60 protein-coding genes and 1 pseudogene (1 of these 61 running past the window's edge) are annotated in these 53,693 nt (G+C 70.3%); 28 read left to right on the forward strand and 33 right to left on the reverse strand.

Features of this window, described 5'->3' with window-relative positions; all coding sequences use genetic code 11:
• Both ACWGIH_RS34960 and ACWGIH_RS34965 read left to right on the forward strand, forming a co-directional pair.
• A partial coding sequence (locus ACWGIH_RS34960; RefSeq protein ID WP_453691737.1) for a hypothetical protein occupies positions 1–359 on the forward strand: 359 nt, incomplete at its 5' end.
• A gap of 219 nt (positions 360–578) precedes the next feature.
• Entirely contained in the window at positions 579–893 is a 315-nt protein-coding gene (locus ACWGIH_RS34965; protein ID WP_453449369.1) for a hypothetical protein, read from the forward strand.
• A 108-nt stretch (positions 894–1,001) separates the two neighbouring features.
• On the opposite strand, the gene ACWGIH_RS34970 is transcribed toward ACWGIH_RS34965, so the two are convergent.
• Entirely contained in the window at positions 1,002–2,066 is a 1,065-nt protein-coding gene (locus ACWGIH_RS34970; protein ID WP_453449370.1) for an aldo/keto reductase, read from the reverse strand.
• Between the two features lie 117 nt (positions 2,067–2,183).
• Between ACWGIH_RS34970 and ACWGIH_RS34975 the strand changes: the two genes are divergently transcribed.
• A complete protein-coding gene (locus ACWGIH_RS34975; RefSeq protein WP_453449371.1) occupies positions 2,184–3,032 on the forward strand; it encodes a helix-turn-helix domain-containing protein in 849 nt (282 codons plus the stop codon).
• Positions 3,033–3,101: 69 nt separating this feature from the next.
• On the opposite strand, the gene ACWGIH_RS34980 is transcribed toward ACWGIH_RS34975, so the two are convergent.
• Positions 3,102–3,362: a hypothetical protein gene (locus tag ACWGIH_RS34980; RefSeq protein ID WP_453449372.1), complete on the reverse strand. Its 261-nt coding sequence runs from the start codon at positions 3,360–3,362 to the stop codon at positions 3,102–3,104.
• 314 nt (positions 3,363–3,676) lie between these two features.
• Here ACWGIH_RS34980 and ACWGIH_RS34985 point away from each other — a divergent pair, with 314 nt between their 5' ends.
• Positions 3,677–4,108: a hypothetical protein gene (locus ACWGIH_RS34985; protein ID WP_453510348.1), complete on the forward strand. Its 432-nt coding sequence runs from the start codon at positions 3,677–3,679 to the stop codon at positions 4,106–4,108.
• A 111-nt stretch (positions 4,109–4,219) separates the two neighbouring features.
• Positions 4,220–4,894 carry an AIM24 family protein gene (locus tag ACWGIH_RS34990; protein WP_453449374.1) on the forward strand — a complete coding sequence of 225 codons (675 nt, stop codon included), beginning with the start codon at positions 4,220–4,222 and terminating at the stop codon, positions 4,892–4,894.
• Positions 4,895–5,060: 166 nt separating this feature from the next.
• Here the strand turns inward: ACWGIH_RS34990 and ACWGIH_RS34995 are convergent, their stop codons facing one another.
• Positions 5,061–5,591, reverse strand: a complete 531-nt coding sequence (locus tag ACWGIH_RS34995; RefSeq protein ID WP_453449375.1) for a GNAT family N-acetyltransferase — start codon at positions 5,589–5,591, stop codon at positions 5,061–5,063.
• Positions 5,592–5,766: 175 nt separating this feature from the next.
• On the opposite strand from ACWGIH_RS34995, the gene ACWGIH_RS35000 reads away from it, so the two are divergent.
• Positions 5,767–6,513, forward strand: a complete 747-nt coding sequence (locus tag ACWGIH_RS35000) for a class I SAM-dependent methyltransferase (protein WP_453449376.1) — start codon at positions 5,767–5,769, stop codon at positions 6,511–6,513.
• A 186-nt stretch (positions 6,514–6,699) separates the two neighbouring features.
• Here the strand turns inward: ACWGIH_RS35000 and ACWGIH_RS35005 are convergent, their stop codons facing one another.
• Positions 6,700–6,870 (reverse strand): hydrophobic protein, encoded by a 171-nt coding sequence (locus tag ACWGIH_RS35005; RefSeq protein WP_363212975.1) that lies wholly within the window; start codon positions 6,868–6,870, stop codon positions 6,700–6,702.
• 248 nt (positions 6,871–7,118) lie between these two features.
• Between ACWGIH_RS35005 and ACWGIH_RS35010 the strand changes: the two genes are divergently transcribed.
• Positions 7,119–7,292: a CsbD family protein gene (locus ACWGIH_RS35010; RefSeq protein WP_363212974.1), complete on the forward strand. Its 174-nt coding sequence runs from the start codon at positions 7,119–7,121 to the stop codon at positions 7,290–7,292.
• Between the two features lie 119 nt (positions 7,293–7,411).
• Here ACWGIH_RS35010 and manD read toward each other — a convergent pair whose 3' ends face one another.
• Together manD and ACWGIH_RS35020 are read right to left on the reverse strand one after the other, a co-directional pair.
• Positions 7,412–8,626 carry a D-mannonate dehydratase ManD gene (gene manD, locus ACWGIH_RS35015; RefSeq protein ID WP_453449760.1) on the reverse strand — a complete coding sequence of 405 codons (1,215 nt, stop codon included), beginning with the start codon at positions 8,624–8,626 and terminating at the stop codon, positions 7,412–7,414.
• Positions 8,627–8,859: 233 nt separating this feature from the next.
• Complete coding sequence (locus ACWGIH_RS35020) at positions 8,860–9,444, reverse strand: MSMEG_1061 family FMN-dependent PPOX-type flavoprotein (protein WP_453449759.1); 585 nt, start codon at positions 9,442–9,444, stop codon at positions 8,860–8,862.
• A gap of 150 nt (positions 9,445–9,594) precedes the next feature.
• Here ACWGIH_RS35020 and ACWGIH_RS35025 point away from each other — a divergent pair, with 150 nt between their 5' ends.
• Together ACWGIH_RS35025 and ACWGIH_RS35030 are read left to right on the forward strand one after the other, a co-directional pair.
• The gene (locus tag ACWGIH_RS35025; protein WP_453449758.1) at positions 9,595–10,779 is read left to right on the forward strand and encodes a MalY/PatB family protein; all 1,185 of its coding nucleotides are present in this window, start codon (positions 9,595–9,597) and stop codon (positions 10,777–10,779) included.
• A gap of 314 nt (positions 10,780–11,093) precedes the next feature.
• Complete coding sequence (locus tag ACWGIH_RS35030; RefSeq protein WP_453449757.1) at positions 11,094–11,753, forward strand: BlaI/MecI/CopY family transcriptional regulator; 660 nt, start codon at positions 11,094–11,096, stop codon at positions 11,751–11,753.
• Positions 11,754–11,890: 137 nt separating this feature from the next.
• On the opposite strand, the gene ACWGIH_RS35035 is transcribed toward ACWGIH_RS35030, so the two are convergent.
• On the reverse strand, positions 11,891–12,835 hold the full coding sequence (locus ACWGIH_RS35035; protein ID WP_453449756.1) for a TIGR01777 family oxidoreductase: 945 nt from the start codon (positions 12,833–12,835) through the stop codon (positions 11,891–11,893).
• A 134-nt stretch (positions 12,836–12,969) separates the two neighbouring features.
• Positions 12,970–13,442 (reverse strand): annotated as a pseudogene (locus ACWGIH_RS35040) (NUDIX hydrolase).
• 114 nt (positions 13,443–13,556) lie between these two features.
• Between ACWGIH_RS35040 and ACWGIH_RS35045 the strand changes: the two are divergent.
• On the forward strand, positions 13,557–14,183 hold the full coding sequence (locus ACWGIH_RS35045; RefSeq protein ID WP_453449755.1) for a maleylpyruvate isomerase family mycothiol-dependent enzyme: 627 nt from the start codon (positions 13,557–13,559) through the stop codon (positions 14,181–14,183).
• A 43-nt stretch (positions 14,184–14,226) separates the two neighbouring features.
• Here the strand turns inward: ACWGIH_RS35045 and ACWGIH_RS35050 are convergent, their stop codons facing one another.
• From ACWGIH_RS35050 to ACWGIH_RS35065, 4 genes are all read right to left on the reverse strand, one after another.
• Positions 14,227–15,093 carry an LLM class flavin-dependent oxidoreductase gene (locus ACWGIH_RS35050; protein WP_453449754.1) on the reverse strand — a complete coding sequence of 289 codons (867 nt, stop codon included), beginning with the start codon at positions 15,091–15,093 and terminating at the stop codon, positions 14,227–14,229.
• 90 nt (positions 15,094–15,183) lie between these two features.
• Positions 15,184–16,029 carry an LLM class flavin-dependent oxidoreductase gene (locus ACWGIH_RS35055; RefSeq protein WP_453449753.1) on the reverse strand — a complete coding sequence of 282 codons (846 nt, stop codon included), beginning with the start codon at positions 16,027–16,029 and terminating at the stop codon, positions 15,184–15,186.
• A 242-nt stretch (positions 16,030–16,271) separates the two neighbouring features.
• On the reverse strand, positions 16,272–17,909 hold the full coding sequence (locus ACWGIH_RS35060; RefSeq protein WP_453449752.1) for an AbgT family transporter: 1,638 nt from the start codon (positions 17,907–17,909) through the stop codon (positions 16,272–16,274).
• A complete protein-coding gene (locus tag ACWGIH_RS35065; protein ID WP_453449751.1) occupies positions 17,906–19,198 on the reverse strand; it encodes an amidohydrolase family protein in 1,293 nt (430 codons plus the stop codon). Before ACWGIH_RS35065 ends, ACWGIH_RS35060 begins: the two co-directional genes overlap by 4 nt.
• A 92-nt stretch (positions 19,199–19,290) precedes the next feature.
• On the opposite strand from ACWGIH_RS35065, the gene ACWGIH_RS35070 reads away from it, so the two are divergent.
• Positions 19,291–20,373, forward strand: coding sequence for an Lrp/AsnC family transcriptional regulator (locus ACWGIH_RS35070; protein WP_453449750.1), 1,083 nt, complete (start codon positions 19,291–19,293; stop codon positions 20,371–20,373).
• On the opposite strand, the gene ACWGIH_RS35075 is transcribed toward ACWGIH_RS35070, so the two are convergent.
• From ACWGIH_RS35075 to ACWGIH_RS35095, 5 genes are all read right to left on the reverse strand, one after another.
• The gene (locus ACWGIH_RS35075) at positions 20,322–20,843 is read right to left on the reverse strand and encodes an NUDIX hydrolase (RefSeq protein WP_453449749.1); all 522 of its coding nucleotides are present in this window, start codon (positions 20,841–20,843) and stop codon (positions 20,322–20,324) included. The genes ACWGIH_RS35070 and ACWGIH_RS35075 overlap by 52 nt on opposite strands.
• Before the next feature lie 70 nt (positions 20,844–20,913).
• Positions 20,914–21,852 carry a sigma-70 family RNA polymerase sigma factor gene (locus ACWGIH_RS35080; RefSeq protein WP_453449748.1) on the reverse strand — a complete coding sequence of 313 codons (939 nt, stop codon included), beginning with the start codon at positions 21,850–21,852 and terminating at the stop codon, positions 20,914–20,916.
• Positions 21,853–21,862: 10 nt separating this feature from the next.
• The gene (locus ACWGIH_RS35085; protein WP_453449747.1) at positions 21,863–23,053 is read right to left on the reverse strand and encodes an NAD(P)/FAD-dependent oxidoreductase; all 1,191 of its coding nucleotides are present in this window, start codon (positions 23,051–23,053) and stop codon (positions 21,863–21,865) included.
• Between the two features lie 175 nt (positions 23,054–23,228).
• Positions 23,229–23,531: a hypothetical protein gene (locus ACWGIH_RS35090; RefSeq protein WP_453449746.1), complete on the reverse strand. Its 303-nt coding sequence runs from the start codon at positions 23,529–23,531 to the stop codon at positions 23,229–23,231.
• A 112-nt stretch (positions 23,532–23,643) separates the two neighbouring features.
• Positions 23,644–24,312 (reverse strand): DNA-binding response regulator, encoded by a 669-nt coding sequence (locus ACWGIH_RS35095; protein WP_453449745.1) that lies wholly within the window; start codon positions 24,310–24,312, stop codon positions 23,644–23,646.
• A 79-nt stretch (positions 24,313–24,391) separates the two neighbouring features.
• Here ACWGIH_RS35095 and ACWGIH_RS35100 point away from each other — a divergent pair, with 79 nt between their 5' ends.
• Positions 24,392–25,267 (forward strand): oxidoreductase, encoded by an 876-nt coding sequence (locus tag ACWGIH_RS35100; RefSeq protein ID WP_453449744.1) that lies wholly within the window; start codon positions 24,392–24,394, stop codon positions 25,265–25,267.
• Positions 25,268–25,346: 79 nt separating this feature from the next.
• On the opposite strand, the gene ACWGIH_RS35105 is transcribed toward ACWGIH_RS35100, so the two are convergent.
• The 3 genes from ACWGIH_RS35105 to ACWGIH_RS35115 form a co-directional block, all read right to left on the reverse strand.
• Positions 25,347–25,721, reverse strand: a complete 375-nt coding sequence (locus ACWGIH_RS35105; protein ID WP_453449743.1) for an ANTAR domain-containing protein — start codon at positions 25,719–25,721, stop codon at positions 25,347–25,349.
• Positions 25,722–25,956: 235 nt separating this feature from the next.
• Positions 25,957–26,172, reverse strand: coding sequence for a hypothetical protein (locus tag ACWGIH_RS35110; RefSeq protein WP_453449742.1), 216 nt, complete (start codon positions 26,170–26,172; stop codon positions 25,957–25,959).
• A 117-nt stretch (positions 26,173–26,289) separates the two neighbouring features.
• A complete protein-coding gene (locus ACWGIH_RS35115) occupies positions 26,290–27,060 on the reverse strand; it encodes an SDR family oxidoreductase (protein WP_453449741.1) in 771 nt (256 codons plus the stop codon).
• Between the two features lie 102 nt (positions 27,061–27,162).
• On the opposite strand from ACWGIH_RS35115, the gene ACWGIH_RS35120 reads away from it, so the two are divergent.
• Both ACWGIH_RS35120 and ACWGIH_RS35125 read left to right on the forward strand, forming a co-directional pair.
• Entirely contained in the window at positions 27,163–27,993 is an 831-nt protein-coding gene (locus ACWGIH_RS35120) for a helix-turn-helix domain-containing protein (protein ID WP_453449740.1), read from the forward strand.
• A gap of 127 nt (positions 27,994–28,120) precedes the next feature.
• The gene (locus ACWGIH_RS35125) at positions 28,121–28,723 is read left to right on the forward strand and encodes a DUF6417 family protein (protein WP_453449739.1); all 603 of its coding nucleotides are present in this window, start codon (positions 28,121–28,123) and stop codon (positions 28,721–28,723) included.
• On the opposite strand, the gene ACWGIH_RS35130 is transcribed toward ACWGIH_RS35125, so the two are convergent.
• The gene (locus ACWGIH_RS35130; protein WP_453449738.1) at positions 28,701–29,243 is read right to left on the reverse strand and encodes an N-acetyltransferase family protein; all 543 of its coding nucleotides are present in this window, start codon (positions 29,241–29,243) and stop codon (positions 28,701–28,703) included. The genes ACWGIH_RS35125 and ACWGIH_RS35130 overlap by 23 nt on opposite strands.
• A 113-nt stretch (positions 29,244–29,356) precedes the next feature.
• Here ACWGIH_RS35130 and ACWGIH_RS35135 point away from each other — a divergent pair, with 113 nt between their 5' ends.
• Positions 29,357–29,959: a HutD/Ves family protein gene (locus ACWGIH_RS35135; RefSeq protein ID WP_453449737.1), complete on the forward strand. Its 603-nt coding sequence runs from the start codon at positions 29,357–29,359 to the stop codon at positions 29,957–29,959.
• A 20-nt stretch (positions 29,960–29,979) separates the two neighbouring features.
• Here the strand turns inward: ACWGIH_RS35135 and ACWGIH_RS35140 are convergent, their stop codons facing one another.
• Positions 29,980–30,312, reverse strand: coding sequence for a hypothetical protein (locus ACWGIH_RS35140; protein ID WP_453449736.1), 333 nt, complete (start codon positions 30,310–30,312; stop codon positions 29,980–29,982).
• 340 nt (positions 30,313–30,652) lie between these two features.
• Here ACWGIH_RS35140 and ACWGIH_RS35145 point away from each other — a divergent pair, with 340 nt between their 5' ends.
• Entirely contained in the window at positions 30,653–31,162 is a 510-nt protein-coding gene (locus ACWGIH_RS35145; RefSeq protein WP_453449735.1) for a MarR family winged helix-turn-helix transcriptional regulator, read from the forward strand.
• Positions 31,163–31,322: 160 nt separating this feature from the next.
• Positions 31,323–33,422: an MMPL family transporter gene (locus tag ACWGIH_RS35150; protein ID WP_453449734.1), complete on the forward strand. Its 2,100-nt coding sequence runs from the start codon at positions 31,323–31,325 to the stop codon at positions 33,420–33,422.
• 36 nt (positions 33,423–33,458) lie between these two features.
• Here ACWGIH_RS35150 and ACWGIH_RS35155 read toward each other — a convergent pair whose 3' ends face one another.
• The 3 genes from ACWGIH_RS35155 to ACWGIH_RS35165 all read right to left on the reverse strand — a co-directional run bounded on the left by ACWGIH_RS35155 (position 33,459) and on the right by ACWGIH_RS35165 (position 36,787).
• Positions 33,459–34,595: an LCP family protein gene (locus tag ACWGIH_RS35155; protein ID WP_453449733.1), complete on the reverse strand. Its 1,137-nt coding sequence runs from the start codon at positions 34,593–34,595 to the stop codon at positions 33,459–33,461.
• 52 nt (positions 34,596–34,647) lie between these two features.
• Positions 34,648–35,157, reverse strand: a complete 510-nt coding sequence (locus ACWGIH_RS35160) for a transglycosylase SLT domain-containing protein (protein WP_453449732.1) — start codon at positions 35,155–35,157, stop codon at positions 34,648–34,650.
• 889 nt (positions 35,158–36,046) lie between these two features.
• A complete protein-coding gene (locus tag ACWGIH_RS35165) occupies positions 36,047–36,787 on the reverse strand; it encodes an SDR family oxidoreductase (RefSeq protein WP_453449731.1) in 741 nt (246 codons plus the stop codon).
• A 106-nt stretch (positions 36,788–36,893) separates the two neighbouring features.
• On the opposite strand from ACWGIH_RS35165, the gene ACWGIH_RS35170 reads away from it, so the two are divergent.
• The gene (locus ACWGIH_RS35170; protein WP_453449730.1) at positions 36,894–37,385 is read left to right on the forward strand and encodes an RrF2 family transcriptional regulator; all 492 of its coding nucleotides are present in this window, start codon (positions 36,894–36,896) and stop codon (positions 37,383–37,385) included.
• Positions 37,386–37,401: 16 nt separating this feature from the next.
• On the opposite strand, the gene ACWGIH_RS35175 is transcribed toward ACWGIH_RS35170, so the two are convergent.
• Positions 37,402–37,971, reverse strand: coding sequence for a hypothetical protein (locus ACWGIH_RS35175; protein WP_453449729.1), 570 nt, complete (start codon positions 37,969–37,971; stop codon positions 37,402–37,404).
• 120 nt (positions 37,972–38,091) lie between these two features.
• On the reverse strand, positions 38,092–39,273 hold the full coding sequence (locus ACWGIH_RS35180; protein ID WP_453449728.1) for a hypothetical protein: 1,182 nt from the start codon (positions 39,271–39,273) through the stop codon (positions 38,092–38,094).
• Between the two features lie 449 nt (positions 39,274–39,722).
• On the opposite strand from ACWGIH_RS35180, the gene ACWGIH_RS35185 reads away from it, so the two are divergent.
• The 4 genes from ACWGIH_RS35185 (at position 39,723) to ACWGIH_RS35200 (ending at position 42,566) form a co-directional block, all read left to right on the forward strand.
• On the forward strand, positions 39,723–40,349 hold the full coding sequence (locus ACWGIH_RS35185; RefSeq protein WP_453449727.1) for a hypothetical protein: 627 nt from the start codon (positions 39,723–39,725) through the stop codon (positions 40,347–40,349).
• 57 nt (positions 40,350–40,406) lie between these two features.
• The gene (locus tag ACWGIH_RS35190; RefSeq protein ID WP_453449726.1) at positions 40,407–40,985 is read left to right on the forward strand and encodes a S1 RNA-binding domain-containing protein; all 579 of its coding nucleotides are present in this window, start codon (positions 40,407–40,409) and stop codon (positions 40,983–40,985) included.
• Positions 40,986–41,034: 49 nt separating this feature from the next.
• Entirely contained in the window at positions 41,035–41,637 is a 603-nt protein-coding gene (locus ACWGIH_RS35195; RefSeq protein ID WP_453449725.1) for a hypothetical protein, read from the forward strand.
• A gap of 281 nt (positions 41,638–41,918) precedes the next feature.
• Positions 41,919–42,566: a GntR family transcriptional regulator gene (locus ACWGIH_RS35200; RefSeq protein WP_453449724.1), complete on the forward strand. Its 648-nt coding sequence runs from the start codon at positions 41,919–41,921 to the stop codon at positions 42,564–42,566.
• A gap of 109 nt (positions 42,567–42,675) precedes the next feature.
• Here the strand turns inward: ACWGIH_RS35200 and ACWGIH_RS35205 are convergent, their stop codons facing one another.
• Entirely contained in the window at positions 42,676–43,482 is an 807-nt protein-coding gene (locus ACWGIH_RS35205) for a carbon-nitrogen hydrolase family protein (protein WP_453449722.1), read from the reverse strand.
• Between the two features lie 61 nt (positions 43,483–43,543).
• Positions 43,544–44,908, reverse strand: a complete 1,365-nt coding sequence (locus tag ACWGIH_RS35210; RefSeq protein ID WP_453449721.1) for an MFS transporter — start codon at positions 44,906–44,908, stop codon at positions 43,544–43,546.
• Positions 44,909–45,029: 121 nt separating this feature from the next.
• Between ACWGIH_RS35210 and ACWGIH_RS35215 the strand changes: the two genes are divergently transcribed.
• The gene (locus ACWGIH_RS35215) at positions 45,030–45,719 is read left to right on the forward strand and encodes a DUF2848 domain-containing protein (protein ID WP_453449720.1); all 690 of its coding nucleotides are present in this window, start codon (positions 45,030–45,032) and stop codon (positions 45,717–45,719) included.
• Between the two features lie 62 nt (positions 45,720–45,781).
• On the opposite strand, the gene ACWGIH_RS35220 is transcribed toward ACWGIH_RS35215, so the two are convergent.
• Complete coding sequence (locus tag ACWGIH_RS35220; RefSeq protein ID WP_453449719.1) at positions 45,782–47,158, reverse strand: MFS transporter; 1,377 nt, start codon at positions 47,156–47,158, stop codon at positions 45,782–45,784.
• A 124-nt stretch (positions 47,159–47,282) separates the two neighbouring features.
• On the opposite strand from ACWGIH_RS35220, the gene ACWGIH_RS35225 reads away from it, so the two are divergent.
• Positions 47,283–47,822 carry a CGNR zinc finger domain-containing protein gene (locus ACWGIH_RS35225; protein WP_453449718.1) on the forward strand — a complete coding sequence of 180 codons (540 nt, stop codon included), beginning with the start codon at positions 47,283–47,285 and terminating at the stop codon, positions 47,820–47,822.
• Between the two features lie 137 nt (positions 47,823–47,959).
• Positions 47,960–48,379: a VOC family protein gene (locus ACWGIH_RS35230; RefSeq protein ID WP_453449717.1), complete on the forward strand. Its 420-nt coding sequence runs from the start codon at positions 47,960–47,962 to the stop codon at positions 48,377–48,379.
• Positions 48,380–48,393: 14 nt separating this feature from the next.
• On the opposite strand, the gene ACWGIH_RS35235 is transcribed toward ACWGIH_RS35230, so the two are convergent.
• Positions 48,394–48,990, reverse strand: coding sequence for a hypothetical protein (locus ACWGIH_RS35235; RefSeq protein ID WP_453691740.1), 597 nt, complete (start codon positions 48,988–48,990; stop codon positions 48,394–48,396).
• A gap of 216 nt (positions 48,991–49,206) precedes the next feature.
• Between ACWGIH_RS35235 and ACWGIH_RS35240 the strand changes: the two genes are divergently transcribed.
• Positions 49,207–50,388, forward strand: coding sequence for an FAD-dependent monooxygenase (locus ACWGIH_RS35240; protein WP_453449715.1), 1,182 nt, complete (start codon positions 49,207–49,209; stop codon positions 50,386–50,388).
• Positions 50,388–51,929, forward strand: a complete 1,542-nt coding sequence (locus ACWGIH_RS35245) for a hypothetical protein (RefSeq protein ID WP_453449714.1) — start codon at positions 50,388–50,390, stop codon at positions 51,927–51,929. Before ACWGIH_RS35240 ends, ACWGIH_RS35245 begins: the two co-directional genes overlap by 1 nt.
• A gap of 13 nt (positions 51,930–51,942) precedes the next feature.
• Here the strand turns inward: ACWGIH_RS35245 and ACWGIH_RS35250 are convergent, their stop codons facing one another.
• Entirely contained in the window at positions 51,943–52,287 is a 345-nt protein-coding gene (locus ACWGIH_RS35250; protein ID WP_453449713.1) for a VOC family protein, read from the reverse strand.
• A gap of 149 nt (positions 52,288–52,436) precedes the next feature.
• On the opposite strand from ACWGIH_RS35250, the gene ACWGIH_RS35255 reads away from it, so the two are divergent.
• The gene (locus ACWGIH_RS35255) at positions 52,437–53,291 is read left to right on the forward strand and encodes an alpha/beta fold hydrolase (protein WP_453449712.1); all 855 of its coding nucleotides are present in this window, start codon (positions 52,437–52,439) and stop codon (positions 53,289–53,291) included.
• 49 nt (positions 53,292–53,340) lie between these two features.
• Here ACWGIH_RS35255 and ACWGIH_RS35260 read toward each other — a convergent pair whose 3' ends face one another.
• On the reverse strand, positions 53,341–53,693 hold the 3' end of the coding sequence (locus ACWGIH_RS35260) for a PIG-L family deacetylase (RefSeq protein WP_453449711.1). 454 nt of this gene lie beyond the right edge of the window; 353 of the gene's 807 nt are visible here — the last part of the coding sequence; the start codon falls outside the window, past its right edge; it ends in the stop codon at positions 53,341–53,343.

Here is a 53,693-nt window from a genome sequence, read left to right on the forward strand (position 1 = left end):
GTCCTGAAGCGCGTTCGCGGGGATGCTCAAGAGCCGCCGGCTCCGCCGTCGGCACCTCCGTCGTGAACGCCCGGCGTACCTGCCGCACCGCCGTCCGCGGGACCCTCGGCCCCACCGTCGGCACCTCCGTCGTGAACGCCCGGCGTACCTGCCGCACCGCCGTCCGCGGGACCCTCGGCCCCACCGTCGGCACCTCCGTCGTGAACACCGGGCGTACCCGCGGCGCCACCGTCCGCGGGACCCTCGGCCCCACCGTCAGCGCCACCGTCGTGGACACCCGGTGTGCCGGCCGCACCGCCGTCGGCGGGACCCTCGTTCTGGTTCGGATCCTGCTCGGGGTTGGTCATCGTTCCTCCTGAGAATCGAACGGCTGGGATCGGGCACACCCTCGGGAGCCCTCTCTGCTTTCACCAAGCAGAGCCCCCACTGCTTTCACCAAGCTCGCTCACGCAATTCCGGTCGGCAACCTGAAGGAATGACGGGACGGCCGGTTGGCGGGCCTGCCGCAGCCGACGATGTCCATTGCGCTGTCTCGCCGTATCAAACCTTCTTCACCGGCTCCGGGTAATGATTGCCATGTGGCGACGGACGAGAAGCAATACACCGAAGACGGCCATTTCATCGTCATCAAGGGACGACGCTGGCGGGCCACCGACCCCCATCTGCCCGACGACGTCGAAAAGCGCCTGACGCACCACCTCATGGCGGCCCGCAGGGCTGTCGCCGCCGCGGGCGACGACGAGGACGCACGTAAAGCGGCCCGAGCCCGCGTACAGCTCGCCAAGACAGGGCTGGGGGAACGCGGCACCGCCTGGTGGGAGCAGACCCCGGCCGAACGTCGCGAGCGCTGGGAGGACTGCCTGCGCCGGCTGGAGGCAGGCAGTCCTTCCTGACGCACGACCCACGACGCACGACCCCGCCCGACGACGCACGACCCCGCCCGATGACGAGACGTCACCGGCACCGGCGACGTCTCGTCGTCGGGCCCGCTCATCCGCGGGTCAGCGGCGGCTTTCCACCTTCCGGTCGCCGCGGATCAGAGTGCGGACCCGTTCGCCGGCGAGCATGTCGTGCGGGAAGCCGAGTGCGATCGCGCTGACCTCGTCGAGGCGGTCCAGTTGGGCGGCCGTGAAGTCGACTTCCAGGGCGCCCAGGTTGTCCTCCAGCTGCGCAGGGGTGCGGGCGCCGATGATCGGTGCTGTCACGGCCGGGTTCCGCAAGGTCCAGGCAAGGCTCACCTGGGCGGGTGTGCGGTCGAGGTCCGTGGCGATCTCCTTCACGACGTCCACGATGGCGTGGTTCCGTTCGGTGAGCGCGCCCCCCGCGAGGGTGAGGCTCTTGCGGGTGCCGTCGCCGGACGCGACGTCCGCCGCGGTCAGGTCGTCACGGCCGTACTTGCCGGTGAGCACCCCGCCGGCCAGCGGCGACCACGGGATCACCCCCAACCCCATCTCGCGTGCCATCGGGATCAGGTCGCGTTCCCCGGTGCGCTCGACCAGGTTGTACTCGATCTGCAACGCGACCAGCGGTGACCAGCCCCGCAGATCGGCGACCGCCTGCATGCGCGACACCTGCCAGGCCGGGGTGTTGGAGATGGCCACGTAGATGACCTTGCCCTGCCGGACCAGATCGTCCATGCCCCGCAGGACCTCCTCGACCGGCGTCGTGACATCCCACAGGTGCAGGTAGAGCACGTCGAGGTAATCGGTGTTCAGCTGTCGCAGACTGGATTCCACCGACGCCAACAGATTCTTGCGGTGACTTCCCCCGGAATTGGGGTCGCCGGGACGGCGCAGCGTCGAGTACTTCGTCGCCAGCACCAGGCTTTCGCGGTTGCCGCGGGTGAATTCACCCAGCAGGCGTTCGGAACTGCCGTTGGTGTAGGTATCGGCGGTGTCGATGAAGTTGCCGCCTCGCTCGACGTAGAGGTCGAACAGTTTGCGCGCCTCGGCCGGCTCGGCGCCCCAGCCCCACTCGGTACCGAAGGTCGCCGCGCCGAGTCCCAGCGGCGAGACCCGCAGCCCTGAGCGGCCAAGGAGCCGGTAGGTGTCGAGGGTGAGCGACATGGTGTCCTCCTGTGCTTGTGATCAGTTACGGAACACAAGCCTGTGACCGACGCGAGCCAGCGGTAAGGGACGAAGTTTCCTGGGAACAGCGGTCCTACCCTGGCTGTTGGATCGAGCATGACGACCCGCGACATGGACGCGACACAGGAGCTGGCCGCGTTCCTGCGGACGCGACGCGAACGCTTGAACCCTGACGACCTCGGCCTGCCCTCGCGTCGGCAGGCGCGACGGACGCCGGGACTGCGCCGCGAGGAGGTCGCCGAACTGGCCGGGGTGAGCGTCGACTACATCGTGCGGCTGGAGCAGGGACGCGGGCTGCGGCCCTCGGTGGACGTGGTGGAGGCGCTGTCGCGGGCGCTTCGTCTGGGCCCCGACGAGCGCGGCTACCTCTTCGATCTGGCCCGGCAGCGCCGCCGTGCCGCCGACAAGCCCGCCACCGCTGCCGCACCGCCGCTGACGCGGCTGGTCGCCGACCTGTCGCCGCTGCCCGCCATGGTGATGAACCAGCGCTACGACATCCTGGCCTGGAACGCCGAAATGGCCCGGCTGCTGCTTGATTTCGACACCTTGCCGCCGGCGCGGCGCAATGCGATGTGGCTGTGCCTGTTGCGTCCGGAGATGCGGGACTTCTACGTCGACCGCGAAAGCGTCGTACGGGAGGGGGTCGCCCACCTGCGCACGGCGTGGGCCGCACATCCTGAGGACCAGGTGTTGGCCGATCTCATCAGCGAGTGCATCGCTCGCGACGAGGAATTCGCGCGGCTGTGGGCCCAGCGGGACGTCAAGGTCAACGGCCGCGGACGCAAGGTGATGCGGCATCCCGTCGCCGGGGAGATCGCGGTGCACTTCGAGACGCTTCTGCCGCTCCAGGACCCGGACCAGCAGTTGGTGATCTACCGCGCCGCCGACGAGGAGAGCCGGTTGGCGCTGGGCCGGCTTGCCGACCGCGTGGGCACGGAGGGCTGAGGCCTGGGTCGAGACCAGGCTCAGCTCGCTCCCGCACAGCAGCCTCCCTCCCCTACGAGCAACCTCACGTCACCCGGTGGGCTCGTCGGGCACCGGCTCTTCCGCGTGGCTTTCCAGGGCCCGGGATTCACCGCGCCTGGCGGTGCCTCCCTCGTTCGTGTCGGGGACGTCGGCCGTCTTGTCGCCGTCGCCGCCTTCGGCCTCCTCGGCAGCCTTGCCCACGTCCAGGTCCCAGGCGTCCGGCTCGTCCGTCGCCTGCTGGTCGGGGGGATCCCGGGGTACGGGCGTACTGCCGTCCTCGCCGGGGGAAGCCGGAATCCGATCGCTCACTGTGTCTCCTCCTTGGCCCTTCGGGTCCTGGCCCGAGCAAGTACCCGCAGACCGCGCGACGACACAACTTCGATTGGAGCACGCGCGACCGGGTAACCGAGAGCCACTTGGACGCCTCCGCAGTGACACATGGTGGGAGAACCATGGGCGAGCGCACAGAGGGTCGGGCGACAACGCGAGTCAGGCCGGAGACGGGCCCATCCGCGCTGCACACTTCACGTACCGCACGCGCCCTGGCGCGCCATCGCAGCCGTGCCCTGCGGTGGCTGGTGTCCGGCGTCGTTGTGACCGCCGTGTGCGTTGTCGCGGCCTGGATGGGCGCGTCCCGAGGCATCGAGTGGATCGAAGGCGTGGGCAGTCGACTGGCCGCCGGCGGTGCCGTGTGCGTCGGGCTGGGGGCGAGCGGCCTGTACACCAACGCCCGGATGCGGCAGATCCTGAAGGCAGGCCCGTGGCTTTCCCGGCGTGCCCATCAGTTCCCGCCCCACCGTTGGAAGGGCGCCGGGATAGTCCTGCGTGACCCGTCCGGCGAGTTGTGTCCGCTGCTCGTCCTCGCGACCCGGCATCGGGCCGGCAACGCCGTCGGGGAGCAGGACGGCTCGGTGTGGTGGTGCCCGGGCCCCGGTGGGCGCGGCGTCCTCGTCCGTCCCGATGGGGACGAACTCCTGTACACCCGACCCCCATTCACCTCCTGGGGCCGCCGAACCCGTGTCGAGGACGCCAAGAAGGCCGGACTCGACGCGTAGCCTCCCCACGATCCGCCACGGGGCGGGCGTGGAGCGACAAGCATGGGACTTGCTGTCCGACTCCCCAACTCAACCTGCCTGAGGGCCACTTGACGGGGTACCGGAGAGTGCATGCAGCGAAATCTCTTCGATCCCGAGAATCTCATCCAACCCGCGTCGGCCCCCGGGCTCACGCAGGACAACGCCATGGCGGTGCGCTACGCCGTCAAGGGCGAGGCACGAGCTCGGCAGGGGACGATGGTCGCCTGGCGGGGCTCGCTGGAGTTCGAGCGGCAGGGCCAGGGAGTGGGCAACTTCCTCAAACGCGCGGTGACCGGTGAGGGCCTGGCCCTGATGACGGTCAGCGGTGAGGGCGAGGCGTGGTTCGCTTCCGACGCGGCGCACTGTTTCCTCGTCGACGTGGACGAGAACCGCGGCCTCACGGTCAACGGCAAGAACATCTTGTGCTTCGACGCCTCACTGAACTACGACATCACCACCGTCAAGGGCGCGGGAATGGCGGGCGGCGGCCTGTTCAACTGCACGTTCAGCGGCACCGGCCGACTGGCGTTGACCAGCGCGGGCATCCCGCTGGTCCTACCGGTCACCCCGGACGCGCCCGTCTACGTGGACACCGACGCCGTCGTGGCCTGGAGCCCCCCGCTGCGCGCGTCGCTGCACCGTTCCCAGAGCGTCGGCTCGATGGTGAAGGGAGGCTCGGGCGAGGCCGTGCAGTTGAAGCTGGAGGGGGAAGGCATCGCTGTGGTCAATCCGGGCGAACCCAAGCCGACCCCGGCGTCCTCCTGAGGTTGAGAGCGTGTCTGCCGTACGCCGCCTCCACCGGCCGGCGAGCCAGGACACAGGGGCCGAGGACGCAGGAGCCGAGGACGCAGGCCGAGCAGCCAGATTCGAGCAGGCAGATTCGAACGAGCCGAGGGGGCCGTCTCTCAAGGGCGGCCCCCTCGTCACGCCGTCAGGCGACCCGCCGTGCCAGCACCTGCCCCGGCCAGGATCCGGACAGGAAGCGCTCCGTGGAAGTAAAGCCATTGCGTTCATAGAAGGCGACCAACGCGCCACCACCGCCCGCCCAGCAGTCGACCCGCAGCAACTCCACTCCCGCCCGTCGGGTCACCTCCGCGGCATGGGCCAACAGCACCCGCCCGATGCCCAGACCGGCATGCCGCCGGTCGGAGACCAGCAGGCGGACGTACCGCTCCGGTTCCGCGGCCGGCGCGATCGACATCTGAGCGCTCGGCCCGGAGTCCAGCACCATGGCGCCGACAGGCGTGCCGTCCAGCTCCGCGACGTACGGGGCGTTCTCGGTCATGTACTTCTCGACCCGCGCCACCCCACCAGGCTTCTGCGAGTACGGTGTCGTGCCCCACTGCTCGGTGTTGCCGCGACCGTTCATCCAGCTCACCGCCGAGTCGAGCATGCGCAGTACCGCCGAAGAGTCGCTCAGGTCGCCCGGTCTGATCCTTAGGCCATGCGTGGTGTCGTTCACGCCGGAAGCCTAGACAGCCGCTCTCTTGTGCCCGGAGCCGGGACGATGCCCGGATCTTCGTGGCTTCTGCCAGTACGGAGGTGCGCGGGGACCCGTAGAGACTGCCGGACAAGAGCCGCGGCTTGCCCCGGCGACGGGGGTCCGCGTCCACGGGCATATCCAGGGAGGACGGCACATGAGCGCACAGCAGCAGTACGACGAGATCGGTGAGGCGTACGAGGGGTTCAAGGCCCTGCCGCTCGAGCAGTACGCCGTAGTGCCCAGCTTCCTGGCGATGGTCGGCGAAGTGCGGGGCAGGGCCGTCCTCGACCTGGCCTCCGGCACCGGCTTCTACAGCAGGGAATGCAAGCGGCGTGGCGCCACCGACGTCCTAGGCATCGACATCTCCGGTGAAATGGTCTCCGTGGCACAGCAGTTGGAGGAACGTGATCCGCTGGGGGTGCGCTACGAGGTCGGCGACGTGGCCGAACTGCGGCCGGCCGGCCGCCGCTTCGACGTAGCGCTGGCCGTCCAATTGCTCAACTACGCCTCGGACATCGCCACGACGGAACGCATGTGCCGCAACATCCACCGGAGCATGAAGCCGGGCGGGGAGCTGTTCTTGCTCAACCAGTCGCCCGACTTCCGCTTCGACGGGCCCGGCCCCGACAAGTACGGCTTCCGCACCGAACTCACCGGCGAGGAGGTGGAGACGGGACGGCAGGTGCGGACCACGGCGCTCCTCGACCCGGAACCGGTCTCGTTCGTCGCCAACTTGCCGCGCCGTGAGGTCTACGAGAAGTGTCTTCAGGCGGCCGGCTTCAGTGAGTTGGCCTGGGTGTCGCTGACAGTCACGGAAGCCGGCGTGCGTGAGTTCGGCGCGGACTACTGGGCGGACTTCCACGCCAACCCGCCGCTGGAGATGCTGCGCTGCCGCGCCTGACGACCGGACGACCGGACGACGGTTCAGGCCACGAGCAGGCGAGGCGCAGGCCGGTGCCGGCCCCGACGCAAAAGAGGGTGGGCCCGACCGTCCCAGGTCGGGCCCACCCTCAGGCACGTACGCCACCGCCCGTGGCGTCGCGCCGCTCAATGAGGCAATCAGGTCTGTGCCGCAATCAGGCTCGCGTCACCATCGGTACCAACGGCCCCTGCGGCCACCGCGTGCGGCGGGCTTGAGCACGAAGCCGAGCAGCCAGACCACCAGCACGATGACCGCGATCCACCACAGCGCCTTCAGCGCGAAACCCGCACCGAAAAGAAGCAGAGCCAGAAGAAGCACCAGAATCAGGGGAACCATTGTTATCAACCTCCAGCCCCTCTGGTGCTCCCAGATCTTCTCCACAAACACATAAAAGTCGCGTTTTCAACACAAAATGAAGGGCACGCGCCCGCAGTGCGGAGTACCCCCTTCCACCCCGTTCATGCGCGCGGCCGCGACGCCGGACGACCGCGTGATCCGATCGCGGTGATGATGTTTACCGGGCGGCTGAGCGGCCAGGCGAACTGACAGCACATGATGTCGATGCCAAGGAGCGTGAGCGGAGCATGGCCACCAACGAGAAGGCCAAGGCAAAGTTCGAACAGGCAACCGGTGCCGCCGCGGCAGCCGCCGGACGCGCCACGGGCAACGAGAGCCTTGCCGCCAAGGGCCGCGCCCAGCAGATGAAGGGCGACGCGCGCCAGGCCAAGGAGAAGACCAAGGACATGGGCAAGCACTGACGCGTCCGCACCAGAAATCGCCGTTGGGGCGGCTCCACTCTTGTGGGGCCGCCCCAACGGCGTGCGGTCCCGGGCCAGCCACGGCTCCAGTTGTTCCGATGAGCCCCCCGCTCCCCCGCTCACCAGTCGTGCACGGTTCCGTCCCGCAGGCGGTTGACCGGCAGATAGGCCGCTTCGTAGGGATGCGCGGCCGCCAGCTCCTCGTCCAGCTCCACACCGATGCCGGGGGCCTCCCCCGGGTGCAGATGGCCGTCCGTGAACGTGTAGGCGTGCCGGAAGACCTCATCGGTGAGGCGGGTGTGGCCGGAGTACTCCTGGATGCCGAAGTTGTGCACGGCGAGGTCCAGGTGCAGGGCTGCCGCCATCCCCACCGGGGAGATGTCCTCGGGGCCGTGCACCGCGGTCTTGATCTGGTACTGCGCGGCGAAGTCGAAGAGTTTGCGCAGGGGCGTGACACCTCCGAAGTGGGTGACCGCGGAACGCACGTAGTCGATCAACTGCTCGGTGATCAGGGTCTGGTAGTCGTAGACGGTGTTGAACACCTCGCCGATGGCCAGCGGTGTCGAGGTGCGCCGCCGCACAAGACGCAGCGCCTCCTGGTTCTCGGCCGGGGTGCAGTCCTCCAGCCAGAACGGCCGATACGGCTCCAGGTCCTTGCCGAGGCGGGCCGCCTGAACGGGGGTGAGCCGGTGGTGCGCGTCGTGCAGCAGCGGGAGTTCGGCGCCGAACTCCGTCCGGACCGCCTCGAAGACGGTGGGCGTGTGGCGCAGGTAGGCGTCGGTGTCCCAGTCCTCCACGAGGGGGCGGGCCTGCTGGTGCAGGACGGGTTCGCCGCCGTCGCCGGTGCTGTGCACGCCGTACACGGCCTTCAGGCCGGGGATGCCCGACTGGATGCGCACGGCCGGGTAGCCCTCGGCGAGCCTGGCCCTTGCGGAGTCCAGGAGTTCGGGTATGTCGCGGCCGTTCGCGTGCCCGTAGGTACGGATGCGTTCGCGGCTGGCGCCGCCCAGCAGCTGGTAGAGCGGCAGGCCCGCGGCCTTGGCCTTGATGTCCCACAGGGCGACGTCGACGGCGGCGATCGCGGCCATGGTGACGGGCCCGCGCCGCCAGTAGGCCCCGCGGTACAGGTACTGCCAGGTGTCCTCGATCCGGTGCGCGTCGCGTCCGGTCAGCAGGGGCAGAACGTGGTCGGCGAGGTAGCTGACGACGGCGAGTTCACGGCCGTTGAGGGTGGCGTCGCCGAGTCCGGTGATGCCCTCGTCGGTGGTCAGCTTCAGCGTGACGAAGTTGCGGTCCGGGCTGGTGACGATGACTTTCGCGTCAACGATCTTCATGTGCGGGCTCTTTCCGGCGGGGTGGGAGTGGCTCGTTCGTCCCTCTGCGACCTTTCGTCCCTCTGCGACCTGACGAGGTGGACAGCATCGCTCCTTGAGGTGCGCAAGGTCGATCGAACCGATAATTGAGCCACTCACGCACGAAAAGGCGTCGGACTGGCACCGCAGGTCGGCGGCCATCTACCCCTGGTCGGACGCGAACCACTCCGGCCGTACGACCACGACGGTCGCTCTCAGGTCCGAGGCGCGTCCCGCTGCCACGACTCCGGCTGCCAGAGCCCCGCGCGCCGCAGCGACTGTGAGCAGTGCAGGTATATCTCGTCTATGTCGACGACTATCGCCAGTCGGGGCCGCTGGCCCTTGACGGTCATGGAGTCGAAGAACGGGGCGTCCGTCAGGATCCGGGCACGGCCGTTGACGCGCAGGATGTCGCCGCTGCCCGGAACCAGGTGCAGCAGTCCCACATGCGGGTTCCGCAGGATGTTGCGGAAGCTGTCGCCGCGACGGTTGCCGGGCCGGTCGGGGAGGACGATGGTGCGCGCGTCGAGCGCCTGCACAAAACCCGGTGCGTCGCCGCGCGGGGACGTGTCGCAGTTGCCTTCCGCGTCCGACGTGGAGACGAGGCAGAACGGGGAGCGGGCCAGTATCCCCAGGTCACCCTCGGTCAGTGTGTCGTGGACCTTGTCGATGACGATCGGGTGCGGTTCGCCGAGCAACTCGGTGAGCTCGTCTTCCGAACGGAGTTCTTGCCAGGTGTACGGCGCCGTGGCGCTACCGCTCAGGGGCGGAACGGTTGCGGGTGTCGCGGCGTCGGGCACGGGGTTCCTCAAAGGTCGACGGGCAGGCGGACGGACCGATGATCCAGCCAGTAAGGCGCACCTTACTGGAATGCGAATCCGCAGCCCTGAGCGGGCCGGTGCACACCCCACGGAGGCATGAATCCGCTCGGCCCTGCCTACTTTGTACGTATGGAGAATGTGTCGCGTGAACCCGTCGCGCCGGACGGCGCGAATCCACTGCGCCGACTCTCGCTGGAGCAGCTGCGGCGGCGTACGAGCATGAAGTGGCGGACCTATCCGGACGACGTACTGCCGCTGTGGGTCGCCGAGATGGACGTCCCGCTGGCGGAGCCGATCGCCGCGGCGCTCACCGAAGCCGTACGGCTGGGTGACACCGGCTATCCGGCCGGGACGGCCTACGCCGAGGCGCTGGCCGAGTTCGCCCTCAAGCGCTGGGGCTGGGACGGGCCTGCGGTCGAGCGTACGGCGATCGTGCCCGACGTGATGCTCGGTGTCGTCGAGATGCTCAAGCTGGTCTCCTCGCCCGGCGACCCCGTCATCGTCAACTCCCCCGTCTATCCGCCCTTCTACCAGTTCGTCGGCAATCTCGACCGGCCCGTCGTCGAGGCGCCGCTCGGCCCGGACCTGCGGGTCGACTTCGCCGTGCTGGAGGACGCCTTCCGGCGTGCGGTACGACGTTCCGCGCGGCCGGTGTATCTGCTGTGCAGCCCGCACAACCCGACCGGGACCGTGCACACCGCCGCCGAGTTGGTGCGGATCGCACACCTGGCGCGGGAGCACGGCGTACGCGTCGTGGTGGACGAGATCCATGCTCCGGTCGTGGCGGCCGGGGTGTCGTTCGTGCCCTTCCTGAGCGTGCCCGGAGCGGAGAACGGGCTGTCGTTGATGTCGGCGTCGAAGGCCTGGAACCTGGCCGGAATCAAGGCCGCTCTCGCCATCGCGGGACCCGAGGCCGCCGACGACCTCGGGCGCATCCCCGAAGAGGTCAGCCACGGACCCAGCCATCTGGGCATCATCGCCCACACGGCAGCCCTGCGTGATGGAGGTGACTGGCTCGACGCCCTGCTCGCGGGCCTCGACGAGAACCGCCGTCTGCTGGCCGCTCTGCTGGCGCAGCATCTGCCCTCCGTTGGTTACACACCCGCGCAAGGCACCTTCTTGGCCTGGCTCGACTGCCGGGAGTTGGGCCTGGGCGATGACCCCGCCGAGGTTTTCCTGCGGCGCGGCCGCGTAGCCCTGAATTCCGGCAGCACCTTCGGGACCGGCGGTCAGGGTTTCGTCCGTCTCAACCTGGCCGCCTCACCGGAGGTGCTCACCGAAGCCGTCCGGCGGATGGGCTCGGCGGTCATCTGAGGACAAGCGTCTAAGGTGGTGGAATTGCCAACTCCCGCACGACACATAGGTGCGTACCTTTGGGCTCACCACCCTCAATAATTTCGAACGCGGTATCGACTTGATGTGTGGGTGAGGGGCAGTTTTTCCTTTCAGGTGTTCCTCGGCGGACTCCAGAACGTAGCCTTCATGGCCCAACACATGAGTTACTGCAGTTGCAAGTTGGGCAGCCAACATTCAGGGGTGCATCACATGCGCCCCCCATCAGGAGTGCTCAGTCGTGAGCACGATCCGCCATCCGCACGACCGCGTGCGCTCACGAAGAGGTCACTGTCATGTCAGACGTTCAGCCGGAAACCGCCGGAGTACAGGCCCAATACGCCACGCGTGTGGCCGAGGATCTGGAGAGCAACCGCAAGGAACAAGAGCGCGTCGGGGCTGAGCTGGCGGCACTGCAGCAGCAGTTGCAGACGCTGGAGGACGACCACGCCGTATTGCTGAGCATGCAGCAGGCGCTCGGCTCCTCCGCGGCGCCGACGACCACCGCCAAGGCGACGGCGAGCCGTGCGTCAACCGGCAAGAAGGCTGTTCCCGCCCCACGGGCAAGTGCGAATTCCGGTGCGGCCCGAACGAAGAAGCCGACCTCCGCCAAGGCCAAGAACACCGAGAAGACCAAGGACAAGGCAGCCAAGAGCGCGCCCAAGGCCACCGCGAAGAAGTCTGCCGAAACGACGGCGGGGCCGACGTTGGTCGAACTGATCGGCAACCACCTCAGCCGGCAGAAGGAGCCGCGCTCCGCCGCCGAAATCACCGGCGCGCTTTCCCAGGAACTCCCGGACCGCACCATCAAGACCACCGTGGTGCGCACCACGGTGGAGGGTCTGGTCGCCAAGGGCCGGGCTCAGCGCACCAAGCAGGGTTCCTCCGTGTTCTACACCGCGGTCGCCCCGACGGACGCGGCAACCGCACCGCAGCCGGAGGGCGACGCCGGCTGAGTCAGCCCTCGGCATGGACACGCACACGGCGCCGTCCGTAGGCAATTGCTCATAGCGGCGTCCGTGCTCATGGCCGCGTGCGCGGTCGCGCCCGGTCCCTGGACGCGTCGGCTCGCCGCAGCGAGTCACCGGGCCGTTCAACGACGGTCCCGTGCGCGCCGCACGAGATCGGTCGCCGCGTCCGGCCAAGCGGCGTGCTCGAAGACGAAGCCCTCTTCGAGCAGCCGGCCCGGGATCACTCGGCGGCTCTTGAGGAGCAGTTCCGTGTCCGTGCGCATCGCGAAGGCGCCGATCTCCGCCATCCACTTGGTGGCGGGAAGTCCCACCCGGACGCCTGCCGCGGCCCGTAGCGCGCGCATGAACGCGCGGTGCGGGAGAGGGCCGGGCGCGGCCAGGTTGACCGGGCCCGTGATGTCGTCGCGGGCGATCAGGAACTCCACCGCGCGCACGAAGTCCTGGTCGTGGATCCAGGAAAGGTACTGGGCTCCGCCCGCGACCGGCCCGCCGAGACCCAGCCTCGCCATCCGCAGCAGGACGTCGAAAACACCACCCCGGTCGGGGCTCATCACCATGGCCGCGCGCAGAGCGACCTTGCGGGTGTGCGGGGTGTCGGCGTCCTGCTGGGCGCGCTCCCAGTTCCTGGCGATCCGGACGCTGTACTCCCAGTAGTCCGGAACCCCGGTCTCCGTACCGCCGATGACACCGGTCGCCTCGTCGTGCGGTGCGTCGTAGCGGTGCGCGTAGATGGTGGCCGTACTCATCTGCAGCCAGAGCGCAGGCGGCTTGGCGGCTGCCGCGATGGCCTCGCCGACGACTTCGGCGGACCGCACCCGCGAGTCCATCATGTCGCGCAGGTTGGCCTCGGTGTAGCGACAGCTCACGCTGCGCCCCGCCAGGTTGACGACGACATCACTGCCGTCGATCTCCCCGGTCCAGGACCCCAGTGTGCGCCCGTCCCAGCCCACGTGACGCTCACGCCCGGGATTCCGGGTCAGTACGACGACGTCGTGCCCCGCGCCGGTCATCGCCCGCTCAAGGACAGCGCCGACCTGCCCGGTCCCTCCGGCCAGCACAACCTTCATCAGGCTTCCCCCCGTCGCTCGGTGAGCACTCGCCGGCTCGGTGAGCACTCCGCGAGCCTGAGCCTAGACCTGGCCCTCGGGCGCGGATGAGCGGGCTGTGTCGGAACTCGGGGCAGCCGCCCGGCAACGGTGCCTCAGTGCTGGATCAGGCCGCCGACCCTGACAGGAGCGACGTGACCGGTCGCGGGGCGGGTCAGTGCCAGGGCGAGGCCGATGTCGACCAGCGATGACCGGCGCAGGCCTGCGACATCGGGAATCGGGGTCCAGACGGACTCGGCGATCGCGCCGTTCGGCTCGGGCCGGAGTTGGCCGCCGGTGATGCGCGCCTCGTAGAAGATGCCCAGGTTCTGGTGGTCCGCCCCTCCGGGGACAGTGCGCTCGGCTGCGGGGATGACTCTTGAGTCCACGCCCAGCAAGCTCTCCACCACCGCCTGACAGCCGGTCTCCTCGGCTATCTCCCGGATGACCGCGTCGAGCGGGTCCTCGCCGTGCTCGACCCGGCCGCCCGGAAGGGTCCAAGTGGACTCACCGCGGGAAGACACGTGACGCGCGACCAACACCCGTCCGTCCTCGGACACACTGCGTACGCCGCCAGTCTGAAACTCATCTCTGCCGCCCTCGAGAAGCTACGCATCGCCATGGCCTGCTTGCCTGGCGATGAGTTCCTGTCGCGCCATGGGTCTTCCCTTGACAGACACTGGGATCGAGCAAAGGAACAGCCGTGAACGATGATGTCTGGTCGATGGTCCACGCGGAGCGTGCGGCGCTGATCGAGGATCTCACGCACCTCGACGACAAGCAGTGGGACCACGCCTCTCTGTGCGAGGGGTGGACCGTGCACGACGTGGTCGCCCACCTGGTCGACACGGCTCGCACCACGCGCCTGGGTTTCGTGGGCGCCATGGTCCGTGCGCGTTTCGACTTCGACCGTCAGAACACACGCGGGGTGCGGCGCGAGCGCGGCGCCTCACCGCAGGACACCTTGGAGCGCCTGCGGCAGGTGGCCACGCGGACATCGGCACCTCCGGCGCCCCTCGACACCCGGCTCGTCGAGGAGGTCGTACACGGCGAGGACATTCGTCGCCCCTTGGGGCTCACCCACACCTACCTGCCGGAGGCTGTCATCAGATCACTCCGACTTCAGGCCCGCACGTCGGCGTCCTTCGGCGGAGCCAAGGAGAAGGTGACCGGGCTGCAACTGGCGCCTACTGACGCCGACTTGACGATCGGAGAGGGCCCGCAGGTGCGCGGAACCGCCCTCTCCCTGCTGCTGGCCGTCTCCGGGCGTACGGGAGCGCTGGACGAACTGGACGGGCCGGGCGCCGCCACGTTGAGGGCAGCCGCCTGACGCCCTGCCGGTCGGCGGGACACACCCGGCGGGCGGGCTCCCTCTAGAGCACCGGCGGGCCCTGCTCGACCCGGCGCAGCACGGGCTCGAACCGGTCGAGTCCGTCGCTGGTCTGGAGCTGGCGTTCGTCCCACCAGGTGACTCCCGCGTCGGCCAACGGGCCGATCAGGTCACGGGCCTTGGCCGCGTCCCCGCCCGGCGACGCACCGCCGAGGACGATGTCGAAGGGCGTGCCGGACCGGTCCTCGCGTTGCTGCTTCAGATAGGCCACCAGGTCGTGGACCTGGCTGATCGGCGGCACGTGCCCGTGTTTGGCGTCCGTGAACAGCGGGACCGCGCCGTCCCAGCGGGCGGCCCTGCGCATGGGCGGGCGGTTGGGCCAGAAACCGGCGACCCAGATCGGCGGCCGCGGGCGTTGCGCTGTGGCCGGCAGGAGCGTCACGTCACGCGCCTGGTAGTGGCGTCCGTCGTGGTTCACCGGCTCGCCCGACCAGTACTGCCGCAACAGGTCAAGGCCCTCGTCGAGGCGCTCGGCCAGCACCTTCGGGTCGGTGGTGTCGCCGAAGCTCGCGTACTCGTCCTCGATGGGGCCGCCGAGGCCCGCGCCGAAGGTGACCCGGCCGCCGCTCAGGACGTCGAGGGTCGCCACCTGGCGGGCGAGCTGCTGCGGGCGCCGCCGCGCGACCGGCGTGACCAGTGTGCCCAGCCTGATGCGGGAGGTCGCGAGCGCGGCGGCGGTCAGGAGCATCCAGGGGTCTCCGAAGGGCCTCCCCGCGTGCTTGCGATGCAGCACGTGATCCCAGACGAACAGCCCGTCCCACCCCGCTTGTTCCGCCGCCACGGCCAACTTCGCCACGGTCCTGGGATCTGCGAAGTCACCGAAGTTCGGGATGTTCACCGAGAATCGCATGACCGCATCCTGCTTCACGACACCACGAGCGGCAACCGCGCCTTGCCCGTCGCCCCCTTCGTGTCCTTCCCGCGGTTGGCCGTTGACCCCTCACACGAGCTCGGCGAGCCGGTCCACCTGGTCGGGGTCGAGGCCGTAGCAGTAGAGCATGACCTCGTCGGCGCCCAGGTCGGCGAAGCGGGTGATGGCTTCGCGGATCTCGGGCGGGGTGCTGCACAGGCCGGCGACCATGCGGTCGGGCATGCCGGTGAAGGCGTAGTACGCGTGCATGTTGGTCCGGGCGTCCTCGATCACCTCGTCCGGGCCGAGCGCGACGTTGATCTGGGCGACGATGCGCGGTTCGCCTTCACGGTCGTACTGCTTCCAGAACGTGCGGGCGGTGTCGAACAGGCCGCCTGCCCAAGAGGGCGGCGCGGCGGCGAGGAAGCCGTCGCCCCAGCGTGCGACGCGTTCGATCGCGGCGGGCTTGAAGCCGCCGAAGAGCACCTCGGGGCCACCCGGCCTGGCGGGCGCGGGACCGATCGGGCCGATGTCGTCGCCGTACGGTTCGCCGGACCACAGGCGGCGCATGACCGCCATCTGCTCGTCGAGGCGTCGGCCTCGTGTGTGGATGTCGATGCCGGTGACCTGATGGTCGTCGTCGCGGCCACCGACACCGAGGCCGAGGACCAGCCGTCCGCCGGACATCTGGTCCAGGGTCGCGGCCTGCTTGGCGAGGAGGGCGGTGTCGCGCAGCGGGGCGAGCAGGACCTCGGTCTGGACGCGGATGCGCGAGGTGGCGCCGGCCAGGAGAGCGAGGGCGACCAGGGGCTCGGGGTTGTCGTAGACGAGCCGGTCGAGCAGGCCGAGGGTGCTGAACGGGCCCGCGTCGGCGCGCTGCGCCCAGGTGAGCAAGGTGGCGGGGTCGCCGATGGGCAGACCGATACCGACGTTCATGAAGGAAGCCTCCGGAGGAAGGGTCGACAAAGAAACTGCCGCCTCCCCTGCACCTCAGCGAGGTGGGACGCTCCCGCTCTGCGGCGTGCTTCCGGGGAACGTCTCGTCGAAGTGACCTCACTCTAAGGTCCGGTGGTGCGGTGGGCCAAGCGGATTACGGATTACGGAGAGCTGTTCCGGGCTCTCCATAATCCGCTTCCGGCCCCCGTTGATCCGCTTCAGGCGCCCGTTGCGATCAGGGCTCAGCGGTGGATGTCCGCGCCGGGGCCGAGCGGCAGTCCGAGGCCGTAGAAGAGGCCGAGGACCGCGAGCCAGGCGATCAGGAACGGAACCACGAACACCGAGAGCCTCGACAGGACCGTGCCGAGCTGAGCCCCGGGTTCGTAGCGGCGCAGGATGGTCAGCATCAGGAAGACGTACGGATTGAGCGGCGTGATCATCTGGGTCGCGGAGTCACCGATCCTGAACGCCGCCTGGGTGACGGCGGGTTCCATGCCGATGAGCATGAACGCGGGGACGAAGACCGGCGCGACCAGGGACCACAGAGCCGAGCCCGAGGTGACGAACAGGTTCAGGACGCAGACCAGGAGGACGAACAGGACCAGGCCCGTGAAGCCGGTCAGCCCCGCGGACTCCAGGAGGTTGGCGCCGTTGACCGCGAGCAGGGTTCCGACGTTGGACCAGTCGAAGACGCCGATGACCTGGGATATCACCAGGATCAGCACGATGTAGCCGGACATTCCGGTGATCGACTCGGCCATCATGCGGGGCGCGTCGTCGGCGCGCTTGAGTGTGCCGACCGTACGGCCGTAGACGATGCCTGCCAGGACGAACGCGACGAACAGCAGCGGCACGATGCCGTCGAGGACCGGCGAGGGGACCAGCGCCCCGCCCTCGCCGCGCAGCGGGGAACCCGGCAGCAGCCAGCAGGTGACCACGACGGCCGCGTACAGCAGGACGGAGAGGCCCGAGCGCAGCAGTCCCTGACGCTGCCGGGCGGTGACGGTGACCGTGACGGCGGGGTGGGCGGCGGCCGCCTCCCCGCTCCCCTCGGCCCCCGGCCCTGCTCCGGTCTCCGTATCCGCTTCGGTGCCCGTCGCCGTATCGGCGTCCGGGTCCGGCTGCGGCAGCCGGGGTTCCAGGACGCGGGCGATCAGGAAGCCGCCGATCAGGGCGAGGATGCAGCTGGCCGCGGCGGTATAGAAGTAGTTGATGAGGATGTGCGTGGGGGCACTCTCGCCGCCCGGCACGACCGCGGCGGCCTGCTGCGTGATGCCGGTGTAGAGCGCGTCGAGCGCGCCGATGGAGAAGCCCGCCGCATAGCCCGCGCAGACGCAGGCGAAGCCGCCGATGAGGCCCGCGATCGGGTTGCGGCCCGCGTTCTTGAAGGCGAGTGCGGCGAGCGGCGGGATGACCAGGATCGCGACGTCGCTCATCAGGTGCGCCTGGCAGGACACGAAGGCCACCAGGTAGGGCAGCAGCCGCCTGGGGGCTCGTGCGATGGAGGCGCGTACGGCTGTCTCCAGGAGGCCCGTCTTCTCGGCCACACCGACCGCGGCCATCATCAGCAGGACGGTGCCGAGCGAGGGGAAGCCGGTGAAGTTGGGGATGAAGTTCTCCAGCAGCCAGCGCACTCCCTCGCCGCTGAACAGGCCCTTGACCGCGAGAGTCTTGTCCTCGCCGGGCACCGTGACGGTGGTGTCGGCGGCGGCGAGGACCGTCGAGACCGTGCCGATGATCAGGAACAGGCCGAGGAAGAGCAGCACCGGGTGCGGCAGCTTGTTGCCCGCGCGCTCGATGCCGTTCAGGACCTTGTCGAGTACGGAATGCTGCGGCGGTCCGCCCGCCGGGGTCTTCGTGGGGGTGGCCGAGGTGCTCATCCGGCGGCTCCTTGTGATGGCGCGCCGTCGGCTGCGGGCACGGTAGGCGCCAGGCCGAGCGTGTCCTTGCGTACGGCGCCGCGCTGGGCGACGAGCACGATGTTCGCCGGGTCCGCGAGCACCGAGATGTCCGCGAGTGGATCGCCTTCGCACATCACCAGGTCTCCGTGTTTGCCCGGTTCGAGGCTGCCGATCTCGGCGGAGAGGCCGAGGAGTTCGGCGGCGCTGCGGGTACCCGCCTCGATGGCCCGTTCCGGGGTCATGCCCAGGGACACGAGATGGGAGAGCTCACGCAGGTTGCGGCCGTGCGGCACCATGGCGGCGTCCGTGCCCATCGCGATGCGTACGCCGTCGGCGATGGCCGCCGCGATGTTCTCCCGGGTGATGCCGGACCAGCGGACCTTCTTCTCGTAGTGGAAGGGTTGCATGGTCGAACGGTCGATGCCGTCGAACACCGTCGACAGGGTAGGCACCACGAACGTGCCGTTCTCACCCGCCAGTTCGCGTGCCTGGGCGGTGAGGCCGTAGCCGTGCTCGACGCTGCTCACCCCGCCGCGGATCGCGTTCAGGATGCCCGCGGTGCCCTGGGCGTGGGCCGCCACGGGACGGCCGCCGTGCCGGGCCACCTCGTCGACGACCGTGCGGATCTCCTCGACGGTCAGGCCTTCGTCGTCGGGCTGGTCGTAGGGGCTGCTCATGCCGCCCGTCGCGCAGACCTTGATCACGTCGGCGCCGGAGCGGAGCAGACGGCGCACCGCGACCCGTACCTCGTCCGGGGTGTCGGCGATCTCGCCCACCCCGGCGCTGGGGTCGAAGCCGCACTCCGAGCGGAAGTCCGCGTGGCCGCCGGTGTGGCTGAGGATGCGGACCGCCGTGTGCAGCCGGGGTCCCGGGGTCAGGCCCGCGGCCACCGCGTCCCGGTAGCCGGCCGGCAGGCCGCCGAGGTCGCGGGCGGTGGTGATGCCCGCCTCCAGGGTGACGCGCAGCCGCTCGGCGGTGCGGAAGGTCTCCAGGGTCTGGTCGCTCTCGTGACGGCGGACCATCTGCCGGGGCGATTCGATGGCGAGGTGGACATGGGTGTCGATGAAGCCCGGCAGGACCGTGCGTCCCGCCGCGTCCACGGTGCGGGCCCGGGCGGGCGCCTTCGGTGCGGTGGCGGCAGGGCCGGCGTGGACGATCGTGCCGTCCTCGTCGATGTCGATGACGGCGTCCGTGACGGGCGCCGCGCCGGTGCCGTCCACGAGGCGGGCTCGGATGATGCGCAAGGAGGAGAACTGTGCGTGGCTCATGGCCGACGATCCTCGGTATCAGGGATCACGACTATGTAAAATCGCCGGAATCTTTCACGACGATGCCTTCTACGCAGGATTCGGCACACCTCATGGATACGCGGGACACACGGGATACGCGGGATACGCAGCGCACGCACCCCCTGGACGAACTGGACCTGGCCATCGTGCACGGTCTGCAGATCCAGCCCCGGGTGCCCTGGGTGCGGCTGGGCGAGGTCCTGGAGGTCGACGCGGTGACCGTCGCCCGCCGCTGGGAGCGCATGGTGCGCGCGGGCGTGGCCTGGGTCGACGGCTATCTGTCACCCGGCCACGACGAGGGCGTCTACGCCCAGATCGAGATCGACATGGACGGGCGCCTGAGCGAGGACGCCATCGGCCGACTCGCCCGCGACCCGCAGGTGCTCAGCCTCAAGCAGACGTCGGGCGGGCGTGATCTGCTCGCGATCGTGGGAGCCGCCGACCTCGACGGTCTCGCCCGGCTCACCGGCGACCGGGTGTCGCAACTGCCCGGCGTGCGCGCCGTACGCAGCCACGTCATCACCGCGGCCCCCTTCGAAGGAGCCTCCTGGCGGCTGCGCAGCCTGACCCGCCTGCAGCGCGGCGCCCTGACCGTGGACCGACCGGCGATGCCCGACGAACCTCTGCGGCCCCTGGACCGCCAGATCGCTTTGGCTCTCGGCATCGACGGCCGGATGCCCCTGACGGAACTGGCCGAGGCCGTGGGCGCCTCCGCCGCCACCGTCCGCCGCCGGCTCGGCGTCCTGATCGGTACGGGACGGCTCTCGCTGCGCTGCGCGCTGGCCAGACCGCTGACCGGTTTCCCGGTCTCGGTCGTCTACTTCGGGTCGGTGCCCGCCCAGCATCTCGACGAGACGGTGAGCGCGCTGCGCACCCTGCCCGGCCTGCGCATGTGCAGCATCACCGCGGGCGCGCACAACCTGGTGCTCGACATCTGGCTGCCGACCCTGTCCGAGGTCCACACCACCGAGGCCCTGCTCAACAGCCGCCTGGCACACCTGGATCTGCGCATCACGGAACGCGCCGTGGTACTGCGCACGATCAAGCACGTGGGGCGGATCCTTGACCGCAGAGGGCACAGTGTGGGATCGGCGCCGCTCAACTACTGGGACGCGGAGGAGTGTTCGCCCGCACCGCGCCGGTACCGGGCGTAGCGTTCGTACGCCTCACGAGCGTCGGGGACGAACGCCTCGTGGTGCACCAGGTCAGCCAGTTCGCGCTCCGTCATCCAGGCGTGCCAAGCGACCTCCGAGAGGTCAGGTCGCACCGGTCCCCTCACCACGACCTCGTGCAGGCCGAGCCAGTACGGGCTGATCACCCCTGCGCAGCGGAACTTGAGCACGAACCGCGGCTGTTCCCGCACGCCGAGCTCTTCCGCGAGTTCCCGCGCGGCCGCCTCTTCGTAGGACTCACCCACTTCCGCGGCCCCGCCCATCATCCAGTTGAACTGCCCCGGGAAGCGCGACATGTCCTCGGGGCGGCGGTGCACGAAGATTCGTCCCGTCGTGTCACGGCACACGATGGTCGCCACCCGGTGCAGCCACTTGCGCCGTATCGCCTCGGCCCTGTCCACGACGGCCAGCACTTCATCCTGCTCGTCGACGCGTTCCACCAACTCGGTCATGGTCCACACGATCGCACGGCGAACAGCCGGACGAGCGGGCGGAATGCCTCGGGGACGGGCGGTGGCTCGCTCACCACGCGTCGATGACCGGCACGCCGGGATCGTACTGCTGCCAGGCCTCGTTGAGGCGGGTCAGCCGGACCGCGCCGGCGATGCCGTGCAGAGACGCGACCTTGCCGTCGCTGACTTCGCACGCGACGGCGCCCACGACCCGCCCCTCGATCACCGCCACGACGGTCGGACAGCCGTTGACCAGCGCGACGTGCAACGCGGGGGAACCGCCTGCCAGCCGCCGTTTCGCGGGCGTGGGCTTGAAGCCCGCGCTCACGTAGGAGGCGACACGCTCGCGCGTCTTGTACCGCAGCAACCGCCTGGCCAGTCCGGCGCCGTCCGAGACGGCGGTCACGTCGGCGGTGAGCATCTCCACCAGCCGTTCGGTACGCCCCGATGCCGCGGCGACAAGGAACTCCTCGACGATCCGGCGCGCGGACGTGGCATCCACCTCGTCGCTGTGGCGGCGCTCGGCGGTGACCCGGCGCCGGGCCCGGTGGACGTGCTGCTGGCTCGCGGACTCGGTGATGTCGAGGATCCCGGCGATCTCGGCGTGGGCGTACGAGAAGGCCTCACGCAGGACATAAGCGGCCCGCTCGACCGGCGAAAGGCGCTCCATGAGGGTCAGTACGGCCAACGACACCGATTCGCGCTGCTCGAAGGTGTCCGCCGGGCCGAGCATCGGGTCGCCCTCCAGGAGCGGCTCGGGCAGCCAGGCGCCGGCCGCTCGCTCGTGGCGCGCCTGCGCCGAGCGGAGCCGGTCGAGGCAGAGGTTGGTGACGACCTTGGTCAGCCAAGCCTCCGGCACGCCGATCCGTGCACGGTCCGCCGCCTGCCAGCGCAGGAACGTGTCCTGTACGGCGTCCTCGGCGTCGGCGGCCGAGCCGAGCAGACGGTACGCGAGCGAGGCCAGCCGCCCCCGGCTGGCCTCGAATCGATCGATGGCTGCGTTGTCCATGCGCAACAACCTATGCCGTGGCCCTCACGCCCACCGGGCCGGATGCGGTGGCCAGCCGGCGCCTGCGCTTCGGCATGCCGAAGGTCGGGTGGACGATGCCCCACCCCGCGCCCTTGAGCACGCCCGACTTGAGCCGCGCGGCGGCCTTCCCGCCCAGATACCAGGACTTCGACCTGGCTTCCCCGTCCACCATCTGGAAGATGGCGTCCCGGCGTCCGAGGCTGATGTGGTTGCCGTAGTACTTCAGCCCGGAGACCGGGACGTCGCCGCCCGTCAGGCGCGCGATGATCGCGGCGGTCGCCTGCATGTTGGTGAAACCGGCCGAGGCGCAGGACATCGGCAGCGGCCGGCCGTTCTCGCCGATCGCATAGGCACAGTCACCGGCGGCGTAGACGTCCGGGTGCGAGACCGAGCGCATGGTGGGGTCGACGACGATCTGGCCGGTGTCGGCGACCTCGAGGCCGCTTGCGGCCGCGATGGGGTGCACGGCGAACCCGGCGGCCCACACCGTCACTTGGGCCGGGATGGACCTACCGTCGGCGGCGATCGCCCGTGTCGGGTCGACGGCTTCGATGTCGGTGTGTTCGTGGACGGTGATGCCGAGCCGGTCGATGGCCTGGCGCAGGTGGCGGCGGGCCTTCGGGGAGAGCCAGGCGCCCAGCTCACCGCGGGACGCGAGGGCGACGTCGAGGTCGGGCCGCGACTCAGCGAACTCGGTGGCGGTCTCGATGCCGGTCAGCCCCTCGCCGACGACCAGGACGGTGCCGCCTTCGCTCAGGCCCGCCAGGCGTTCGCGCAGTCTCAGCGCCGAGGACCGGCCGGCGACATCGAAGGCGTACTCGGCCACGCCGGGGACGCCGTGATGGGCGACGGAGCTGCCGAGCGCGTACAGAAGCGTGTCGTACGCGACCTCCCCGTCACCGTCCTCGCCGCTCACGGCGACGGTCCGGCGCTCGGGGTCGACGCCCGTCACACGCGCGAGGCGCAGCCGCACCCCGGTGCCGGCGAAGACGTCGGCGAGCTTGCGGACCGCGAGGTCCTGGCCGATCGCGAGCTGGTGCAGCCGCATCCGTTCGACGAAGTCGGGCAGGGCGTTGACGACGGTGATCTCGGTGTCGGCGGGCGACAGCCGGCGGGCCAGGTTTCCGGCGGCGAAGGCCCCGGCGTATCCGGCGCCGAGGACGACGATGCGGTGCTTCATGGCGTTGCTCCTGTCTCGTTCGAGCGTGCCCCTTGAACGAGATGGCGCCACGATTGCTGACAGGGGACGGGTGTGACGCCGGTCACCTGGCGAAGAGGGGGGCCTCAGCTTGCTGGATCTCCACTTTCCCCGTGATCGACGAGGCGTCCGGCGCGTGAACCGACCGGCATCGCGCTCAGGGATTGACGCAGAGGATCGTGATGGTGGGGACGAAGGTGCCGAGGAGGCTGAGCGCCCAGTACTGGGCGGGCCGGAGCTGGGTCCTGCGGGCGAAGGGGCGATTGACGGCCCACCAGAGGAAGCCACAGGCGACGACGGGGAGTCCGAAGCCGACGAGGACGATGCCGAGGCCGTCGTTCTCCTCCGGTGCGGGATGCGCCCAGGTCGCGACGGTGTAGTAGAGCAGGAAGAGCGGGACGACGGCTGGGCAGCCGAGCAGCAGGTTGATGCCGAAGGCGGTGTACCACCGTCCGCTCATGACGTCCTCACCCCCCGTGATCATCCACCGGGGACAGTAGCCGATGGCGGCTGTGCTCAGGGCAGCAGTACCTGGCGGGCTGCCCGGCGGGGGCCCGCCCGGCGGGGGCCGGTCAGCTGCCGGTGAGGCCCCGGCGGCTCGCGTTGACGCCGGCCTGGAAGCGCGAGTCAGCTTCCAGTGCCGTCATCAACTCGGCGACCCGTCTGCGATAGGTCCGTACGGACATGCCGACCCGGCGCGCTCCCACGGCGTCGGTGAGACCGGCCGCGAGTGCTTGCAGCACGGCGAGCGAGTCGGCGTCCAGGCCCTCGGTCTCGCGGCTCAGATAGTCCGCGAGAGGGGTACCGGCGTCCCACGTGGCACGCATCAGCGCGTGGACGCCCCCGACGAGAGCCGGTGCGGAGGTGATGGTGAACTCGCGGCCCCGGGCGCCGCTGCGCCCGGCCAGGATCATCACCCGGCGGTCGAGGATGATCGTCTCGTGCGGCAGCGTCGCGGCGCGGACCCGTACCTGCCCACCTGCGGCCGCGACGGCGAACAGGTGCAACCGCTGTTCCTCGTCGGCCAGTACGGCGGGGGTGTAGAGCTTGCGCACGACCATGCCCTCAGCGGTCCGCGGGCCGAGACGGCGCGCGATCGTCGCTCTGGCCTCGGGCCGCGACCAGGTGTGCAGGTCGTTGGCCGCGCAGAAGAACTCCCGCGTCGTCTCGCCGAACAACTGGGCGGTCCGCGCGACCAGCTCCTCCTCGCCGTGCACCGTCAGCGTCGTTTGGTCGGTCACCCTCCCAGTCTTCCTCACGATCGTGGCAACAGGTTGCCATCCGGTCCGTGGACGGCCCTCGCGGGGTGAGGCTGGGGACATGACCACACAGATCACGGCCGCTGCGAGCGGCCAGTTCACGCTCGGCGGCGACCTCCGCGTCAACCGGCTCGGCTTCGGCGCGATGCGGCTGGCGGCGGGCACTTTCACCGGACCGGCACGCGATCCCCGGACCGGTATCGAGGTGCTGCGGCAGGCAGTCGACGCGGGAGTCGACCACATCGACACGGCCGGCTTCTACGCTCGCGGCGACGTCAGCGCCAACGACCTGATCCGCAAGGCGCTCGCGCCCTACCCCGCCGATGTGCTGATCGCCACCAAGGTGGGTCCGCTGCGCGGCCCGGACGGCATGCCCACCGGCCAGGCCGGCCCCCAGCAGCTGCGGGAGCTGGTGACCGAGGACCTGCGCGCCCTCGGACTCGACCGGTTCGGCCTCGTATACCTGCGGGTCGGCGGGATGAGCGAGCCCGGTGGCGAGAGCGTGGCCGAGCGGTTCGCGGCGCTGGCGGAACTCCGCGACGAGGGGCTGATCCGTCACCTGGGGGTCAGCAATGTCGATGTCGCACAACTCGACGAGGCGCGGGGTATCGCGCCCATCGTCGCGGTGCAGAACCAGTACCACGTGCACCGTGCCGATGATGTGGCCGTACTCGCGCGCTGCGAGGAACACGACATCGCCTACGTGCCGTTCTTCCCGCTCGGCGGCGGCTTCGACCCGATCGAGCACGGCCGCCTCGCGGACGTCGCCGAACGGCACGGCGCGACGACCGCGCAGGTCGCGCTCGCCTGGCTGCTCGCGAGCTCACCGAACATGCTGGCCATCCCCGGCACCGGCTCCCCTGCCCACCTCACCGAGAACCTCGCGGCGGCGGGCCTGCGCCTCGACGCGGCCGACATCGCGGAGCTGGCGGGCTGACCGGCCCATGCAGCGCCGCACCGCCCCGTGGCCGGCCCGGGATTCCCGGACCAGCCACGGGGCGGGGTACGAGGCTCGTTCACCCCGTGGACGCTTGCCGCTTCCTCAGTGCCTCGCTGAGCGCCGCGCGCACCGGGCTCGCCAGCGGTTCGCCCTCGGTCGTCGCGATCAGCTCCTCCGCCACCGCGCGCAGTTTCGTGTTGGAGTGTTGCGACACCTCGACCAGGATCTCCCACGCCTCGTCGGCGGTGTACGGACCCAACGTCATCAGCATTCCCCGCGCCTGATCTATGGACGGGTGGGACTCCATGGCGCGATGAAGATCGTTGACCTCTGTGCGCAGCGCCTTGATCTCGGCGACCTCGTCCGCGCACTCGTCGTTGGGGGCCCGCTGCTCGGTGTCACAACGAGGCTTCAGGGCCGCTGTGTTGAGAGAGTCCGGTGAGGAAGCCACCCTCTCTGCCTCTCGTCTACTCGGCCTGCCTCTGTCGGGCCGGCAGGACCGCTGATGAGCCGAGCATCGCAGACTCTTCATACCTATGGCCATACTTTGCGATTCTGTGCATGCGGCAGCGCCGGTGGCTGTCTGTCCCAACCATCCGGCGCCTACGTCGCACAGCGCTGTGCTTACGCGGAGATCGGGTAGCCACCTGCATTGATCTCAAACGGGCGCAGCGCTCCCAGCTGTCCTAGGGCATGGGTTCGATGTCGCCTTCAAGACGCGTCTGGATGATCTGGGGGCGGTCCCAGAGGGCCAGGATCTTGTTGACGACGGCCACCGTGGGCAAGGGGTCCGGATCGCCGTGCACCTCGATGGCGGCGGCCGGCAGGCTGCGCGGGACAGCACCCGCGTCGAGCAGCACGCGCCACTCGGCCGGGCCGAGCCGCAGGAATTCCAACCCCACGGCAGGCGGCTCATCTCCGCCCACCACGTCTCGCGCCTCCCTGCGCAGACCGTACGGGGCGCCACTGGCAACGCAGGCAGTCGCGCCTGGCACCGTTGCGGGACGTCCGAGGTGGGCTCAGCGCTGGCGTGCGGGCCGTACGACGATCTCGTTGACGTCGATGTCGGCCGGTTGCGCCAGAGCGTAGGAGACGGCGGCCGCGATGGCGTCGGGTCCCATCGCGTGCGCCCGGTAGCTCCGCATGGCCTCGGCGGCGCCCGTTTCGGTGATGGTGTGGGCAAGTTCGGAGTCGACCACGCCGGGCGAGATGGTCGTGACCCGGATCGAGGGGTCCACCTCCTGGCGCAGGCCCTCGGTGATCGCCCAGGCCGCGTACTTGGTGCCGCAGTAGACGGCAGCGGTGGGGACGACCTCGTGGGCGCCGATGCTCGCGACCGTGACGAAGTGCCCCGACCCCTGTGCGGCGAACACGGGCAGCGCCGCGGCGATCCCGTGCAGCAGGCCGCGCACGTTCACGTCGATCATCCGGTCCCATTCGTCGACGAGCAGGGAGTCCAGCCGGGACAGCGGCATGACGCCGGCGTTGCCGATGAGGACGTCGACGCGGCCGTGGCGTTCGCGAGCGCCCTGGACGAAGGCCGCGACGTCGGCGCGGTCCGTCACGTCCAGTCGCACCGGCTCCAGGCCGCCGCCGGAGCGGGATGCCGCTTCGGCGGTGCTCTCGGCCAGTTCGTGCAGTCGGTCGGTGCGGCGCGCACCGGCCACCACCTGGTGTCCCTCGGTCACCAGTCGTGTGGCGACGGCCGCGCCGATGCCGCTGCTCGCGCCGGTGACGAGGATGACCTTGCGGTCGGTGGGCGCGGTGTATTCCGGTTGTTGTGTGGTCATGTCGTCGAGGCTGGCCCGGCCGGGGCGCCGGTGGGAGAGGCGGCGTTCTCCTGGGTGCGGCGCACCCAGGTACCGCGGCGGGCCCGGACCTAGCATGGGGGCATGGCACGCTCTGAGCTCGGCGCATACCTGACCTCCCGGCGCGCCCGCGTCACTCCCGCCGAGGTCGATCTCCCCGTCACGGGACACCGCCGGGTGCCGGGGCTGCGGCGCGAGGAGGTGGCCCTGCTCGCCGGGGTCAGCGCCGACTACTACGTACGCCTTGAGCAGGGACGGGAGCGCTCGCCCTCCGCGCAGGTGCTCGATGCCCTGGCCACCGCCCTGCGCCTCGACGAGGACGGCCGGCTGCACCTGTTCCGGGTGGCCGGGGTCGGTCCACGTGCCAGGGCGGCCGCGACAGCGGTCCGGGTCGAGCCGGGTCTGTCGGCCCTCATGGACGCCTGGCCGCACAATCCGGCCGTCGTCTACAACCGTGCGTACGACGTCCTCGCCTCGAACACGATCGCCGACGCGCTCTTTCACGGGTGGGCCCACTCGCGCAACCTCATGCATGTCGTGTTCACCGATCCCGCAGCCCGCGCCTTCTATCGCGACTGGTACGACGTCGCACGCAACTCCGTGGCCGGTTTCCGGCTCAACCACGGCGTGGCCCCCGACGATCCGCGGGTCCGGCAGGTGCTCGGTGAACTGCTGGAGCGCAGCCCGGAGTTCGTCGAGCTCTGGGCCCATCACGACGCCCGGGGCAAGGCGTTGGAGCGCAAGCGCTTCGCGCATCGCGAGGTGGGGCCGCTGACGCTGACCATGCAGACCTTCGACGTCCGCTCGGCGCCCGGCCAGGAACTCGTCGTCTACCACGCCGAACCGGCCTCTCCCAGCAGCCAGGCGCTCGCCCTGCTCGGCTCACTGGCTGCGACCACGCGCCAGGAGGCCTGAGCGACACCCTTGCGTACATGGCCAGAACACCGGCCCTTTTAGGGGGAGACCATCTCAACAGCGTCTCCTCGGGCGCGGATGCACGCTAGCGTCGCGGCAACGCAACTGTGCGGTGGGAGGGGCAGAGATGCGGCGCTCGGCTGGGCATGTCGCGCTGCTGCAACGGGTGGCTGACGTGCAGCGCGGCACCGATGGATGGGCCACGACAGGACCCGGACTCGATGAACGCACCACAAGTCCCCTGGTCAAACTCGGGCTGGCCCGGGTAGCGGCACACGAGGAACAGGCGGAGCTCTCCGCGAAGGCGGGCCGGCCCATCCGGTGGGCGGTGCAGCTGACGGCCGACGGCTGGGACGCACTCCTCTACGCGCAGGTACGCGCCGCTCCCCCGGTCGGCGAGGAACCAGCGCCGGGACTGCAGCAAGTGGGCCTGCGCCGCTCGGAGTTGGATGCCCTGCGTCGGTTCCTCGACCTACGCGGACAACTGCGTCACGGGCCCGCCCCGGGCCTGCGGTCGGCGGTGGAGTCGGCCCGCTTCAACGCAGCGTCCAACAGGTGGGTCGTCCATGTCAGCGGCGAGCAGATGCAGTCGATGGCCCGCGCGTTCTTTCTCGAACGGCTCCGCGGATCAGCGGCACCCGCCAACCGGTTCGCCCGTCTGTACGGGGTGAGCTATCCGCCCCCTCCGCCCCTCCTCGTCCCCGAGCTCAAAGGGGAGCGAGAATCATGAGGACCTCGTCGCGATCGTCGTCGGGGGCGAGCCGGAGCGCGGCGGGCCACCGGCCGACTTCCTGCCAGCCCAGGCGCCCGTAGAAGTCTTCGAGGCCGACATCGCCACGGGCGGCAAGGCGAAGCTGCTCAAGACCCATCTCGTCCCGGGCGATCCTTCGTACTTCGCGCATGAGGGCGATTCCGATGCCGCGTCCGCGTACGGCGGTGCGGGTCTGTACGTGGTGCAGGGTGCCCCAGTGCGCGATCAGCTCGAACCTGTCGCGGCGGACGTTGAGCCACCCCACGAGCGCGCCGTCCGCCGTTGCCGTCAGAAGCCGGCTGGTGTCCGGGGAAAGCCCGTCGATGATGCGATCGAGGGCCGGAGTCACGGTGGCGACATCGACCGGAGGGAACGGAAAGCCGGCCGCGCCACCCGCGTTGGTGACCTCGACCCAGCAGTCGGCGAGCGCGCGACGCAGTTGCCCGGTGACGTCGTCGGAAGTGGTGAGCTGCTGGAAGCTGAGGGAATCTGCGGCCATCCCGGGATCATGACATCCGCCTCTGACACCCCACATGGACGCGCTGCTCTGCCCGTCCGGGCAGCACGTAGGCTGACGCCCGGCCGGACGACGGAAGAAGGAGGCGGCCTCCCATGGGCGGGGATGTTCTGCGCTGGAGCGAGTACCGCAGCATGCCGTGGAAGAACGGCGGCGGTGTGACCCGGGAGGTCGCGTCGGGCACCGTGCGGGCGCCCCTCGCCGCGGAGGAGACCGCGGACGGGTTCGACTGGCGGGTGAGCATCGCGGACGTGGCCGCGGGCGGGCCCTTCTCGCGCTTTCCCGGGATCGACCGTGTGATCACCCTGGTCGAGGGCGAAGGCATGGTGCTGACCGTGGACGGCACCTCTCAGCTGGTGGAGCCGTTGAGCCCCTTCCCCTTCCCCGGCGACGCGACGACGGACTGCCTGCTGAAGGCGGGCGCGGTGCGCGACATGAACGTGATGACGCGCAGGGGCCACGCGACGGCAGAGGTGCGGATGATCCCCGTGGCTGCCGCACAGGGCGCGGAGATGGTGTGCGCCGAGGGCGAGATCCTGCTCGTCATGGCGGCCACCGAAGGGGTCACCGTCGGGGTGCCGGAGGGGCGCGAAACCTTGCTGGGCCGTCTCGACTGCGTACGGCACGAAGGTGCCGGGGTGCTGAGTCTGCGGGGCGAGGGCACCGTGGCCGGGATCAGGATCAGCCCGAGGCGCTGACGGCCGGTGCCCGCGCGTTGCTACGCGTCGACGACCCGCAGGGTTTTGATGGCGTCCCACCCGCGTGCGTCGAGTCTCTCCTGCAGCCCGAGTTCGGGGGCGGCGCGGATCACGAGACCCTGCGGTGGCCGGAGGTTGTTGGCGAGGGCCACGAGGATCTCCAGGGCGCTGTTGGCCAGGTAGTGGACCCCGGTCAGGTCGATGGTGATCTCTTGTGTGCTGCGGCTCTGTGCCGTCAGGGCCATGGCAAGGGCGCCCTTGTGCGCGCCCAGAACTTCCCCGAACAGACACACGCCCTCGGTGGCGGTCGATGGCACGATGAGGAGCTGATCGTCGGCGAAGTAGCCGCGCATGGAAAGTCCCGGATGCCGTGCACCGGTCGAGAGACAGCGGGGGTTCGAAGGGTGATGGGCCCACCTCGAAGGAGAACGGCGTCTCGCGGTGCCTCGTGACGGGTTCAGAGCCCCGCAGGTACAGCCGCTGACGAGTGGGGCCCACTCCAGGCCCGAGAGGTCGTCGGAACACCGCTGCCGCGCTGACGGCGAGCAGTCGTCCCACGGACTATGTCAGCAGGCTACTCATGTAATGACCCTGTCCGACAGACTCACGGCACATCCGCATATGTCGTGGCGCTGACGTTCGAGCCTCGCGGTGGCTTGTCGCTCTGGAGTGCGGGATATATAGGCTGCTCGTGTGGCCAGTACAGAGGAATCAGCGTTCAGCGGCAGTGCGGCGTCAGAGGGGGCTCCGGCTCAGGTGCCGACGGATCTGCAGTCATTCGCGGTGCATCTGCGGCGCATGAACGGCGAGCTCAATCGGCTGATCCATGGTTTCGCCGCCGGCCACGGCCTGCACGCCACGGACGTCCAGGCCCTCGCGGCGATCCTGGATTCGACTGATCCGCTCACTCCGGGGCGGCTGCGCGACCATCTGGGGCTGACGTCGGGCGCCGTCACCGCGTGCCTGGACCGACTCGAACGGGCGGGACACGTCCGCCGGTCGCGGGACAGCGAGGACCGCCGCGTGGTGCATCTGCATTACGCCCCCGGAGCCAAAGCGGCTGCGCGCACCTTCTTCCAGCCCCTCGCCGCAGCGACGGAGAACGCTCGCGTGCGGTTCAGCGAAGACGAACTCACCGTGGTGGTGCGCTTCTTGGCCGCCATGAATGAGGAGCTCTCCGAGCTGCGCGGCCGCCGGCGCTAGCTCCGCCCCTACCACTGCGGGCCGTCTTCGCCCGTCCGCGCCGAGACCTCTTCCGGTGTCGAACGTTTCACTGATCCACCCGCCGGGCACCCGTGCCGGACCAGATGTTTCAATCATTGAGATACTTAGCTATTGAAGCACCGTGTTCGCAAGGAGATCCATGTCCACACGTACGCGCCTGGCACGCTGGCTGGTCCCCGTGGTTCTGCTCGTCGCCTGGCTCGGCATCGGCGGGACGCTCGGGCCGTACGCCGGAAAGCTCGGCGAGGTCGCGACCAACGACCAAGCCGCCTTCTTGCCACAAAACGCGGAGTCCACACAAGTCATCGACGCGCAGCGGAAGTTCAAACAGGAGGAGACCCTCCCCGCGATCGTCGTCTGGACCGCGGACGGCGACAGGCAGGCCGGTGGAATCGAGGCCCAGAAGGATGCCGCCACCCGGACGCTGGCCTCTCTGAAGGACGCCAAGGGGATCGCCGGGCCCCCGTCCCCTGCCCTGCCCTCCAAGGACGGCCAAGCCCTGCAAGGGGTCGTCCCCCTGCGGACCGACCTCGGCGACAAGCTGGAAGCCACCCTGGCGGACGTCGAGAAGGCGGCGGCCGAGGTGCCGGGGACGGAGGTCAGGATCGCTGGCCCCGCGGCCAGTCAGGCCGACCTGTCCGACGCGTTCGGGGGCATCGACGGCCTGCTGCTCGGGGTCGCCCTGATCACCGTCCTGGTGATCCTGCTGCTCGTCTACCGCAGCCTGCTGCTCCCGCTGGTGATCATCATCGGGGCCGTCTTCGCCCTGGGCCTCGCCTGCGGCATCGTCTACGTGCTCGCCGACCACGACGTCGTACGCGTCGACGGCCAGGTCCAGGGAATCCTGTCCATCCTGGTCATCGGCGCCGCCACCGACTACGCCCTGTTGCTCACCGCACGCTTCCGCGAGGAACTCGCCGTCAGCCGCGACAGGTTCGCCGCCATGCGCTCGGCGCTGCGCCGCTCGCTCGGCCCGATCGTCGCGAGCGGGGCGACCGTCGCACTCGGACTGCTCGCGCTCCTGCTGAGCGACCTCACCAACAACCGCGCGCTCGGGCCCGTCGGAGCCATCGGCATCGTCTGCGCGGTGCTCAGCACGCTGACCTTCCTGCCCGCGGTCCTGATCCTCCTCGGCCGCGTGGCGTACTGGCCCGCCAAGCCCAGGTCGGCGACGGAGAAGTCCGCCGGACAGGGCGTGTGGACGCGCATCGCCTCGCTCGTCGACCGGGCGCCGCGCAAGGTCTGGGCCGCCACCCTCCTGGGCCTGCTCGTCTGCGCCGCCTTCGCCCCCTCACTCCAGTCCAAGGGCGTGCCCCTGAACGAGATCTTCGTCAACGACACGCCCTCGGTGGCCGCGCAGAAGACGCTCGGCAAGCACTTCCCCGGCGGCTCGGGCAACCCGGCCGTCGTGATCGCGGACGCGGACAGGGCCGAGCAGGTCACCGCCGCGGTCGAGCGCACCGAAGGGGTGTCATCGGCCGCCGCCGTGGGCGAGTCCGGCCGGCCCGGCGCGCGCGCTCTCGTCGTCGACGGCCGCGTACGGATCGACGCCACACTGGAGGACGCCGCCGACAGCGACGCGGCGAAGGCCACGGTGGCGCGGCTGCGCGACGCCGTTCACGCGGTGGACGGCGCCGACGCACTGGTCGGGGGGTACACCGCGCAGCAGTACGACACCCAGCGGACCGCCGAGGACGATCGCATGCTCATCGTCCCCGTGGTCCTGGCGATCATCCTGGTCATCCTCATCGGACTGCTCAGGTCGTTGCTCATGCCGGTCCTGCTGGTGGCGACGGTGGCACTCAACTTCCTTGCCACCCTGGGGGTTTCGGCCCTGGTCTTCCAGCACGTCCTGGGCTTCAGCGGCACGGACTCCTCCGTACCGCTCTACGGTTTCGTGTTCCTGGTGGCGCTCGGCGTGGACTACAACATCTTCCTGATGTCCCGGGTCCGCGAGGAGTCACTGCGCCACGGGGCGCGCGAAGGAGTGCTGCGCGGCCTGACCGCGACCGGCGGTGTCATCACATCGGCCGGGGTGGTGCTCGCGGCCACTTTCGCGGCCCTCGGCATCATTCCGCTGGCCTTCCTCGTCCAGATCGCCTTCATCGTCGCCTTCGGCGTCTTGCTGGACACCCTGGTCGTACGGTCGCTCCTGGTGCCGGCGCTGGTCCGCGACATCGGCCCGAAGGCGTGGTGGCCGGGGGTCCTCAGCCGTACGCGGCGCGACCAGGTGGGGTAGTCCAGGTCGCGCCGCGTGCCGGGGACGGCGGTCGGGTCAGGTGCCCGCCGACACCGGCGAGTTACTCCGGTCGCCCACCGAGTCCTGCGTCGCGGACTTCGGGATGGGCTGGTCGTGGCGCAGGGCGTTCCACACCCGGTGTGATGCCTTCTTCAGCGGCAGGACCCGCCCGGAGTCCTGGGAGTCGTAGGTGACGGGCATCGTGACCATGTTGGTGCGGTCGGGGCTGATGCCCTTCAGCTCCTTGGCCAGACCGAGGAGCTTGTCCGCGGAGGCCAGCTCGGAGTCCGCGCTGATGGTCTTGGTCGCGGTGTCCGCCAGGTCGTAGGACTTGGCGGGGCTGCCCAGCGGGTCGACGGTGTCGGCACGGTGGATCAGCGCCTTGATGAACGCCTGCTGGAGCTGGATGCGGCCCAGGTCGCTTCCGTCACCCACGCCGTGCCGGGTGCGGACGAGCTCCAGTGCCTCCTTGCCCTTGAGCGTGTGCTTGCCCGCGCTCAGGGCGAGTCCGCTGTTGGGGTCATGGATGGCCTTGCGGGTGGTGATGTCGACACCGCCGAGCTCGTCTATGAGCTTCTGGAAGCCCTTGAAGTCGACCTCGAGGTAGTGGTTCATGCGGACGCCCGACATCTTCTCGACCGTCTTCACAGTGCAGGCGGGGCCGCCCACCTGGTAGGACGAGTTGAACATGGCCTGCCGCGCACCGGGCGCCGTGCCGCCGTGCGGCTTGGCGCACTGGGGCCGCTTGACCATCGTGTCGCGCGGGATGCTGACGACCGAGGCCTTCTTGTGGGTCTTGTCGACGTGCAGGACCATCGCCGTGTCGGCGCGGGCTCCGCTGATGCCGCTGCCGTAGCGGCCGTGGGTTCCCGCCCGGGAGTCGGACCCGAGCAGGAGGATGTTCATCGAGCCGTCTTTCTGCTCGCTGGGCCGGTCCTTCCCCAGGGCGGCGTTCACGTCCGTGCCCTGGATGTTGCCGTTGAGGTGCTGCCAGGCGTAGGCGGCACCTCCTCCGCCGATCAGGACCAGCCCCAGCGCGCCCCACGTGGCGTACCGCAGGGTCTTCTTCTTCGGCTTGCGCCGGGAGCGCCGCACCCGCGGCGGCCCGTAGCCGGGCACTGCGGGGCCGTCGGCCGTGTGCGCCTGCTGCTCGTTGCTGCTCTCGTGCGGCATGCGCTGCCCCTTCTCTTTGACCGGTGCCTCAGTGGGTTCCTCGACCGGTGGCTCAGTAGGCGGAGTCGACGTTGTCGATCGAGCCGTACTTGTCGGCGGCGTAGTTCGCGGCCGCGGTGATGTTGGCGACCGGGTCGGTCAGGTTGTTCGGCGTGCCCTTGACGTGGTACGCGTCGAAGGTGGGCTGGATCACCTGGAGCAGACCCTTGGAGGGGGTGCCGTTCTGCGCGTTCACGTCCCAGCCGTTCTGGGCGTTCGGGTCGCCGGCGGACTCACGCATGATGTTGCGGTGCAGACCCTCGTAGGAGCCGGGGATGCCCTTGGACTTCATGATGTCCAGGGACTCCTTGATCCAGCCGTCGAGGTTGTCAGCGTAGTTCTTGTCGGCAGCGGCGGCCTGGGAGACCTTCTTGCTCGCGGCGGTCGGCTCGGCGGCCTGGGCCTGCGTGGGGACCAGCGTGAGGGCGGCGGCCGCGGCACCTGCGGTGGCGATACCGGCGACGGAGATCTTGCGCAGTCGGGTGATGCGGCCGGGCTTGGTCTGCGTCTGAGTAATGGCCATGCGGGGGTAACTCTCCAATGCGAAGTGTGTTGAGGAGGGACTCGGTCGATGCGGGCGATTTCACCCGATCGATCCCGGCTCTCCGGAACTTCAGCAAGGGTTAGCGGTGGCCGGAGCTGGGCGCAATGATGTGACGTACTACCCCGGTACGCAGGACGCCCCGGTCACGCACGGCGCAGGTGACTCCCGGCCCGCCGCTGACGGCCCCCATGGGCTACTACCGTCCTTAGCATGTGACGTGGCTCCTATGGGTGGGCTCACAGCCTGAGCGGTGTTTGGGCGGAACGCGGAGCGTGGAAATGGCATCGCTTGGGTAGCCGACCCGGCTCACCCCCCTGCCTCGCGCATCATCAGCGAAAGAGCAGGTCAGGCGGCCTCTGCGCGCCGCCGGGGCGGCTTCTGGCCGAGCAGGACGAGTGCACGCCGAAGGCGCGGGGTGAAGGCGGGGGTGAATGCCCCCAGGAGAGGCGCGGCACAAGCGCCGGCGTCGGCGTCCCGGGTGGGCGAGGTTGGCGCGACACGTGCATGCGAGGTCCCCGGAGGTCGGCCAGGGTGGCGACCTCACCGGCCCATCCCCTGGCCCTGGCCGACGCGCTTCCGGCCACTGCGGTGTCCGCCCCTGGGCGTGGCCACGGGTGCTCGCAGCCGCGGGCGCACCGGTGCACCTGGGGGTCTGATCTATGTCCGGGCCCCGTGGCATTGCTTCTCGGCTCGCTGCCGCTCATCGCGGGCCGCGGCTCCGTCCGCCGCGAGTCCCATCACCCCGCCTCCACGCCCTCGCCTACGTGGGGCTGCTCGGCCTGGTGACAGTGGCGACGGGACTCACGGCCTGACTGATGACCGTGTGGCGGAGACGGACGGACGGACGGATACCGCCGGGGCATCTCGGCTAACGGGAGGCGCCGAGCCAGTCCTCGTAGTGCGTGGACGCCAGACGCGCGCCGGGGCCCGCGATCAGCACGTCACCCTCGACCGCCGCGAACATGCCCGCCTTCTCGTCGGTGACGACGGCACGGGAGTCCTTCCGCGCCGACAGCGTCAGGCGGCCGAGCTCGTCGAGCGGGAAGACATCGGGGCCCGCGACGTCGAGCGTGCCGTTGAGCGGCGTGGCGGTGACGACGTCGGCGAGGGCCTGCACCACCTCGGCCGTCGCGATGGGCTGGACGCGCGTGGCGGGCAGCCGGACGCTCCGATCGTCCGCGGTCCAGGTCATGACCGCGTCCATGAACTCGAAGAACTGCGTGGCGCGCACGATCGAGTACGCGGCGGGGCCCTGTCGCAGCAGGTCTTCCTGGAGGGTCTTCGCGCGGTAGTAGTCCAGCTGCGGCACCTGGTCGACGCCGACGATGGAGAGGATGACCTGGTGACGGACGCCCGCGCGCTCCCCCGCTGCCAGCAGGTTCCCCGTGGTGGTGCGGAAGAAGTCCAGGGAGGCTTCGTCGAACGTGGGTGAGTTCGACACGTTGACGACCGTGTCCGCGCCCTTGAGCGCCTCGTCGAGGCCCGCGCCGGTGAGCAGGTCGAGGCCGGTCGACAGGGATGAGGCGACCACCTCGTGCCCCGCCTCCCGCAGCCGGGAGACGAGCTGGGAACCGATCAGTCCGGTGCCGCCGATGACCGTGATGTTCATGATCGAACCCTTCTGTGGTCCGAATGCGCCGAGCGACGCTAACTCGGATATCTGATGTCCGAGATAGTACTCGGATATCCTGTGTCCGAGTCAACTGGGAGGGTGCATGAAACTGTCCGGCGGCGTGGAATGGGCACTGCACTGCTGTGTGGTGCTGACCGCGGCAACCGAGCCGGTCCCGGCTGCCCGTCTCGCGCAGCTGCACGACGTCTCACCCAGCTATCTGGCCAAGCAGATGCAGGCCCTGTCCCGGGCGGATCTGGTGAAATCCGTCCAGGGCAAGACCGGGGGATACGTCCTGACCAGGACGGCGGCCGACATCTCGGTCCTGGACGTGGTGCAGGCCGTCGACGGAGCGAGCCCGGCGTTCACCTGTACCGAGATCCGTCAGCGGGGCCCTTTCGGGACGCCGCCGGAGGACTGCACCAAGCCATGTCCCATCGCCCGCGCCATGAGCGCGGCCGATGCCGCCTGGCGGGCGTCACTCCAGGCCGTGTCCATCGCTGATCTGGTCGGCTCGGTACAACATGACAGCGGGCCCCAGGCGCTGCCGGCCATCGGAGGCTGGCTCAACGCGGCGACCGGCTCCGAGGGCTGAGCAACGCCTGCGAGCGTCACGTCGGCCCGGCGCCCTGCCCCTGCCCCTTGCGCCACTCCACTTCCTCGGCCGTCAGCGGGGCCTGGATGCTGTACACGTCACCGACGCGCAGCTTGTCCGGCGTGCTGTACTCGCCGTAGGTGCCGATGACGGAAACGGACACGCGCGATTCGGGCTGCCAGAAGGTACGGAAGTACGGTGCGTTCGCCCGGAGTTCGGGGATCTCGAGCAGCGGGACCCAGCGCCGGTCCAGCAGGCGTCGCAGCTTGTCGAACCGGAGCCTGGGCGTGAAGCGCCCGTACCGGGCCCGGAGCACCCCGTTGGCGAGGGTGCGGTCCCGGTGGGCGAGTCTGTGCACCTGCAGGGTGAAGTGGTGGCCCGTCCACGGGTGTTCGGCCGAAGCGCGGTCCCAGAAGAACTCGGCGAGGCCGTAGTCACGGCACATGCTGCCGCGCCCGAAGACGTTCTCGGCGAAATCCGGACCCAGCACCCCGGTGACCCGCTCGGGCGAGCTCGTGGGGCCCACGCCGAGCACGGTGCCGGTGGTGACGACGTCGACGTAGAACGCCAGGGAGTGCGGGGTCAAAGCCTGATCCTCGATGCGGTGCGGCACGGTCCGGCACGGCGTCGGCCGTGACCCCCGGCCCGGCGCCGTGCTCGCGCTCACCGGCTGTCACCGGGGAGCGCGAGCACCTTCCCTCCGCACCTACAGGCGCGGGTTCGCGTTCCGGTTGCCCGCGGCCCTGAGGCCGGCGACCGTGAGCGCCACGACCAGCAGTGCGGCCAGCGTAGCGGCCACCGCCGTCAGCGTCGGGATCGGCGCTGTCACCCCGTCGGGCCGCAACACATAGGCCAGCGTCGTGGAATTGACCCGGTCGTCCACCAGGTGGCCCACGGTCAGCGCACCGGCGATCAACGCGCCCGCCAGGGCCACGATCGGCGACGCGCTCAGGCACAGTGCCACGCCCGCCAGCGCGCAGACGGCGGCGACTCCCAGGGCGGCGAAGAGGCCGACGGTGGACGCGTCGGACCAGTTCACCGGGAAGTGCGCCGCGGCGCAGATCAGGAGAAGCACGCCCGCCGTCCGACGCAGCCACAGCAGGGGCGTCTTGCCCTGTGCCGTCGCGGCCTCCGTGTCCTGCGTGGCCTCGGCGGCCGGGGCCTGTGCGGGCTGACCCGCGGCGCCGGCGGGCGGCGCGAGCGGCGCGGCCGGGGCCTTGGCCTCGGGGTTGTCGGCTTCCTTGTGCTCCCTGAGGCTGCCGATCAACTGCATCAGGTCCTCGACGGACCTGGTCGTGCCGGCGGCGTGCACCGCTTCGGCGCTGCTGTGCGCGTCGTGCGGCGGGCGGGACAGCAGATGGACGAGACGGCTCACCTCCGGGACGGGCCGTTCCTCGGCGGCGTGCCGAATGGCCTCGTCCATGTGGTCGGCCGGGTGTTCCGGCGGGCCGAGCAGTTCCACCAGGCGGGTGACGTCGTCGACGGAGCGAGCGACGGCGGCCAGGCGAAGCACCGAGGCGGCGGTCGTCACGCCGTCAGGCGACTGCTCCAGGAGGGTGACGAGGTCGACGACGTCGTCCAGGGGCCTGGACACCACGGCGACGCGTATGAGCTCTTCCACCGTGTCGTCGTGGAGGCTGGGCGCCACCTGTTCCGAGGGTGCGCCGTCGGTGCCGGGCGCCTCTCGCGGGGGCCCGTCGTCGTCGGCGTACGCGGCTCGCTCGGGCGGCACGTCCTGGGTGTCGTGGTCGAGTTCCTGCGGCCACGGGGCGGGCGGGTGGGCAGGTGGGGCGCCGAGCTGTGCGGTGCCCCAGTGAAGCGATGTCGACACCAGAGGTTCGCCGGTCCCGGAAGTGTCGCCCGCGGCAGAGAATGACTCAGCGGCCATTTTCGCTTCTCCATTCCAGCGGGACGTCCTCGTCCCGCACGTGATCGTGTCTCCCGTTCTATGCACGCTTCCTCCGCCCCGCCACCGGAAGGAGCCGCCCGGCGCAGCTGGACCGGCCCCTGCCGGCACCTTCCGCGGGCCCAAGGTGGACCTCACCCAGGCCGAGGACCGGACCCGACGTACACCCGTACGACCACGGTCGGGTTGCTGACACGAGGAGCAGGCCGCCACCCATGTCGCCGCGCGCGAGGTGCTGCGGTTCTGCGGACACGGCCCCGCCGTGCGTGCGGCCTGATCCTGCGCTATACGGTCGACCTCCCGAGCGGCAGGCCGCCGAGGCACTCGGCTGCTCGCCGCCCACCGTGAGGCACTGTGTTCGCAATTGACAGCAAAGGTGAACAGGCGCTGCCCCGACGGGAGTTGTCGGCGGCCACGGGTAGAGTGATCACATGAGCAATCGGGGGAACACACTCAAGGTCACAGCCGTACTGGTGCTGTCGGCGCTCGCGCTGACCGGCTTCAGCACGGGGCGCGGTCACGGCGGTGGCAGTCGCCACGGTGGCGGGGGTGGCGGGGGCGGCTGCAGCAGTTCGAGTCAGGACCACGACAGCTCGTCGTCGAGCAGCTCCGGGTCATCCGGCTCATCGGGGTCGACGACATCGGGTTCTGGTTACGACGACGATGACGATGCGTACGGCAGCAGCGGCGCCGGGAGCAGCACCAGCGGCGGCTCCTACAACCGACCGCCGACTCACGACTCCACGTCCTCCGGCTCCTCCAGTTCCTCCGGTGGCAGCCAACTGGACAACGCGAAGGTCAAGTTGGTGACGTGCGCGACCGAGAAGGCCCCGTACGCGACGGTCAAGGTCTCGAACGGCAACGCGAAGACGGGCCGCTTCTGGGTGTCGGTCACCTTCGTGGACGCGGACGGCGTCACGGTCATCGAGGAGAGCGAGGAGGTCAAGGTGTCCGGAAAGGGCAAGAAGACCACCCGGATCGAGATCGGCGGCGAGGGCCTGGCCGCCTCGGTCGCTCGCTGCGAACTCGACCCGCTGGCCGTCCCCGTCTCCGGCTGAGCCGCATAACGGCACGGACCCAGGCAGCATGAACCCGCACACCATGGAACCCCACCCGTGAACCCCCACGGCATGGGCCGGTCCGAGAACCCAGAGCTCTGGGCATACCTGGAATCGCTGCGCCTCGGCGAGATCCTCACCGGCAGGGTCGCGGCCATCGAGCGGTTCGGGGTGTTCGTCGCGCTGGACGACGGCCCCGCACACCCCGTCTTCCCCGGGGTCGGCTTCATCACCGTCCCCGAACTGTCCTGGCGCCGCATCGAAGCGGTGCAGGAGGTCGTCGAGGTCGGGCAGAGCGTCGCCTGCGAATTCCTCCAGTTCGACGACTGGAACCTGGAGGCCAGGCTGTCCCTGCGGGCGCTGCGCCCGGACCCTTTCCAGGAGTTCGCCGACCGCACGGCGGTAGGTGGGCGGCTGGAGGGGCGGGTCACCAAGCTGGTCCCGTTCGGGGCCTTCGTACGGGTTGCCGACGGCATCGAGGGGCTGGTCCACCTCACCGAACTCACGTGGACGCCGGTGGAGCGCCCGGAGGACGTGGTCCGGGTCGGCGACGAGATCTCCGTCGTCGCCACCGAGATCGACCGGGAACGCCGCCGGCTGGCCTTGTCCCTGCGCCAGGCCTCCCCTCCCGGGTGACGGGCCGGCCGGTCCGTCGTACGTCACTCGAAGCTGCGAGGGTGTGGTCATGAATTCCGCCTCGGGGAGTGAACCGGTCCGTCACCTGGACACCGGGCCGCCGCTGCCCCACTTCGCCGGCCGCATGCTGGTGGTCTGCCCGTCATGCCGCGGCCGTGCGGTCGTGGTTCCCCGGCCCGGGCTCCCGGCGCCTCGGTCCTCCACCGAGCTCGCCTTCCAGCCGAGGCGTCTGGCCTGCGGCGGGTGCGGGGCCGTCGCCGACTGGGAACCCGAGGTGCGCGGCGCCGGCCTGGTCGGTGCGGTACTCGGCGGCAGCGAGGACCCGTTCTTCCGGCAGCCGCTCTGGCTGCAGACCCGCTGCGTCGGCCGGGTCCTGTGGGCCTACGACGAAGAGCACGTCGACGCGTTGTCCGCCTACATCGGCGCCCACTTGCGCGAGCGTGCCGGGCAGCGGCCGACCAGAGCGATGTTCGCGCGGCTGCCCTCATGGATGAAGAGGTCGGAGCATCGTGCCGACGTCCTTGCCGGTCTGCGCACGCTGCGAGCACTGGCCGAGCGATCGGCACCCGCGGACCGCTCCGATGCCGCGCATGAGCGAGGTGACCGGCCCCGAGATCACCGGAGCATGTACTTCCGGGGCGGCCCCTACTGACCGCGGTCGCCGTGAGGGCCCGCCTCGCACAAGGACCACAGCGTGCGCCCCGCGCGGGCGAGCTCCCCTCTCCCCCGACGGGACGCACTCCCTCGACAGGCACCCAGGGGTGCGGGAGCCCCCCTGTTCGGGACGGTGCCCGGAGGGCCTGGGAACCCTCTCGTGCGGCGTTCCCGGCTTTGGCCGCCCAAATCACGCTCAGGGGCGCCAGTTGAGGTGATTCTTCCTCTCCGATCGGGCCCGGGACGCAAGCACCGTGGTAACTTCCGTATACAAGGTGTATGCGATCTCTGGGGGTAGTGGTGGCTTCGGGTCGGGAGAAGGCGTACGCGTACCTCAAGGAGACGGTGCTGACGGACCCGGCGATGCAGGGCGAGTTCCTCTCCGAGCAGGACATCGCCGATCGCATCGGAGTCTCGCGCACCCCGATCCGCGAGGCATTGCTTCTGCTGGCCGCCGAAGACCTCGTCGAGTTGGTGCCCAAGCGCGGGGCGCGGGTGGCGCCGCTGTCCGGTCGCGAGATCACCGAGTTGATGCAACTCCGTGGGATCGTCGAGCGGTACGCGGCGCAGCACGTCATCGGCACGGGGCAGGCGCCGGTGCGGGAGTTGGGCGCGTGCCTGGAGCGGCAGCGTGCGCTGAGCGGACCGGACCAGGCCAAAGAGTTCATCGACGTGGATCACCTCTTCCACTCCTCACTCGTGTCGGCCGTGGGCAACACCCTGCTCGACCGGCATTACGAAGGGCTGCGCAGCCGCCAGGTGCGGGCCGGTGTGGTGGCTCTCTACAACCAGCAGGGCCGCCAGGAAGCGGTGCTCGACGAGCACAGTGCGATCGTGGACGCGCTCGCGGCCGGTGACGCGCAGGCAGCCTGCGCCGCCATCGACAGTCACCTGGAGTCGACCCTGAAGGTGCTGCTCGCCGGATAAGCAGGCGCGGTTGCGGGGCTTCGGGCCTCTCCCTGCCGGGCCGTGGCTCAGGCGGAAGCCTTGCTGCCGAACGGCCCGGCGGGAAAAGGGAATTGCGGGCCCGGGCCTCTCAGCGCGGCTCCCCCAGCCGCCGGTTGGCCAGCACCGGGATGTTCTTGCGGACGGCCGCGACCTCGTCGGCGTCCACCTCGACCACCGTGAGTTCGGGCTCTGCTCCCAGTCGACGGCGTACGGTCCCGTCAGGTCCGACGAGCATGCTGTGCCCCACTCCGGTGGGCGCCGCGCCGCCGGTCGCCCCTCCCCCGGCCGCGGCGGGGTCGGCCTGGTCGACGGCCGCGACCCACAGCGTGGCGTCCAGGGCACGGGCCCGCACCAGCAGCTCCCACTGATCGATCTTGCCGGGGCCCGCACCCCAGGAGGCCGCCAGCAGGGTCGCGGTGGCCCCCGCGTCGGCGTGGGCCCGGAACAGCTCCGGGAACCGCACGTCGTAACACGTGGCCAGGCCCAGGCGTACGCCGTCCACGTCGATGGTCACCACACGCGATCCGGCGGCCACGGTGTCGGACTCGGCGAAGCCGAACGCGTCGTAGAGATGGATCTTGTCGTACGTCGCCTCGACACCGCGTCCGGTGGCCAGCAGGGTGTTGGTGACCCTGCCGTCGGGGGCCGGGGTGAAGAGGCCCGCGACGACGGTGATGCCGGCTGCCTCGGCGATGGCGCGGACCGCGTTGGCCCAGGGTCCGTCCAGGGGTTCGGCGAGCGGTGCCAGCGGCGTGCCGAAGCAGGCCATCGACGCCTCGGGAAAGACGACGACGTCCGCGCCGGTATCCGCCGCACGTGAGGTCCATTCCTTGATGAGGGCGAGGTTCTTGTCCGGCTCGGGGCCGGTCGTCAGCTGACTCAGCGCGATGCGCACGGTGGGCTGCCTTTCGGAGTCGGGGGAACGTCGGGAGGGTGCTTGGCTCTGTTCTTTCGTGTTACGGGACACGAGCTGCCGGAGCGGCCTCTGGTGCGACCGTACCGGCGAGCAGCTCGTCCTCCTTCTCGGCGTGGGCGGAGTCCCTGCCCAGACAGAGACCGATGAGGGTGACGGCAGCCGCGACGGCGAGGTAGAGCGCCAGCGGGACCCAACTGCCGTACGAGCTGAGCAGAGCGGTGAACAGCAGTGGGGCCACCGCTCCACCGATGAGGCCCGCGAGGGTGTAGGCGAGCGAGGACCCCGTATACCGCAGACGGGGTGAGAACTGCTCGGCGACGAACGCCGCTTGCGGGCCGTACATGAAGGAGTGGATGGCAAGGGCCACCACGACACCGCACACCAGCAGGAACCAGCTGCCGCCGTCGACCACGAGGAAGAAGACGAACGGCCACACCCCTGCGGCGAGAGCGGAAACGCCGTACAGCAGACGCCGGTTGACCCGGTCGGACAGCGCCCCGGCCAGCGGGATGAGGAAGATTTGCAGGGAGGAGCCGACCAGGACGGCGGTCAGGGCGGAGCCGCGCGTCATGCCCAGTTCGTCGGTGGCGTAGGTGAGGACGAACACGGTGAACATCGCGTACAGCACATCGGGGGCGACCCGGCTGAGGATCGCGGCGCACAGGGCGCGGGGCTGGGTGGTGAAGACCTCCCGGATCGGGGCCTGCGGCCGGGACTCCTCGGCTTCCATCGCCTTGAAGACGGGGGTCTCCTCCAGCTTCGCCCGGATCCACAGGCCGAAGGCGACCAGCGCGCCCGAGAGCAGGAAGGCCACGCGCCAGCCCCAGGACAGGAACTGTTCCTCGGTGAGCAGCACGCCCAGGGCGGCCAGCACGCCGTTGGCCAGGAGGTTTCCGGCGGGCGGCCCGATCTGGGCGGCCGAGGCGTAGAAGCCGCGGCGGCGGGGGTCACCGAACTCACTGGACAGCAGGACGGCCCCGCCCCACTCGCCGCCGACCCCGACGCCCTGCGCGAACCGCAGCAGGACCAGGCCGATGGGGGCGATGATGCCCGCCGTGCCGTAGGTGGGCAGGACGCCGATCAGGAACGTGGCCGCGCCGATGAGGACCAGGGTGGCGATGAGGACCTTCTTGCGGCCGATGACGTCACCGAGGCGGCCGAAGACGAAGCCGCCGAGCGGGCGTGAGACGTACCCGACGGCGTAGGTGGAGAACGCCAGGAGCGTGCCGGTGAGGGGGTCCTCCGAGGGGAAGAAGAGGTCGCCGAAGACGAGGGCCGCGGCGGCGGAGTAGACGGCGAAGTCGTACCACTCCAGAGCGGTCCCGGTGAGGCTGGCGAAGAAGGCCCGGCGGATGCCGGGGCGGTCCGGTGCGACCGCCGGTGGGCCCTGTGGGGTGTGCTGCATGCTTCCCGATCCTTGCGTCGAGGGGACATCGACCTTCCGGCATACTTCTTGTATACAGGTCGTATGCGCAACCCCCGCGCCAGAAGTTGACCGTGTCGAGACCCACCCCTTTGGAGTGCCCATGGCCGTGCTGACCTTCGAACTGCCCGACGGCTCCGTCCGTGACGTCGACGTCGTGCAGGTGCTCAACGCCGGATACGCCGGGCGCAGGCAGGCCGATGTCGCCGCGCACGTCGCCGAACTCGCCCAACTCGGGGTGCCCGCACCGTCGGTGACCCCGGCCCTCTACCCCGTCTCGCCCTACCTCGCCCAGCAGACCGACCGGGTCGCCGCCCCGCACGCACACACCTCGGGCGAGGCCGAGTGGGCGCTGGTCGTCGCGGACGGCGGTGAACTGCTGCTGACCGCCGCCTGCGACCACACCGACCGCGACCTGGAGGTCCACGGCGTGGCCTGGAGCAAGAACGCGGCTCCCGATGTCCTGGCCCGCCAGGCCTGGCTCCTGAGCGACGTCGAGTCACGCATCGACGAACTGACCCTGCGCGCCTGGGTCACCCACGCCGACGGCCGGGAGACCGAGATCCAGCACGGCACGCTCGCCGAACTCCTCACGCCCGGCTACTGGACCGGCGTACTGCGCGAGCGGGGCAACCTGACTCCGGGCACCGTCCTGATCTCGGGCACCATCCCCATGGCCGAGGGCGTGGACCAGTTCGCCGAGGGGTGGCGCGTGGAGCTGGGCGACCCCGCCACCGGCAATACGATCCGGCTCGCCTACCAGGTGGTTCCGCTGCCGGAGCCCATCGGCTGAGCGTGCGCGCCCGCGGCGGGCGGAGGCGGCGGCGGTTATGGATGCGTCAGCGCACGTCGCCGTCAGGGCACCGGCACGGGTTCTTTGCGGGTGTCCAGAGCGGCCGGGGTGACGTTCCTCAGGAACAGCACCGGCGTCGCCGCCGTGGCCACCGCGAACACCCCGAAAGCCAGGCGCATGCCGCCCAGTTCGGCCAAGAGGCCCACCAGGGCCGCGCCCAGCGGCATGGCGCCGAAGTTGAAGAGCCGGGCTGCCGCGCCGTAGCGGCCGAGCATCCCGTCGGGGACCATGCGCTGGGTGATGGTGCGGGCGTTGACCGACCAGAGCGTGCCGCCCATGCCGCCGAGGAAGGCGCCGGCCGCCACCGCCCAGATGCTGGTGGTCAGGGCGGGCAACGCCACCATCGCGGTGGTGCCGATCAGGTCCGCGAACATCGCCCGTCGCGCGCCGAGCAGCCGGTTCACCCAGGACACGGCCACCGTCCCGGCCAGCCCTCCGATGCCGAGGGCGCTGAACAGGATGCCGTACTCCTTCGGGCCGAGCTCCATGGCCTGCTTGGCGTAGAGCGGCATGAGCGCGAGCCATGCGCCCCAGACGGCGGAGAGCACGGCGACGACCACCGAGAGCGTGCGCAGCAGCCGGTCATGCCAGAGGAAGCGAAGCCCCTCGGCGATGCGGCTGTTGACCGGGACAGGCACCGCGTCCGGGGCGGGCGCGTCCGGCCGGAAACGACCCACCAGCAGAAGCAGGGCCAAGGCGGCGACGGCGTACGAGGCACTGATCAGCCCCAGCGCGAGACCCGTCCCGGCGGCCAGCAGCAGACCGCCGACGAAAGGCCCGGCGAACTCCTGCCCCACCGTCTCGGCCCCCACCATCCAGGTGTTGGCACGCTCACGCCCCGCCTCGGGTACGGCGGCCGGGACCAGCGCGGAGCCGGAGGTCGATGCCAGGACATCGGCAACACCGAGGACCGCTCCGGCGGTGAAGAGCTGCCCGAGCGTGATCCCTCCGGTCACGGCGGAGACAGTGAGCCAGCCCATGGCGGCCAACCGCATGGCACTCGCACCCCAGAGCAGCCACCGGCGGTCGAACCGGTCGACGAGCACGCCTATGTGCAGGGCGACGAGGAGCCAGGGAAGGGTGAGGGTCAGCGAGACGGCGGTGACCTGCGCGGGCGAACCGGTGAGCTCGGCGGCGAGCAGCGGGAGCGCCATCTTCATCACGCCGTCGGCGAGGTTGGTCGCGGCGGTGAAACCGACCAGGACGGCGGTGTTGCGAGGACCGGCATCTTTTGGGGTTCTGCGTCGGTGGGGGTCTTGCGGGGTTCTGCGTCGACCGGGGTCTCGTGGGGAGCGGTGGCGGTCCTTCGGCTTCGACGTCCCGAAGCGCTTGCCGAAGCTCTTGCCGACGTCCGTTCGCTCGGGCACCGCCGTGGCCATGACCATCCCCTAACCATCTAACGCTTTAGCCGGTGAGACCACTCTGTCGCACACGGCCCGACGTTCGCAACCGGTAAAACGCTTAGGCGGTAGAATGGCGAGAACCCGCGGGAGGTGACACGCGATGCTGGAACCGCCGGCTTCAGCCGTCCTGGTCGAGGCTTTTGCCAACACGGTCGACGTGGAAGAGGCGAGCGACGAGATCGCCACCCCGGCCGACCTGTCCGGCTGGCTCAAGGGCCGTGGCCTGCTCGACGCGACCGAGGAGATCCCCGCCGACGACCACGCGCGCTACGTGGCCCTTCGCGCGGGCATCCGCGAGGTCCTTGGCGCCCACGTGGGCGACACCCCCGACCCCCGACTGCTCGCCGCGGCCGACCGCGTACTGGCCGAGCATCCGGTACTGGTCACCACGCGCGGCCACCTGACCCCGGCGCCGGGGCTGCCCCCGGAGCGCGGGCCCCTGGCCGCGCTGGCGATCGCGTGGAGCGAGTTGGTCACCACCGGGAGTGCCCCTCGGCTCAAGCGGTGCGCGGAGCACACCTGCGGCTGGGTGTTCTGGGATGTGTCCAAGAACCGCAGCCGCCGCTGGTGCTCGATGAAGGTGTGCGGGAACCGCAACAAGTCCCGGTCCTACGCGTCCCGTCAGCGCCAGACGAACTGAGCCGTCTCAGCCGCCCTAGCCGCCTGCGGACTCCTGTCGCGCCCGCCGCGCCTGCCCTTTCCTGGCTTCGGACAGGTAGCTGTCCCGGCCCCAGGGAACCTGCGACCGCCCCGGCACTGCACTACAGTTGCCCGACCATGCCCGACCTCCTCGGAATCAATCACCTGACTCTGTCCACGACCGGCCTCGACCAACTCGTGTCGTACTACACGGAATTGCTCGGCGCCACGCTCGCTTTCGAGCGTGCGGCGACCTCGTCCGATCCTCGGATCGCGGTCCTCGACGTCGGCGGAAACGATCACTTGATGATCGTCGAGACCACAGCCGCGCCGACCACCGATCTTGACCCCCTGGGCCAGGCGGGTTGGGGGCTGCGCGTGGGAACTCATGCGCAGTTGTGTGCGGTTCGCGAGCGCGTCTCTGGTGCCGGGTGGCCGGTCGGCCCCATCGCGACACTGCCCACGCAGTGGACGATGACGGCTCAGGACCCCGACGGACGGCCCGTGGACGTACGCGCCCATCGCCCCCGCCCGGACCGGCCCACGCCGACCCGCTGAGGTGCCGGCGTCGGTCAGCCGCGGAGTCCGACGATGGCCCAGCCCCGGCGGTCGGCCTCGGTGACCACCTCGCCCCACTCCCTTAGGAGCTCGGCGAAGGAGTCGAAGTCGCCGATCCAGCCGGTCGGCGTTGCCGCGTGCCGCGCGAACGGCTCGCGCAGGGTGTGCAGGGACGGGGCCGTCCGCTCCCAGAATCCCTTGATCGCCGCGATGTCCTGCGGTGGCCGCCACATCAGCGCGTTCACGTCCCAAGGGCACTCCCGCTCGGGAAGGCTCCCGGCCGTCTCGGCGGGGTCGGCCACGTACTCCAGGCCCTCCCAGAACAATGCGGCCACGAAGCGGTCCACGGCGGAACGCAGGTCCGGCCCGGCGAAATCCCGGACGTGCTCCCAGCGTTCCCCTGCCCAGAAGTGCGGTTTGTAGGAGCCAAGGGTGCGGGCGAAGGCGTACCTGCCGTACCAGTCGGCGTCCGCTGCCGACGGCCAAATCCACCCCTCCTCGTCGAGATCTGCCTCGTCTCCGAACGCGGCCTCCCGCAAAAGTTCGCCTCGTTCGCCCGCCGGAGCCGCCACGACCCGGTCCCGATCGACGATCAGCACTTCGATGTCCACGCCCATTTCGCAAGAATCGCACCATGCCGGCCCCGCCTCGCACGCAGGTGCCGGAGCCGGTCGATCCGCTCCTCGTCACGTTGACAGGCCCCTGTCGACATGTTGCTATAAGGCGCTGCTCAGCCGGACTTGCCACATGGCTCGCCGCCCGGGCACCGGCCGGATCCACGGCCACCTGACCGGGGTGGCGCCCCGAACCCAGAGCGAGGAAACACCATGCCGCAGCGCGCCGCGACCATCGTCGGCGGCGGGATCGGCGGCCTCGCCGCTGCCATCGCCCTGCACCAGCGCGGTTGGCGCGTCGAAGTCCTCGAGCGGGCCCCGCGATTCACCGAGATCGGCGCCGGCATCTCCCTGTGGCCGAACGCGCTGCGTGCGCTCGACGTGCTCGGCCTGGCCGACACCGTCCGGACTCTCGGCGCCGTCGAGGCGACCGGCGGCGTACGCGACCGCCGGGGCCGCTGGCTTTCCCGTACGGACACCGCGGAGCTGACCCGGCGCTTCGGCCACCCCTTGGTGGTCCTGCACCGCGCGGACTTGCTGCGGGCGCTGACCGAGGCATTGCCCGCCGACAGCCTGCGGCCGGCCAGTGAGGTGTCCTCGGTCCGCGACGACGACCACGGACTGGTCGTCGGGCACCCCGGCGGCGAATCCCGGCCCGACCTCGTGATCGGCGCCGACGGGCTGCGCAGTGCGGTCCGCGGTGCGCTCTGGCCCGATGCGGCCGGCCCGCGCTACGCCGGATACTCCGCCTGGCGCATGGTCACCGAGCCCCTGCCGGAGCCGCCCGCCGAGGGCGCGGCGACCTGGGGTCTCGGGGAGAGGTTCGGCTACACGGCGTTGCCGGGCGGGCGGATGTACTGCTTCGCGACCGCTTCGCTGCCCGCGGGAACGACCGCCGACACGTCCGAGTACGAGGAGCTGCTGCGCCGCTTCGGGGCGTGGCCCGACCCCATCCCCGCCCTCCTGGCCGCGGTCCCCGCGGACGCGGTGCTCCGCCACGACCTGTACGACCTGCCGCCGCTGCCCTCCTTCGTCCGCGGCCGCGTCGCACTCCTCGGCGACGCGGCCCACGCCATGACCCCGAACCTGGGACAAGGCGCGTGCCAGGCCCTGGAGGACGCGGTCACTTTGGCCCACTGTCTCGACGGCACCTCCGATGTGGCCGCCGCCCTTCGCTCGTACGACCACCTGCGTCGCCCTCGGACCAAGGCCATCACGCGCCGCTCCGCACGGCTCGGCACCCTGGGCCAGCTCTCCTGGCCGCCTGCCGTGCTGCTGCGGGACACCGCCGCCCGGCTGATGCCGACGCGGGTGACGCTGCGTTCCATGACGCCGGTTCTCGGCTGGACCGCGCCCGGGGACCGGGAGAGCGCGACAGGGAACGAGAACCGCTGATGCCGGACTGGACCTATCAGCCGCTGCGTGGCGCGGCAGCCGCCGTCCTCGGATTGCGGCGTTCGCAGCGAACCGCCCTGCGCATACTGGCCTCGATCGGCTCCCGCCCCGCCGGTGCGCGACTGATCGCCCGGGGGTTCGGCCACCGCCATCCGCCGCGGCGGCTCGCGGGTGAGATCGCCGGCGTGCCCGTGGCCGTCCGCATGGGCATGACCGTCCCGCCCGCGCTCGCCCGCGACACGGTCCGCGCCATGTCCCCGCTGGGGGCCGGCGTCGTCGAGGTGGCTCCCGTCTCGGCGGCTGACGTGGCGACCGTGCGCGATGCCGCCGCTGGCCGCTCGATCCCGGTGGTCGTCGGGGCCTGCGACCCGGAGGCCGAGGCCGAGCTCAAGCCGTACGTCGACGGGTTCACCGGCGGCGGCGACCCGCACGTCATGCACGTGTGCGACCCGTCGGTCTCAGCGGCGGCGACTGCGCTCGAAGACCCTGACACCGTCGTACTCGCCCGGCCGGCAGTGCTCGTGGCCGCGGGCCCCGGTTGGTTCGCGCGGGTCACCGAGGCCGCCACGCCCACGGCATCCGCTCCTGCGCTGCGCGACGTGGGCCGCGATCCGCGCCGCTGGCCCGCCTGGTGGTGGGCGCTGCTCGTCGGGATCGGCATGACGGGCGCCGGGCTCGGCGCCGCGGCGATCACGCTCGGCCCGGTGCTGCTCTGGTACGACCGCGACTACCTCGGCATGACGCTGCACGAACTGCACGCGGCCAACCACCACCTCGTGCACTTCCTCCAGCACGACCGGATCACCATGGCCGGGACGATGGTGTCCATCGGCGCCCTCTACACCGGCCTCGCCGTGGGCGGTATCCGCCGCGGTTGGCCCTGGGCCCGCGAGGTGTATCTGCTCTCGGGGGCCATCGGCTTCCCCACCTTGTTCTACTTCCTGGCCACCGGCTTCGTGGAACCTCTGCACACGGCCACCGCCCTCGTGCTGTTCCCGATGTTCGTCGCCGGGGTCCGCCGCGCCCCGCACGCGCCACGGTGGCGCCTGACACCGGAGGGGCCGGAGCCGGAGCGCAGGCGGGCCCTGGTCGGACAGCTGTTGATGATTCTGACGGGTGCGGGACTGTTCGTCGGCGGGGCGGTGATCTCGGTGGTCGGCCTGACCGATGTCTTCGTCCCGACCGACCTGACCTTCCTGGGCACCGACAGGCACACCCTGGAAACCGTGAATCCCCGGCTGGTGCCTTTCCTGGCCCACGACCGGGCGGGGTTCGGCGGCGCCCTGATGTCCGCCGCGGTGGCGGTCGTGCTGCTCAGCGCGTGGGGCTGGCGGCGCGGCGAGTCCTGGGTGTTCTGGAGCCTGGCCGTGGCGGCGGCCGCGGGATTCCTGCCCGCCGTCGTCGTGCACGGCACGATCCACTACACCGACCTCATCCATCTCGCGCCGGTCTACTTCGGCATCCTCCTGACCGGCACGGCGCTGCTTCTGGCGCGTCCGTACCTGTGCGCCGACACATCGGCGGCCGGTCGAGAGAACTGACGGTCCGTCTCCCTCACTCCGTCGGGCCGCCGCCGAATCCGATCTCGTTGCCGTCCGGGTCACGGAAGGTCGCCTTGCGGACCCCGTTCGCGTACGTCTCGCGCGTGTCCGGTTTCAGGCCCCGCTCGGCGATCGAGGAGATGCGCGCGTCGAAGTCCCCGACGAACACGGTGTGCAGGGCGTGCCCGGCGTGCTCGGGCCGCACCTCGATGAACACGTAACGGTGTTCGGCGAGTTCCCACACCGCCTCGGTGTCATTGGGCAGGAAGGCCGGCGGCTCGCCGAGCAGTCGCTCGTACCAGGCCACCGCCGTCGTGTAGTCGCGGACGGGAATGCCCGCGAACAGATCTACGGTCATGAGGCCATGCTATGCACGGGGGCCTCCGCGCGAAGGCCCCTCGCGTACGCGGCGGGTCCGCTCCGCGCGGTTGCGCGGCGGGCCGGACGGCAGCACGAAGTATCCGATTCGTGCTTGTTCCGAAGATCATTCTGTTGGAGGCTACCCGCATGCGAAATCAGCCGACATACGTATTGGTACATGGCGCCTTCGCCAACTCGTTCTCGTTCGCGCCGCTGCAGGCCGAGCTCGGTCTCCTCGGGCATCGTTCGGTCGCGGTCGACCTCCCGGGGCACGGATTCGAGGCGACGTACGCCGCGGCCTACCAGGCGCCGCAGGATCTCGACGCGCTCACACAGGAGCCCGGAAGCATCAAGGGGGTCACTCTCGCCGACAACGCCGCGCGCGTGATCGAGGTGCTCGAGCGGGCGAAGCAGCACGGGCCGACCGTCCTCGTCGGTCACAGCAGGGGCGGCATCACGCTCACCGCGGTCGGCAACGCCCGGCCCGACCTGGTCGACCGGATCGCCTACGTCTCCGCCTGGTGCCCCGTCGACCTGGATGTCAACGACTACTACGCCCAGCCGGAGATGGCCGGCGTCGACCCGGGAGCCTTCGCTCCGGCACTCGTCGGGAACCCGGCGGAGCTCGGCCTGCTCCGGGTCAACTTCCGGACGGCCGACCCGGCGACGTACGCCGCGCTCAAGCAAGCCTTCGCCGCCGACCTCACCGACGAGGAGTTCCGTACCTTCCTGAACACCTTCCAGCCCGACGAGAACCTCGATGCCGGCACGTCCGCCGACCGGACGCAGGCCGCCACGTGGGGCCGCATTCCCAAGACCTATGTACGCCTGGCCGACGACGCCAGCATCCCGCTCGCCATGCAGGACCGCATGATCCGCGAGGGCGACGCGCTCACCCCCGACAACCCCTTCGACGTGGCGACCCTTGAGGGAAGCCACCTGCGCTGGCTCGTCCACCCGAAGCCGGCCGCTCAGCTGCTCGCGGGACTCGCGGCGCGCTGAGGGACCGTACGCCTGCGTCGCGGGCTGACCTCTGCGCTACGTCTGACGCTCAGGCCATCAGCTCCGTCTGCATGGCCTGCGCCCTCCGGTCGGGGATGAGTTCGTGGCGGATGTACCACTCGGTGGCGAGCAGCTGTTCCCGGTCGGACGGCGCGAGGCCCGCGATCAGCCCCGGGACGGCCCCGCGCTCCACCTCGGTACGGTGAGCCAGCACCGCGGCCACCTTCTGCTCCAGCCACGGCCTGACGTCGACCGCTGCGGTGACCCACTCGTCCGGCACGGTCCGCGTGGCCTTGCCTGCCGCGGCCAGGCGTCCGCCCCACTCCCGCACGGCCGAGTGCGGGTGCGTGGCCGTGTAGAGGGCCCTCGGCTGCCAGGGAGCACCCGCGTCGGGGTAGAGGC

Source organism: Streptomyces sp. NPDC054872 (assembly GCF_053610705.1).

Bases quoted from the DNA above. Each gene is read 5' to 3' on its own strand.
- ACWGIH_RS34970 (WP_453449370.1), bottom strand. From the start codon at position 2,066: ATGTCGCTCACCCTCGACACCTACCGGCTCCTTGGCCGCTCAGGGCTG.
- ACWGIH_RS34975 (WP_453449371.1), top strand. From the start codon at position 2,184: ATGACGACCCGCGACATGGACGCGACACAGGAGCTGGCCGCGTTCCTG.
- ACWGIH_RS34985 (WP_453510348.1), top strand. From the start codon at position 3,677: ATGGGCGCGTCCCGAGGCATCGAGTGGATCGAAGGCGTGGGCAGTCGA.
- ACWGIH_RS34990 (WP_453449374.1), top strand. From the start codon at position 4,220: ATGCAGCGAAATCTCTTCGATCCCGAGAATCTCATCCAACCCGCGTCG.
- ACWGIH_RS35000 (WP_453449376.1), top strand. From the start codon at position 5,767: ATGAGCGCACAGCAGCAGTACGACGAGATCGGTGAGGCGTACGAGGGG.
- ACWGIH_RS35005 (WP_363212975.1), bottom strand. From the start codon at position 6,870: ATGGTTCCCCTGATTCTGGTGCTTCTTCTGGCTCTGCTTCTTTTCGGT.
- ACWGIH_RS35010 (WP_363212974.1), top strand. From the start codon at position 7,119: ATGGCCACCAACGAGAAGGCCAAGGCAAAGTTCGAACAGGCAACCGGT.
- manD (WP_453449760.1), bottom strand. From the start codon at position 8,626: ATGAAGATCGTTGACGCGAAAGTCATCGTCACCAGCCCGGACCGCAAC.
- ACWGIH_RS35025 (WP_453449758.1), top strand. From the start codon at position 9,595: ATGGAGAATGTGTCGCGTGAACCCGTCGCGCCGGACGGCGCGAATCCA.
- ACWGIH_RS35030 (WP_453449757.1), top strand. From the start codon at position 11,094: ATGTCAGACGTTCAGCCGGAAACCGCCGGAGTACAGGCCCAATACGCC.
- ACWGIH_RS35035 (WP_453449756.1), bottom strand. From the start codon at position 12,835: ATGAAGGTTGTGCTGGCCGGAGGGACCGGGCAGGTCGGCGCTGTCCTT.
- ACWGIH_RS35050 (WP_453449754.1), bottom strand. From the start codon at position 15,093: ATGCGATTCTCGGTGAACATCCCGAACTTCGGTGACTTCGCAGATCCC.
- ACWGIH_RS35055 (WP_453449753.1), bottom strand. From the start codon at position 16,029: ATGAACGTCGGTATCGGTCTGCCCATCGGCGACCCCGCCACCTTGCTC.
- ACWGIH_RS35060 (WP_453449752.1), bottom strand. From the start codon at position 17,909: ATGAGCACCTCGGCCACCCCCACGAAGACCCCGGCGGGCGGACCGCCG.
- ACWGIH_RS35065 (WP_453449751.1), bottom strand. From the start codon at position 19,198: ATGAGCCACGCACAGTTCTCCTCCTTGCGCATCATCCGAGCCCGCCTC.
- ACWGIH_RS35070 (WP_453449750.1), top strand. From the start codon at position 19,291: ATGGATACGCGGGACACACGGGATACGCGGGATACGCAGCGCACGCAC.
- ACWGIH_RS35075 (WP_453449749.1), bottom strand. From the start codon at position 20,843: ATGACCGAGTTGGTGGAACGCGTCGACGAGCAGGATGAAGTGCTGGCC.
- ACWGIH_RS35080 (WP_453449748.1), bottom strand. From the start codon at position 21,852: ATGGACAACGCAGCCATCGATCGATTCGAGGCCAGCCGGGGGCGGCTG.
- ACWGIH_RS35085 (WP_453449747.1), bottom strand. From the start codon at position 23,053: ATGAAGCACCGCATCGTCGTCCTCGGCGCCGGATACGCCGGGGCCTTC.
- ACWGIH_RS35090 (WP_453449746.1), bottom strand. From the start codon at position 23,531: ATGAGCGGACGGTGGTACACCGCCTTCGGCATCAACCTGCTGCTCGGC.
- ACWGIH_RS35100 (WP_453449744.1), top strand. From the start codon at position 24,392: ATGACCACACAGATCACGGCCGCTGCGAGCGGCCAGTTCACGCTCGGC.
- ACWGIH_RS35115 (WP_453449741.1), bottom strand. From the start codon at position 27,060: ATGACCACACAACAACCGGAATACACCGCGCCCACCGACCGCAAGGTC.
- ACWGIH_RS35120 (WP_453449740.1), top strand. From the start codon at position 27,163: ATGGCACGCTCTGAGCTCGGCGCATACCTGACCTCCCGGCGCGCCCGC.
- ACWGIH_RS35125 (WP_453449739.1), top strand. From the start codon at position 28,121: ATGCGGCGCTCGGCTGGGCATGTCGCGCTGCTGCAACGGGTGGCTGAC.
- ACWGIH_RS35130 (WP_453449738.1), bottom strand. From the start codon at position 29,243: ATGGCCGCAGATTCCCTCAGCTTCCAGCAGCTCACCACTTCCGACGAC.
- ACWGIH_RS35135 (WP_453449737.1), top strand. From the start codon at position 29,357: ATGGGCGGGGATGTTCTGCGCTGGAGCGAGTACCGCAGCATGCCGTGG.
- ACWGIH_RS35140 (WP_453449736.1), bottom strand. From the start codon at position 30,312: ATGCGCGGCTACTTCGCCGACGATCAGCTCCTCATCGTGCCATCGACC.
- ACWGIH_RS35150 (WP_453449734.1), top strand. From the start codon at position 31,323: ATGTCCACACGTACGCGCCTGGCACGCTGGCTGGTCCCCGTGGTTCTG.
- ACWGIH_RS35155 (WP_453449733.1), bottom strand. From the start codon at position 34,595: ATGCCGCACGAGAGCAGCAACGAGCAGCAGGCGCACACGGCCGACGGC.
- ACWGIH_RS35160 (WP_453449732.1), bottom strand. From the start codon at position 35,157: ATGGCCATTACTCAGACGCAGACCAAGCCCGGCCGCATCACCCGACTG.
- ACWGIH_RS35165 (WP_453449731.1), bottom strand. From the start codon at position 36,787: ATGAACATCACGGTCATCGGCGGCACCGGACTGATCGGTTCCCAGCTC.
- ACWGIH_RS35170 (WP_453449730.1), top strand. From the start codon at position 36,894: ATGAAACTGTCCGGCGGCGTGGAATGGGCACTGCACTGCTGTGTGGTG.
- ACWGIH_RS35180 (WP_453449728.1), bottom strand. From the start codon at position 39,273: ATGGCCGCTGAGTCATTCTCTGCCGCGGGCGACACTTCCGGGACCGGC.
- ACWGIH_RS35185 (WP_453449727.1), top strand. From the start codon at position 39,723: ATGAGCAATCGGGGGAACACACTCAAGGTCACAGCCGTACTGGTGCTG.
- ACWGIH_RS35195 (WP_453449725.1), top strand. From the start codon at position 41,035: ATGAATTCCGCCTCGGGGAGTGAACCGGTCCGTCACCTGGACACCGGG.
- ACWGIH_RS35200 (WP_453449724.1), top strand. From the start codon at position 41,919: ATGCGATCTCTGGGGGTAGTGGTGGCTTCGGGTCGGGAGAAGGCGTAC.
- ACWGIH_RS35210 (WP_453449721.1), bottom strand. From the start codon at position 44,908: ATGCAGCACACCCCACAGGGCCCACCGGCGGTCGCACCGGACCGCCCC.
- ACWGIH_RS35215 (WP_453449720.1), top strand. From the start codon at position 45,030: ATGGCCGTGCTGACCTTCGAACTGCCCGACGGCTCCGTCCGTGACGTC.
- ACWGIH_RS35220 (WP_453449719.1), bottom strand. From the start codon at position 47,158: ATGGCCACGGCGGTGCCCGAGCGAACGGACGTCGGCAAGAGCTTCGGC.
- ACWGIH_RS35225 (WP_453449718.1), top strand. From the start codon at position 47,283: ATGCTGGAACCGCCGGCTTCAGCCGTCCTGGTCGAGGCTTTTGCCAAC.
- ACWGIH_RS35230 (WP_453449717.1), top strand. From the start codon at position 47,960: ATGCCCGACCTCCTCGGAATCAATCACCTGACTCTGTCCACGACCGGC.
- ACWGIH_RS35240 (WP_453449715.1), top strand. From the start codon at position 49,207: ATGCCGCAGCGCGCCGCGACCATCGTCGGCGGCGGGATCGGCGGCCTC.
- ACWGIH_RS35245 (WP_453449714.1), top strand. From the start codon at position 50,388: ATGCCGGACTGGACCTATCAGCCGCTGCGTGGCGCGGCAGCCGCCGTC.
- ACWGIH_RS35250 (WP_453449713.1), bottom strand. From the start codon at position 52,287: ATGACCGTAGATCTGTTCGCGGGCATTCCCGTCCGCGACTACACGACG.
- ACWGIH_RS35255 (WP_453449712.1), top strand. From the start codon at position 52,437: ATGCGAAATCAGCCGACATACGTATTGGTACATGGCGCCTTCGCCAAC.